This is a genomic window from Streptomyces xantholiticus (genome assembly GCF_014651015.1).
Lineage (GTDB): Bacteria > Actinomycetota > Actinomycetes > Streptomycetales > Streptomycetaceae > Streptomyces > Streptomyces xantholiticus.
This window is the reverse complement of the sequence record NZ_BMWB01000015.1, coordinates 112,924-168,415: the sequence shown is the minus strand read 5'-3', so window position 1 is coordinate 168,415 and position 55,492 is coordinate 112,924. Positions and strand designations below refer to the sequence as shown.

At 71.0% G+C, this 55,492-nt stretch carries 56 protein-coding genes and 3 pseudogenes; 34 read left to right on the top strand and 25 right to left on the bottom strand.

Annotated elements, in window-relative coordinates:
- The first annotated feature begins 51 nt into the window (after window positions 1-51).
- Together IE198_RS22055 and IE198_RS22050 are read left to right on the top strand one after the other, a co-directional pair.
- The gene (locus IE198_RS22055) at window positions 52-672 is read left to right on the top strand and encodes a DUF47 domain-containing protein (RefSeq protein ID WP_189889234.1); all 621 of its coding nucleotides are present in this window, start codon (window positions 52-54) and stop codon (window positions 670-672) included.
- Between the two features lie 5 nt (window positions 673-677).
- On the top strand, window positions 678-1,676 hold the full coding sequence (locus tag IE198_RS22050) for an inorganic phosphate transporter (RefSeq protein ID WP_189889231.1): 999 nt from the start codon (window positions 678-680) through the stop codon (window positions 1,674-1,676).
- Window positions 1,677-2,649: 973 nt separating this feature from the next.
- Here the strand turns inward: IE198_RS22050 and pstB are convergent.
- The 11 genes from pstB to mshD form a co-directional block, all read right to left on the bottom strand.
- On the bottom strand, window positions 2,650-3,426 hold the full coding sequence (pstB, locus tag IE198_RS22045; RefSeq protein WP_189889230.1) for a phosphate ABC transporter ATP-binding protein PstB: 777 nt from the start codon (window positions 3,424-3,426) through the stop codon (window positions 2,650-2,652).
- A gap of 7 nt (window positions 3,427-3,433) precedes the next feature.
- On the bottom strand, window positions 3,434-4,507 hold the full coding sequence (gene pstA, locus IE198_RS22040; RefSeq protein WP_189889228.1) for a phosphate ABC transporter permease PstA: 1,074 nt from the start codon (window positions 4,505-4,507) through the stop codon (window positions 3,434-3,436).
- Window positions 4,504-5,439, bottom strand: coding sequence for a phosphate ABC transporter permease subunit PstC (gene pstC, locus IE198_RS22035; RefSeq protein ID WP_373299927.1), 936 nt, complete (start codon window positions 5,437-5,439; stop codon window positions 4,504-4,506). Before pstC ends, pstA begins: the two co-directional genes overlap by 4 nt.
- Window positions 5,440-5,592: 153 nt before the next feature.
- On the bottom strand, window positions 5,593-6,726 hold the full coding sequence (gene pstS / locus IE198_RS22030; protein ID WP_189889224.1) for a phosphate ABC transporter substrate-binding protein PstS: 1,134 nt from the start codon (window positions 6,724-6,726) through the stop codon (window positions 5,593-5,595).
- Window positions 6,727-6,989: 263 nt separating this feature from the next.
- Window positions 6,990-7,409 (bottom strand): NUDIX hydrolase, encoded by a 420-nt coding sequence (locus IE198_RS22025; protein ID WP_189889222.1) that lies wholly within the window; start codon window positions 7,407-7,409, stop codon window positions 6,990-6,992.
- Window positions 7,406-8,791: a CHAD domain-containing protein gene (locus IE198_RS22020; protein WP_189889220.1), complete on the bottom strand. Its 1,386-nt coding sequence runs from the start codon at window positions 8,789-8,791 to the stop codon at window positions 7,406-7,408. Before IE198_RS22020 ends, IE198_RS22025 begins: the two co-directional genes overlap by 4 nt.
- Window positions 8,778-11,006 carry an RNA degradosome polyphosphate kinase gene (locus IE198_RS22015; protein WP_189889218.1) on the bottom strand — a complete coding sequence of 743 codons (2,229 nt, stop codon included), beginning with the start codon at window positions 11,004-11,006 and terminating at the stop codon, window positions 8,778-8,780. The genes IE198_RS22020 and IE198_RS22015 overlap by 14 nt, the downstream gene beginning before the upstream one ends.
- A gap of 211 nt (window positions 11,007-11,217) precedes the next feature.
- Complete coding sequence (locus tag IE198_RS22010; protein WP_189889217.1) at window positions 11,218-12,165, bottom strand: ABC-2 membrane transporter-related protein; 948 nt, start codon at window positions 12,163-12,165, stop codon at window positions 11,218-11,220.
- On the bottom strand, window positions 12,162-13,079 hold the full coding sequence (locus IE198_RS22005; protein WP_189889215.1) for an ABC transporter ATP-binding protein: 918 nt from the start codon (window positions 13,077-13,079) through the stop codon (window positions 12,162-12,164). The genes IE198_RS22010 and IE198_RS22005 overlap by 4 nt, the downstream gene beginning before the upstream one ends.
- Complete coding sequence (locus IE198_RS22000; RefSeq protein ID WP_189889213.1) at window positions 13,076-13,471, bottom strand: GntR family transcriptional regulator; 396 nt, start codon at window positions 13,469-13,471, stop codon at window positions 13,076-13,078. Before IE198_RS22000 ends, IE198_RS22005 begins: the two co-directional genes overlap by 4 nt.
- A gap of 96 nt (window positions 13,472-13,567) precedes the next feature.
- Complete coding sequence (mshD, locus tag IE198_RS21995; protein ID WP_189889211.1) at window positions 13,568-14,491, bottom strand: mycothiol synthase; 924 nt, start codon at window positions 14,489-14,491, stop codon at window positions 13,568-13,570.
- A 278-nt stretch (window positions 14,492-14,769) separates the two neighbouring features.
- On the opposite strand from mshD, the gene IE198_RS21990 reads away from it, so the two are divergent.
- Window positions 14,770-16,584 (top strand): bifunctional metallophosphatase/5'-nucleotidase, encoded by a 1,815-nt coding sequence (locus IE198_RS21990; RefSeq protein WP_189889209.1) that lies wholly within the window; start codon window positions 14,770-14,772, stop codon window positions 16,582-16,584.
- Between the two features lie 176 nt (window positions 16,585-16,760).
- Entirely contained in the window at window positions 16,761-17,630 is an 870-nt protein-coding gene (locus IE198_RS21985) for a phosphatidylinositol-specific phospholipase C (protein WP_189889207.1), read from the top strand.
- 9 nt (window positions 17,631-17,639) lie between these two features.
- Here IE198_RS21985 and IE198_RS35455 read toward each other — a convergent pair whose 3' ends face one another.
- From IE198_RS35455 to IE198_RS21950, 7 genes are all read right to left on the bottom strand, one after another.
- Window positions 17,640-18,083 (bottom strand): hypothetical protein, encoded by a 444-nt coding sequence (locus tag IE198_RS35455; protein WP_229834208.1) that lies wholly within the window; start codon window positions 18,081-18,083, stop codon window positions 17,640-17,642.
- Between the two features lie 18 nt (window positions 18,084-18,101).
- Window positions 18,102-19,724, bottom strand: coding sequence for an ABC-F family ATP-binding cassette domain-containing protein (locus IE198_RS21975; protein WP_189889205.1), 1,623 nt, complete (start codon window positions 19,722-19,724; stop codon window positions 18,102-18,104).
- A 122-nt stretch (window positions 19,725-19,846) separates the two neighbouring features.
- Window positions 19,847-21,295, bottom strand: coding sequence for a HAMP domain-containing sensor histidine kinase (locus tag IE198_RS21970; RefSeq protein WP_189889203.1), 1,449 nt, complete (start codon window positions 21,293-21,295; stop codon window positions 19,847-19,849).
- Between the two features lie 4 nt (window positions 21,296-21,299).
- Window positions 21,300-22,019 (bottom strand): response regulator transcription factor, encoded by a 720-nt coding sequence (locus IE198_RS21965; protein WP_189889201.1) that lies wholly within the window; start codon window positions 22,017-22,019, stop codon window positions 21,300-21,302.
- A 20-nt stretch (window positions 22,020-22,039) separates the two neighbouring features.
- Window positions 22,040-23,056 (bottom strand): S1C family serine protease, encoded by a 1,017-nt coding sequence (locus tag IE198_RS36390; protein WP_189889295.1) that lies wholly within the window; start codon window positions 23,054-23,056, stop codon window positions 22,040-22,042.
- Between the two features lie 64 nt (window positions 23,057-23,120).
- Window positions 23,121-24,149, bottom strand: a complete 1,029-nt coding sequence (locus IE198_RS21955; protein ID WP_189889199.1) for a LacI family DNA-binding transcriptional regulator — start codon at window positions 24,147-24,149, stop codon at window positions 23,121-23,123.
- 23 nt (window positions 24,150-24,172) lie between these two features.
- On the bottom strand, window positions 24,173-24,952 hold the full coding sequence (locus tag IE198_RS21950; protein WP_189889197.1) for a response regulator transcription factor: 780 nt from the start codon (window positions 24,950-24,952) through the stop codon (window positions 24,173-24,175).
- A 240-nt stretch (window positions 24,953-25,192) separates the two neighbouring features.
- Here IE198_RS21950 and IE198_RS21945 point away from each other — a divergent pair, with 240 nt between their 5' ends.
- The 8 genes from IE198_RS21945 to IE198_RS21915 all read left to right on the top strand — a co-directional run bounded on the left by IE198_RS21945 (window position 25,193) and on the right by IE198_RS21915 (window position 30,580).
- Window positions 25,193-26,023, top strand: a complete 831-nt coding sequence (locus IE198_RS21945) for an alpha/beta hydrolase (RefSeq protein WP_189889195.1) — start codon at window positions 25,193-25,195, stop codon at window positions 26,021-26,023.
- 45 nt (window positions 26,024-26,068) lie between these two features.
- Complete coding sequence (locus IE198_RS21940) at window positions 26,069-26,323, top strand: MoaD/ThiS family protein (protein ID WP_189889193.1); 255 nt, start codon at window positions 26,069-26,071, stop codon at window positions 26,321-26,323.
- A 10-nt stretch (window positions 26,324-26,333) separates the two neighbouring features.
- On the top strand, window positions 26,334-27,776 hold the full coding sequence (locus IE198_RS21935) for a hypothetical protein (protein WP_189889191.1): 1,443 nt from the start codon (window positions 26,334-26,336) through the stop codon (window positions 27,774-27,776).
- Window positions 27,777-27,903: 127 nt separating this feature from the next.
- Window positions 27,904-28,596: an LmeA family phospholipid-binding protein gene (locus tag IE198_RS21930; RefSeq protein WP_189889189.1), complete on the top strand. Its 693-nt coding sequence runs from the start codon at window positions 27,904-27,906 to the stop codon at window positions 28,594-28,596.
- Between the two features lie 213 nt (window positions 28,597-28,809).
- Window positions 28,810-28,893 (top strand): putative leader peptide, encoded by an 84-nt coding sequence (locus IE198_RS36655; protein WP_351976584.1) that lies wholly within the window; start codon window positions 28,810-28,812, stop codon window positions 28,891-28,893.
- A gap of 151 nt (window positions 28,894-29,044) precedes the next feature.
- A complete protein-coding gene (locus IE198_RS21925; protein ID WP_189889187.1) occupies window positions 29,045-29,884 on the top strand; it encodes a sulfurtransferase in 840 nt (279 codons plus the stop codon).
- A gap of 31 nt (window positions 29,885-29,915) precedes the next feature.
- Window positions 29,916-30,203 (top strand): DUF1416 domain-containing protein, encoded by a 288-nt coding sequence (locus IE198_RS21920; protein WP_100107898.1) that lies wholly within the window; start codon window positions 29,916-29,918, stop codon window positions 30,201-30,203.
- Between the two features lie 113 nt (window positions 30,204-30,316).
- On the top strand, window positions 30,317-30,580 hold the full coding sequence (locus IE198_RS21915; protein WP_229834206.1) for a DUF3099 domain-containing protein: 264 nt from the start codon (window positions 30,317-30,319) through the stop codon (window positions 30,578-30,580).
- Here the strand turns inward: IE198_RS21915 and IE198_RS21910 are convergent.
- Window positions 30,574-30,936, bottom strand: coding sequence for a DsrE family protein (locus IE198_RS21910; protein WP_189889183.1), 363 nt, complete (start codon window positions 30,934-30,936; stop codon window positions 30,574-30,576). The two genes, IE198_RS21915 and IE198_RS21910, sit on opposite strands and share 7 nt — an antisense overlap.
- 105 nt (window positions 30,937-31,041) lie before the next feature.
- Here IE198_RS21910 and IE198_RS21905 point away from each other — a divergent pair, with 105 nt between their 5' ends.
- From IE198_RS21905 to ygfZ, 6 genes are all read left to right on the top strand, one after another.
- A complete protein-coding gene (locus IE198_RS21905; RefSeq protein ID WP_189889181.1) occupies window positions 31,042-31,890 on the top strand; it encodes a hypothetical protein in 849 nt (282 codons plus the stop codon).
- The gene (locus IE198_RS21900) at window positions 31,887-32,660 is read left to right on the top strand and encodes a hypothetical protein (protein ID WP_189889179.1); all 774 of its coding nucleotides are present in this window, start codon (window positions 31,887-31,889) and stop codon (window positions 32,658-32,660) included. Before IE198_RS21905 ends, IE198_RS21900 begins: the two co-directional genes overlap by 4 nt.
- Window positions 32,657-33,574, top strand: a complete 918-nt coding sequence (locus tag IE198_RS21895) for a hypothetical protein (protein WP_229834205.1) — start codon at window positions 32,657-32,659, stop codon at window positions 33,572-33,574. Before IE198_RS21900 ends, IE198_RS21895 begins: the two co-directional genes overlap by 4 nt.
- A 232-nt stretch (window positions 33,575-33,806) precedes the next feature.
- On the top strand, window positions 33,807-34,379 hold the full coding sequence (locus tag IE198_RS21890; RefSeq protein ID WP_100107893.1) for a heme-binding beta-barrel domain-containing protein: 573 nt from the start codon (window positions 33,807-33,809) through the stop codon (window positions 34,377-34,379).
- Between the two features lie 78 nt (window positions 34,380-34,457).
- Window positions 34,458-34,895 (top strand): Fur family transcriptional regulator, encoded by a 438-nt coding sequence (locus IE198_RS21885; RefSeq protein WP_189889177.1) that lies wholly within the window; start codon window positions 34,458-34,460, stop codon window positions 34,893-34,895.
- Between the two features lie 10 nt (window positions 34,896-34,905).
- Entirely contained in the window at window positions 34,906-35,877 is a 972-nt protein-coding gene (gene ygfZ / locus IE198_RS21880; RefSeq protein WP_189889175.1) for a CAF17-like 4Fe-4S cluster assembly/insertion protein YgfZ, read from the top strand.
- Window positions 35,878-35,894: 17 nt separating this feature from the next.
- Here the strand turns inward: ygfZ and dtd are convergent, their stop codons facing one another.
- Window positions 35,895-36,332 (bottom strand): D-aminoacyl-tRNA deacylase, encoded by a 438-nt coding sequence (gene dtd, locus IE198_RS21875; RefSeq protein ID WP_189889173.1) that lies wholly within the window; start codon window positions 36,330-36,332, stop codon window positions 35,895-35,897.
- 170 nt (window positions 36,333-36,502) lie between these two features.
- On the opposite strand from dtd, the gene IE198_RS21870 reads away from it, so the two are divergent.
- The 3 genes from IE198_RS21870 to IE198_RS21860 all read left to right on the top strand — a co-directional run bounded on the left by IE198_RS21870 (window position 36,503) and on the right by IE198_RS21860 (window position 39,506).
- On the top strand, window positions 36,503-37,150 hold the full coding sequence (locus IE198_RS21870) for an RsiG family protein (RefSeq protein WP_189889171.1): 648 nt from the start codon (window positions 36,503-36,505) through the stop codon (window positions 37,148-37,150).
- A gap of 53 nt (window positions 37,151-37,203) precedes the next feature.
- Window positions 37,204-38,184, top strand: a complete 981-nt coding sequence (locus IE198_RS21865; RefSeq protein ID WP_189889169.1) for an asparaginase — start codon at window positions 37,204-37,206, stop codon at window positions 38,182-38,184.
- 77 nt (window positions 38,185-38,261) lie between these two features.
- The gene (locus IE198_RS21860) at window positions 38,262-39,506 is read left to right on the top strand and encodes a GNAT family N-acetyltransferase (RefSeq protein WP_189889167.1); all 1,245 of its coding nucleotides are present in this window, start codon (window positions 38,262-38,264) and stop codon (window positions 39,504-39,506) included.
- Between the two features lie 84 nt (window positions 39,507-39,590).
- Here IE198_RS21860 and IE198_RS21855 read toward each other — a convergent pair whose 3' ends face one another.
- Entirely contained in the window at window positions 39,591-39,758 is a 168-nt protein-coding gene (locus tag IE198_RS21855) for a hypothetical protein (protein WP_189889165.1), read from the bottom strand.
- A gap of 257 nt (window positions 39,759-40,015) precedes the next feature.
- On the opposite strand from IE198_RS21855, the gene IE198_RS21850 reads away from it, so the two are divergent.
- The 8 genes from IE198_RS21850 (at window position 40,016) to IE198_RS21815 (ending at window position 47,943) form a co-directional block, all read left to right on the top strand.
- Window positions 40,016-40,909, top strand: a complete 894-nt coding sequence (locus tag IE198_RS21850) for a GntR family transcriptional regulator (protein ID WP_229834204.1) — start codon at window positions 40,016-40,018, stop codon at window positions 40,907-40,909.
- A 2-nt stretch (window positions 40,910-40,911) separates the two neighbouring features.
- Window positions 40,912-41,634 (top strand): HAD family hydrolase, encoded by a 723-nt coding sequence (locus IE198_RS21845; RefSeq protein ID WP_229834203.1) that lies wholly within the window; start codon window positions 40,912-40,914, stop codon window positions 41,632-41,634.
- Window positions 41,635-41,750: 116 nt separating this feature from the next.
- Window positions 41,751-42,827 (top strand): phosphotransferase, encoded by a 1,077-nt coding sequence (locus IE198_RS21840; RefSeq protein ID WP_189889159.1) that lies wholly within the window; start codon window positions 41,751-41,753, stop codon window positions 42,825-42,827.
- A gap of 176 nt (window positions 42,828-43,003) precedes the next feature.
- Window positions 43,004-43,822 (top strand): TetR/AcrR family transcriptional regulator, encoded by an 819-nt coding sequence (locus IE198_RS21835; RefSeq protein ID WP_189889291.1) that lies wholly within the window; start codon window positions 43,004-43,006, stop codon window positions 43,820-43,822.
- A complete protein-coding gene (locus IE198_RS21830) occupies window positions 43,819-44,445 on the top strand; it encodes a TetR/AcrR family transcriptional regulator (RefSeq protein WP_189889157.1) in 627 nt (208 codons plus the stop codon). The genes IE198_RS21835 and IE198_RS21830 overlap by 4 nt, the downstream gene beginning before the upstream one ends.
- Window positions 44,446-44,488: 43 nt before the next feature.
- Window positions 44,489-46,657 carry a HelD family protein gene (locus tag IE198_RS21825; RefSeq protein WP_229834202.1) on the top strand — a complete coding sequence of 723 codons (2,169 nt, stop codon included), beginning with the start codon at window positions 44,489-44,491 and terminating at the stop codon, window positions 46,655-46,657.
- Window positions 46,557-47,426 carry an aldo/keto reductase gene (locus tag IE198_RS21820; protein WP_229834218.1) on the top strand — a complete coding sequence of 290 codons (870 nt, stop codon included), beginning with the start codon at window positions 46,557-46,559 and terminating at the stop codon, window positions 47,424-47,426. The genes IE198_RS21825 and IE198_RS21820 overlap by 101 nt, the downstream gene beginning before the upstream one ends.
- A gap of 4 nt (window positions 47,427-47,430) precedes the next feature.
- The gene (locus IE198_RS21815; protein WP_189889153.1) at window positions 47,431-47,943 is read left to right on the top strand and encodes a hypothetical protein; all 513 of its coding nucleotides are present in this window, start codon (window positions 47,431-47,433) and stop codon (window positions 47,941-47,943) included.
- Window positions 47,944-47,997: 54 nt separating this feature from the next.
- Here the strand turns inward: IE198_RS21815 and IE198_RS21810 are convergent.
- Window positions 47,998-48,307, bottom strand: a pseudogene (locus tag IE198_RS21810) (aminoglycoside phosphotransferase family protein); the annotation flags it as partial.
- Between the two features lie 417 nt (window positions 48,308-48,724).
- Between IE198_RS21810 and IE198_RS21805 the strand changes: the two are divergent.
- Window positions 48,725-51,370, top strand: coding sequence for a helix-turn-helix transcriptional regulator (locus IE198_RS21805; protein WP_189889151.1), 2,646 nt, complete (start codon window positions 48,725-48,727; stop codon window positions 51,368-51,370).
- A 78-nt stretch (window positions 51,371-51,448) separates the two neighbouring features.
- A pseudogene (locus IE198_RS35445) lies at window positions 51,449-51,656 on the top strand (telomere-protecting terminal protein Tpg); the annotation flags it as partial.
- Window positions 51,657-51,732: 76 nt separating this feature from the next.
- Here IE198_RS35445 and IE198_RS21800 read toward each other — a convergent pair.
- A pseudogene (locus IE198_RS21800) lies at window positions 51,733-51,988 on the bottom strand (helix-turn-helix transcriptional regulator); the annotation flags it as partial.
- A complete protein-coding gene (locus IE198_RS21795; RefSeq protein WP_229834220.1) occupies window positions 51,889-52,272 on the bottom strand; it encodes a hypothetical protein in 384 nt (127 codons plus the stop codon). The pseudogene IE198_RS21800 and the gene IE198_RS21795, both read right to left, overlap by 100 nt.
- 280 nt (window positions 52,273-52,552) lie before the next feature.
- Here IE198_RS21795 and IE198_RS21790 point away from each other — a divergent pair, with 280 nt between their 5' ends.
- From IE198_RS21790 to IE198_RS21780, 3 genes are all read left to right on the top strand, one after another.
- Window positions 52,553-53,005, top strand: coding sequence for a helix-turn-helix domain-containing protein (locus IE198_RS21790; RefSeq protein WP_189889149.1), 453 nt, complete (start codon window positions 52,553-52,555; stop codon window positions 53,003-53,005).
- Window positions 53,006-53,035: 30 nt separating this feature from the next.
- Window positions 53,036-53,650 carry a hypothetical protein gene (locus tag IE198_RS21785; RefSeq protein WP_189889147.1) on the top strand — a complete coding sequence of 205 codons (615 nt, stop codon included), beginning with the start codon at window positions 53,036-53,038 and terminating at the stop codon, window positions 53,648-53,650.
- A gap of 121 nt (window positions 53,651-53,771) precedes the next feature.
- Window positions 53,772-54,116, top strand: a complete 345-nt coding sequence (locus tag IE198_RS21780) for a DUF2516 family protein (protein WP_189889145.1) — start codon at window positions 53,772-53,774, stop codon at window positions 54,114-54,116.
- Between the two features lie 22 nt (window positions 54,117-54,138).
- On the opposite strand, the gene IE198_RS21775 is transcribed toward IE198_RS21780, so the two are convergent.
- A complete protein-coding gene (locus IE198_RS21775) occupies window positions 54,139-55,377 on the bottom strand; it encodes a PP2C family protein-serine/threonine phosphatase (protein WP_189889144.1) in 1,239 nt (412 codons plus the stop codon).
- Window positions 55,378-55,492 lie beyond the last annotated feature (115 nt).

Here is a 55,492-nt window from a genome sequence, read left to right as displayed (position 1 = left end):
TGTTGCGCCTAGCATCAGCCTGACCGAATCCCAGCACCCCGAGGACCCCACGTGCGATTTCGTCTGACCCCCAGGGAGACGAGCTTCTACGACATGTTCGCCGCATCCGCGGACAACATCGTCACGGGCTCGAAGCTCCTGATGGAACTGCTCGGGGCGGAATCCTCCGCCAGGGCCGAGATCGCGGAGCGGATGCGGGCGGCGGAGCATGCTGGCGACGACGCTACCCACGCGATCTTCCACCAACTGAACTCCTCCTTCATCACGCCTTTCGATCGCGAGGACATCTACTCCCTCGCCTCGTCGCTCGACGACATCATGGACTTCATGGAGGAGGCCGTCGACCTGGTCGTCCTCTACAACGTCGAGGAACTGCCCAAGGGCGTCGAGCAGCAGATCGAGGTTCTGGCACGGGCCGCGGAGCTGACCGCGGAGGCCATGCCGCACCTGCGGACCATGGACAACCTGACCGAATACTGGATCGAGGTCAACCGACTGGAGAACCAGGCGGACCAGATCCACCGCAAGCTGCTCGCCCACCTCTTCAACGGCAAGTACGACGCCATGGAGGTCCTCAAGCTCAAGCAGATCGTCGATGTGCTCGAGGAGGCCGCGGACGCGTTCGAGCACGTGGCGAACACGGTGGAGACCATCGCGGTCAAGGAGTCCTGAACCACGTGGACACCTTCGCCCTGGTCGTGACCATCGGGGTCGCGCTCTTCTTCACCTACACCAACGGCTTCCACGACTCCGCGAACGCGATCGCGACCTCCGTCTCCACACGGGCACTGACCCCCCGCGTCGCGCTGGCGATGGCCGCGGTGATGAACCTCGCGGGTGCGTTCCTCGGACAGGGCGTCGCCAAGACGGTCAGCGAGGGGCTCATCGAGACCCCGGTCGGCTCGCGCGGCATGGGCATCCTGTTCGCGGCGCTGGTCGGTGCGATCGTCTGGAACCTGATCACCTGGTACTTCGGCCTGCCGTCGTCCTCGTCGCACGCGCTGTTCGGCGGCATGGTCGGCGCGGCTCTGGCCGGCGGGACGGAGGTCATCTGGACCGGTGTGCTCGAGAAGGTCGTCATCCCGATGTTCGTCTCGCCGGTCGTCGGTCTGGTCGTCGGCTATCTGGTGATGGTCTCGATCATGTGGATCTTCCGAAATGCCAACCCGCACAAGGCGAAGCGCGGCTTCCGTATCGCACAGACGGTCTCCGCGGCGGGCATGGCGCTCGGTCACGGTCTTCAGGACGCCCAGAAGACGATGGGCATCGTGGTGATGGCCCTCGTCATCTCCGACGTCGAGAACGCCGGCGACCCGATCCCGGTCTGGGTCAAGATCGCGTGCGCGGTGATGCTGTCGCTCGGCACGTACGCGGGCGGCTGGCGCATCATGCGGACGCTCGGCCGCAAGATCATCGAGCTGGACCCGCCGCAGGGGTTCGCGGCGGAGACGACGGGCGCGTCGATCATGTTCGGCTCGGCGTTCCTGTTCCACGCGCCGATCTCGACGACGCATGTGATCACCTCGGCGATCATGGGTGTCGGGGCGACGAAGCGGGTGAACGCGGTGCGGTGGGGTGTCGCGAAGAACATCATCATGGGGTGGTTCATCACGATGCCGGCGGCGGCGCTGGTCGCTGCGCTCAGCTATGGCGTGGTGTACCTGGTCTTCGGCTGACCGGTCGTTCCGGTCCGGAGTGCCTCATGGCCTCATGGCCTCATGGCCTCATGGCCCCGTTGCCCGGTGGGGCGGCGGGGGGCGTGGTGTGTGCGGGTTGCCGCTGCGCGGTGCTCTTCCCCACCCCGCCCCTTCCCGAACCGGGGCTCCGCCCCGGACCCCGTGCCGGGCTCCGCCCGGGGCCTGTTCCGGGCTCCGCCCCCGACCCTGTAACCCGCCCTGCGGGCGTTGCTCGAAGCCACGCTCCGGACCCCGTGCCGGGGTCCGCCCCCGGGCCTGTTCCGGGCTCCGCCCCCGACCGGCCTGTTCATTGCGGTCCGCGCGGTGCCTGGGCCCGTTCGGGGCTCCGCCCCGACCCCGTAACCCGCCGCCTGCGGGTGTTGCTCGGGGCCACGGCCCGGGCCCGGTCGGGGCCACGCCCCGACCCTGTAACCCGCCCTGCGGGCGTTGCTCGGGGCCACGCCCCGGACCCCGTGCCGGGCTCCGCCCCCGGGCCTGTTCCGGGCTCCGCCCCCCGACCGGCCTGTTCATTGCGGTCCGCGCGGTGCCTGGGCCCGTTCGGGGCTCCGCCCCGACCCCGTAACCCGCCGCCTGCGGGCGTTGCTCGGGGCCAGGGCCAGGGCCCGGGCCGGTTCCGGGCTCCGTTCCGGGCCCGTTCGCTGCGGTCCGCGCGGTGTTTCGGGGATTCGCCCGGCCGCCGGACGGCAGCGCTTCGTGCGTGGTCTCCAACCTCCCCTACGGCCTGGCGGCCGTGGGTGGTGCCCCGAGCGAGGGTGGATTGACGCTGCGCGCGGCAACCGTTACTGCGGGCGGGAGGCAGACCAGCCTCGCCGGCGGTTGAGGCGCGGGGATCGGGGCGGAGCCCCGACCAGAGCGGCCCGCGGTCGAGGGAAAAGTGTGGGGCCCGCCCCCCGGGAGAGGGGCGGGCCCGTCGTCTTGCGGGTGGCACCGCCATGCAGCACCCGCAGACGCCTTATCCGAAGCGTCCCGAGATGTAGTCCTCGGTCGCCTGGACGGACGGGTTCGCGAAGATCCGCTCCGTGTCGTCGATCTCGATGAGCTTGCCGGGCTGGCCGACGGCCGCGAGGTTGAAGAAGGCCGTACGGTCGGAGACGCGGGCCGCCTGCTGCATGTTGTGCGTCACGATGACGATCGTGAAGCGCTCCTTCAGCTCGCCGATCAGGTCCTCGATCGCGAGCGTCGAGATCGGGTCGAGCGCCGAGCACGGCTCGTCCATCAGCAGCACGTCGGGCTCGACCGCGATCGCGCGGGCGATGCACAGACGCTGCTGCTGACCGCCGGACAGGCCGGAGCCGGGCTTGTTCAGCCGGTCCTTGACCTCGTTCCAGAGGTTCGCGCCCTTGAGCGAGCGCTCGACGACCTCCGCGAGCTGGTTCTTCTTGTAGGAGCCGTTCAGCCGCAGGCCCGCCGCGACGTTGTCGAAGATCGACATCGTCGGGAAGGGGTTCGGCCGCTGGAAGACCATGCCGACCGTGCGGCGCACGGCGACGGGGTCGACGTTCGACCCGTACAGGTCCTCGTCGTCCAGCATGACCTTGCCCTCGACGCGGCCACCGGGGGTGACCTCGTGCATGCGGTTCAGGGTGCGCAGGAAGGTGGACTTGCCGCAGCCGGACGGGCCGATGAAGGCCGTCACGGAGCGGGGCTCGATGGTCATGGAGATGTCGTCGATCGCCTTGTGGGAGCCGTAGTAGGCGGTCAGGCCGGATACATCGATTCGCTTGGCCATGGTGGTTCTACTTTCCGGTCTTCGGGGCCTTCCAGCGGGCGATGCCGCGGGCCACCAGGTTGAGGATCATGACGAAGGCGATCAGAACCAGGGCGGCGCCCCAGGCGCGCGCGATCGAGGCGTCGGTGCCGACCGCGTACTGCTCGTACACGTAGAGCGGCAGCGAGGACTGGGCGCCTTCGAAGGGGTTCGGGTTGATCAGCCTCGTGCCGAAAACGAGGAGCAGTACCGGGGCGGTCTCACCGGTGACGCGCGCGACGGCGAGCATCACACCGGTGGTGATGCCACCGATCGCGGTGGGCAGGACCACCTTCAGGATGGTCCGCCACTTCGGTACGCCCAGGGCGAGGGAGGCCTCGCGCAGCTCGTTCGGGACCAGCTTCAGCATTTCCTCGGTGGAGCGGACGACCACCGGCATCATCAGGATGGCGAGTGCGAGTCCGCCGGCGAAGCCGGAGGGGCCGAAGCCCAGCATCAGGTTCCAGGTCGCGAGGATGAACAGGCCCGCGACGATGGAGGGGATGCCGGTCATGACGTCGACGAAGAAGGTGACGGCCTTGGCCAGCTTTCCGCGTCCGTACTCGACGAGGTAGATCGCGGTGAGCAGGCCGATCGGGGCGGCGATCACCGCGGCGATCAGGACCTGCTCGACGGTGCCGAGCAGGGCGTGGTAGATGCCGCCGCCGGGCTGCACGTCGAGGACGCCGTTCATGGAGTGGCCGAGGAAGTAGCCGTCGACGACTTCCATGCCCTCCTTGACAGTGACCCAGGCCAGCGAGAGCAGCGGCACGACGGCCAGGACGAAGCACACCCAGACGAGGCTGGTGGCGACGCGGTCCTTGGCCTGGCGGGAGTTCTCGACCTTGGTGGTGATCACGTAGGTGGCGAGAACGAAGATCAGGGCGGCGATGATGCCCCACTGGACGCGGCTGTGCCAGCCGGCGGCACTGCCGATCCCGCAGCCCGCGGCGATCGAGCCGACCGCGATGGCGGCCGGGGCCCAGCGCGGCATGCGGGCGTGGGAGAGGGAGCCGGTGCGAACGGCGGCCACCGGACGCTTGTCCTGAAGGGTCTGGCTCATGCGTTGGCCCCCGAGTACTCCTTGCGGCGGGCGATGATCGCGCGGGCCGCTCCGTTGACCAGCAGAGTGATCACGAACAGGACGAGACCGGAGGCGATCAGCGCGTCCCGGCCGAACCCGTCCGCCTCGTTGAACTTCGCGGCGATGTTCTGGGCGAAGGTGCCGCCGCCCGGGTCCAGCAGGTGGCCGGAGATGATGAAGCTGGGCGACAGGACGACGGCGACGGCCATCGTCTCGCCGAGGGCGCGGCCGAGACCCAGCATGGAGGCGCTGATGATGCCGGAGCGGCCGAAGGGCAGCACCGACATGCGGATGACCTCCCAGCGCGTGGCGCCGAGGGCGAGAGCGGCCTCTTCGTGCATCTTCGGCACCTGGAGGAAGACCTCACGGGTGACGTTGGTGATGATCGGCAGGATCATGATCGCGAGCAGGATGCCCACGGTGAACAGGTTGCGGGCGACGCCCTCGCCGGTCTTCTCGAAGATGTACGTCCAGCCGAGGTACTCGTCGAGCCAGCTGTTCAGGCCGTCGAGGTAGGGCACCAGGAAGAGGGCGCCCCAGAGGCCGTAGATGATGCTGGGCACGGCGGCGAGCAGGTCGACGACGTAGGCGAGTGGGGCGGCGAGCTTCCGCGGCGCGTAGTGCGAGATGAACAGCGCGATGCCGATGGCGACCGGCACGGCGATGATCATTGCTATGACCGAGCTCACGATCGTGCCGAAGGCGAGCACGGCGATGCCGAAGACCGGCGGGTTACCGGCCGGGTTCCACTCGGACTCGGTGAGGAAGTTGGCGTCGTCCTTCGATATGGCGATGCCGGCGCGGTACGCGAGGAATCCCGCGATCGCGGCCATGATCACCAGGAGGGAGATGCCGGCTCCCCGGGACAGGCCCAGGAAGATGCGGTCACCGGGCCGGGTCTTGCCTCGCATGGTGCGCTCTGCTTCAGGCGCACGGGGCGGTGGGGCTGATGCGGTGGTTGTTGTATCCATCGGGGTCTCCGGTCTGCGGAGCCGTCGGGCTCCAGGCGGCGGTGCACCGGATGCCGGGGCCGGTCCGTGGCACGGACCGGCCCCGGCCGGACATCAGGACAGGGTGGGGACGATCTCGCGGACCTTGGTCGCGATCTCGGCCGGCAGCGGCGCGTAGCCGGCCTCGGAGAGCACCTTCTGGCCCTCCTCGCCGGCGGTGTAGTTGAGGAACGCCTTCAGGGTCGGCAGGGTCTCCGCCTTGTTGCCCTTGTCGCAGGCGATCTCGTACGTCACGAGGATGATCGGGTAGGCGCCCTCGACCTTGGTCTTGTAGTCGAGGGACAGGGCCAGGTCCTTGCCGGTGCCCTTGATCTTGGCGGCGGCGATGGCCTTGGAGGCGTTCTCGCTGGTCGCCTCGACCGGGGCGGCGGCACCGGTGTCCAGCTTGACGGTGGAGATCGACTGCGAGGCCGCGTACGACAGCTCGAAGTAGCCGATCGAGCCCTGCGTCTGCTTCACCTGGGAGGCGACACCGGAGGAACCGTTGGCGGCCTGGCCACCGGGGGCCAGCCACGACTTCGACTTGGGGTCGTGCTTCCAGTCGGCCGGGGCGGCCTCGCTGAGGTACTTGTGCAGGTTCTGCGTGGTGCCCGACTCGTCGGAGCGGTGGAACGCCTGGATGGAGGAGTCCGGCAGCTTCGCGTCGGGGTTGAGCTTCGCGATGGCCGGGTCGTTCCACTTGGTGATCTTCGAGTCGAAGATCTTCGCGATGGTGGTGGCGTCGAGGACGAGGTTGTCCACGCCCTCCAGGTTGTAGCCGATCGCGACGGGGCCGCCGACCATCGGCAGGTTGATGCCCTGGCCGCCCTTGCAGATCTTCTTCGACTCCTCGACCTCCTCCGGCTTCAGCGCGGAGTCGGAGCCGGCGAAGGCGACCTGGCCCTGGTTGAACTTGGTGATACCGCCGCCGGAGCCGATCGCCTGGTAGTTGACCTCGACGCCGGAGCAGGCTGCCTGGAAGGCGTTGACCCACACGTCCATGGCGTTCTTCTGGGCGCTCGAGCCGGCTGCGAGGATCTGGCCCTTGGCCTCGTCGCACTTGATGTTCGACGCAGCGCTGGTCTTCTCGCCGCCGGTGTCGGCGTCCGTGTTGTTGTCCGAACCACACGCCGTGAGGACCAGGGCGCCGGAGATCGCGAGGGCGCCGAGCGCGGTGGCGCGAAGCCCGTTCTTGCGCTGAAGCTTCACTTTCTGGTGTTCCTTCCAGTTGCCGCCGTCGGTGGCGGCGTGCGTCGGGGGTGGGGGGACCGGCACCGTGCCGGTCACCCGTCTGGGGCCGAAATTAGGCAGATGAGATGAAGCGGCCGACGGGAGAGAGTGAACGCAAGGTGAACCGTGACCGGCGACCCGGTGCTCCTTCGGCGGCCCCGTGCTCCTGCGGACGTCCACCCGTTCGGGGGGACGGGTACGAGGTGCGGATCGGGACCGGAGGGGCATGCGCCCGCTCCCGGTCACGCCCTGTTCAGCGCCTGCAGCAGCGCGTCGACCAGGGCCCGGTCACGGGGCTGGGTGAGCCTGTTCCGCGCGGCGGCGGGCGGCAGCCACACGATGCGGTCGACCTCCTTGCCCGAGGCGAAGGAACCGGTGGTCGCCTCTGCGGCCCAGTAGGTGACCTGCTTGGGCCGGCCGTTCGCGAGATAGCGCATGGTGGGCAGGCGGGCGCCGGGGACACAGCGGTGGCCCGTCTCCTCCAGCACCTCGCGCAGCGCGGCGGCGAGCGTGTCCTCGCCGCGCTTCAGCTTGCCCTTGGGGTGGGACCAGTCGTCGTACTTCGGGCGGTGTACGAGGCAGATCTCGAGACCGTCGTCCCCGTGCGGGGAGCGGCGCCAGAGCACGCACCCCGCGGCGAGCACGGTGTCCCGGCCGTTCATGGCGCCGTGACCGCCGTGACCGCCGTGGTGGCGTGCGGCGCGGTGGCGTGGCGCCACTCCTGCTGGAAGGCGAACCGGGCCGCCTCGACCTCGTGCCGCTGGTCGGCATGGAGCACGCCCAGGGCGTACGCGGTGGCCGGGGCGATACGCGGAGTACGGGCAGCCGCGGCGGCCGCGGCTGCCGCTTCCGCGGCGTCGCGATGCCGGTCGAGCACCAGGCCGGCGTGGCACAGGACCGGGTCCCCGGTGGGGTGCAGCACCTCCTGCGCGTAGCGGTGCAGCCGCAGCAGCCTGCGGACCTCGTGCCAGGGCGCGTCCTGCGCCTCGCCGGCGGCGGTGGCGAGGCCGCTGAACAGTGCTTCGGCGTTGTACGGGTGGGCCGCCCTGCCGAGCGGCAGTTCGGCGACCGCCGCGAGCAGCCGCCGCTCGGCGGCCTCCGCGGGCAGGGCGAGCGTCTCCGCGGCGGGTCCTGCGGCCGCGGGTCCGAGCGGGAGCTCGGAGGCCAGTAAGGCGACGGCGTCCGCGACCGCGTGGAAGCGGGACGAACCGAGCGCCTGGAGCGCGGCGGAGTGGGCGCGGGTCCGGGCGAGGGTGAGCTGCCGTTCCAGCAACGCCCCGGCCCGCGCGGCTCCGACATCCAGTGCACCCCCGCCGCCGCGGCCCGCTCCGCGCGCGGAGCGCCCGGGCCCTTCGGGGCCGTCGCCGACTGCGGCGTCAGGTCCGTGGGTGTCGTCGGCGGCGCCCGGCCCGGCTGCACTGCCGGAACGGCCGTCGACCCTCCCGGTCGGGGGGGCGCCGTTGTTCGAGGGTCCGGGGGGCGTCCCCCGGGCCGGGCTCCTGTGATCGGCGCCTGTGGCCACGGTGGTGTCGCCTGCGGCGCTCGATCCGGACGCGTTACGGACCGCCGCGTGGCCGCTGCTGTGGCTTCCTCGGCGGGCCGGGGCGGAGAGATCACCGCCCCCCGTTACGGCGCCCGGCCCGCGCAGCGGCAGGGATTCGCCGCGGGCCGGAGGGAGGGGGGACGTGCCCGAGAGACGGGAGAGCGCGTCGAGGAGGCGGGACAGCCGGGAGGTGAAGGCGTGTTCCTGGGCCAGCGTCGTCGACAGCCACGCCAGCTCGGTCCGCAGGCCGTCCGCCCACGCCGCATCCAGCAGGGGGCGGAACGTGTGGAGCGTGCCGCTGATGCGGCGGGACGCGGCCCGCAGCGCGCGGGCCGATTCCGCGACCGCCGCCGTCTCCGCGCCGCTCTCGCCGTGCCGGCGCAGGCTGCGCAGGAACTCGGCGGCCTGGGCATGGAGGTAGTGGGCCACCGCCTCGCCCGCCGTACCCGCGAAAGTGCCGTCGGGGACGGTGTCCGGCCGGGAAAGATCAGGGCTGTGCACGCCGGCGCCTCCGGGCGTCTATGAGCGTCTCCTGTACATGCCGCAGCGGCTGGCCGTCGGAGTCCGTCGCATGCCGGGTCCACGCGCCGTCCGGGCCCAGGTGCCAGGAGGACGTGGTGTCGGACATGCCGGTCTCGAACAGCCTGGTGAGAGCCGCGCGGTGGGCCGGGTCGGTGACCCGTACCAGCGCCTCGATCCGGCGATCGAGGTTCCTGTGCATCATGTCGGCGCTGCCGAACCACACTTCGGGCTCGCCGCCGTTGCCGAAGGCGAAGATCCGGGAGTGCTCCAGGAAGCGGCCGAGGACCGAACGGACCCGGATGTTCTCCGAGAGGCCCGTCACGCCGGGTCGTATCGCGCAGATGCCGCGGACCCAGATGTCGACCGGGACGCCTGCCGTCGCCGCCCGGTAGCAGGCGTCGATGATCGCCTCGTCCACCATCGAGTTGACCTTGATGCGGACGTACGCGGGGCGGCCGGCCCGGTGATGGACGATCTCCTTGTTGATCCGGGAGATCAGCCCGTCACGCAGTGACTTGGGCGCGACCAGCAGCCGCCGGTACGTCTCGCGGCGCGAGTACCCGGACAGCCGGTTGAACAGGTCCGAGAGGTCCGCGCCGACCTGCGGGTCCGCGGTGAGCAGCCCCAGGTCCTCGTAGAGCCGGGCGGTCTTCGGGTGGTAGTTGCCGGTGCCGACGTGCGAGTAGCGCCGCAGCGTCTCGCCCTCCTGGCGGACGACGAGCGACAGCTTGCAGTGCGTCTTGAGGCCCACGAGGCCGTACACGACGTGGCAGCCGGACTCCTCCAGCTTGCGGGCCCACTTGATGTTGGCCTGCTCGTCGAAGCGGGCCTTGATCTCGACGAGGACCAGGACCTGCTTGCCCGACTCGGCGGCGTCGATCAGCGCGTCGACTATCGGGGAGTCGCCGGACGTCCGGTACAGCGTCTGCTTGATCGCGAGGACGTCGGGGTCGGCCGCGGCCTGCTCCAGGAAGGCCTGGACGGACGTCGAGAAGGAGTCGTACGGGTGGTGCAGCAGCACGTCCCGCTCGCGCAGCGCCATGAAGATGTCGGGCGCGGACGCCGACTCGACCTCGGAGAGGTCGCGGTGGGTACCCGCGACGAACTTCGGGAACTTCAGCTCCGGCCGGTCCAGCGCCGAGATGCCGAACAGTCCGGTCAGGTCCAGCGGCCCGGGCAGCGGGTACACCTCCGCGTCCGACACCTTGAGTTCGCGCACCAGCAGGTCAAGGACGTACGGGTCGATCGACTCCTCGACCTCCAGGCGCACCGGCGGGCCGAAGCGGCGGCGCATGAGCTCCTTCTCCAGCGCCTGGAGGAGGTTCTCCGCGTCGTCCTCCTCGACCTCCAGGTCCTCGTTCCTGGTCACCCGGAACATGTGGTGCGCCAGCACCTCCATGCCGGGGAACAGCTCTTCCAGGTGCGCCGCTATGACGTCCTCCAGCGGCACGTACCGCTGGGGCGAGGCCTCCAGGAAGCGGGAGAGCAGCGGCGGGACCTTGACCCGGGCGAAGTGGCGGTGGCCGCTGACCGGATTGCGCACGACCACGGCCAGATTCAGCGAAAGACCCGAGATGTACGGGAAGGGGTGCGCGGGGTCTACGGCGAGCGGGGTCAGGACCGGGAAGATCTGCTGCCGGAAGAGCGTGAAGAGGCGGGCCTGCTCCTTCTCGGTGAGCTCGGGCCAGCGGATGAGGTGGATGCCCTCGTCGGCCAGGGACGGGGCGATGTCCTGCTGGTAGCAGGCGGCGTGCCGGGCCATGAGCTCACGCGAGCGGGTCCAGATCAGATCGAGGACCTCGCGGGGCTGCAGACCGGAGGCCGAACGGGTGGCGACGCCCGTCGCGATCCGGCGCTTCAGGCCGGCGACGCGGACCATGAAGAACTCGTCCAGGTTGGACGCGAAGATCGCGAGGAAGTTGGCGCGCTCGAGCAGCGGCGTGGCCGGGTCCTCCGCGAGTTCGAGGACCCGCTCGTTGAAGGCGAGCCAGCTGCGCTCGCGGTCCAGGAAACGCCCCTGGGGCAGCTCCGAGCCGAGCCTCGACTCGTCGTCCTCGTAGGAGTCGAGATCCGAGTCGAGGTCGGGTTCGAGATCGGAGACCGTGGCGGCGACGGTGTGCGGTCGGTGCGCGGCTATGGACGCGACGGACGGCTGGGGGTGCTGGACCGGGACCTCGGCGGGCTGCTGGCTCATGGCCCCATTGTTCCGCGCGCGCGGTGTCACCGGCGCGTCGGAAGGCGCCGGGGCGAGAGGTTTTCTCCCGTTGGGAGACGCTGGCACAGCGGGCTGCATTGAGCGAGGGTCGCAAGAACGTCTGAATGCCCGGTAACAAGGACATGACGTGAGGGGAAGCGTGGCGCGGCCCCCGGGGGGCGTCCCCGGGGGCCGGGCCCTCGCGGGCGGGTCAGGCGTGGCGGCTGCGGAAGATCCGGAAGGCCGCGTACGCCACCGCGGCGGCGAGAGCGAGGACGATACCGCTCTCGACGAGCTGGAGGGGCCACAGGTGCGAGTCGGGATGGTAGTCCCACCATCTGCCGACGACGCCGTGCTCGGTGTAGCACGCCGCGTACTGCTGCACGAAGCACACGCTGTCGGGGAGCCGCTCGCCGGACGCGGTCAGCAGACCGGTGTCCACGACGAACTCCCCAGGCACGATCTGCACCGAGTCCGGGTCGCCGCTCGTCGCGGAAGCGGGCGCCCACAGATACTCCGACAGCGCGAACATGGCGGCCATGGCGGTCCCCGTCGCCAGGCCGGCGGCGGACATCGCGACCACGGTGCGGCGTACCAGCAGTCCCGTGAGGGCGCCCACGGTGACCGCGAGGAGACCGTACGCCAGCAGTGTCGGCCCGAGGACGAGGAACACCTGCCGCTCGTGCCAGCTCAGCCGGTAGTCGCCGGCTGCCGGGCCCCACAGGACCCGGAAGAGGCCGATCAGGCCGATGGTGACGACGCCGACGGCCACCGCCGGGAGTGCGACTTTCGCGGCGAACCAGCGGGCCGGGTCCACCGACTGCGTCCAGACCAGCTTGTACGTGCCGCTCTCCAGCTCCCGGGCCACCATCGGCCCCGCCACGACGGCCGCGACGAGCAGCGGCAGCAGCAGGGCGGCGTGCGCGAAGAAGTCCGCGACGGCGGCGATTCCGCCCCGGTAGGCGGAGTTCGTGAACAGGCCGGTGGCCGTGTCGTCGTACGGAGTCGCCTCGTACGCGATCCGCAGCCCTGACGTGACGACCGCCGTGGCGACCAGCAGCACGGCCGCGGTGGTCAGGATGCGGCGGTGCTGGTGGGCGACGAGCCAGGTGACGCCCCGCGGGCGCAGGCGCAGGCGGGACGTGGTGAGCGTGCTCATGCGGTTGCCACCTCCGCACTCGGAGTGAGCATGGGCGGGGCGTCGGGGCTGCGCAGATGCGCCATGAGCAGTTCCTCCAGGGACGGCTGTGCGGTCTGCCAGCCACCGCCGACCGCGCTGGACCCCCGTACCAGCGCGGTCAGCTGGCGGCCCGTCGTGCGCGACTCGACGACGGTGTGGTCGGGCAGGTCGGCGACCGGCCCGGTGAGCAGGGTGTGGGCGGAGATCAGGTCCTCCGTCTCGCCGGCGAGGCGTACGCGGCCGCCGTCGAGGAGGAGCACGTAGTCGCAGGTGGCCTCCAGCTCGGACAGGATGTGCGAGGAGATCACGATGGTCGTGCCGTGGTCGGCGGCTTCCGTCATCAGGGCGGCCGTCAGCCGGTGCCGGGCCAGCGGGTCGAGGTCGGCCATCGGCTCGTCGAGCAGCATGAGTTCGGGGCGTTTGGCGAGCGCGAGGGCGAGGGCGACGCGGGTGCGCTGGCCGCCGGAGAGGCTTCGGATCCGTGCGGCGGGATCGAGGCCGCCGCCCTCCTCGACGATCCGTTCTGCGAGGGCAGCGTCCCACCGGCCGCGGTTGAGCTCGTGCCCCAGCCGCAGAGTCTCGCCGATCGTCAACTGCGGGTACAGCGGCTTGTCCTGGGCGACGTACGCGATCCTCCCCCGTAGCCCTTCGGCACGGGAGGTGCTCCCACGCGCGTCGGATGGTATGCCGTCGAGGACGCGCAGCGTGCCGCCGGTGGGCCGGAGCAGCCCGGCCGCGAGCGCCAACAGCGACGACTTGCCGGCGCCGTTGGGCCCGGCGAGGGCGCAGACGCGCCCGGCGGGCACGCGGAACGAGCAGCCGTCCAGGGCCCGGTGGCCCCGCCTTCCGTAGCCCAGGCCGAGGCCGTTCGCCTCGATCGCGGTCGCCGTCATGCGCCCTCCCCCTTGTGGTTGTCCGCACGCTCCTCCAGTACGGAGGTGAAGAGCGCGGTGATGTCGTCCTGCTCCAGGCCCGCCTTGCGGGCCCGGTCCAGCCAGTCGGCGAGCTCGGCCCGCAGAGGTGTGTCGGCGGCCGGACCGCCGAGGGTGCGGGTCACGAACGTGCCGAGCCCGCGGCGGGCCTCGACGAGGCCTTCGCGCTCCAGCTCGCGGTACGCCTTGAGCACGGTGTTCGGGTTGATCGCGGTGGCCTCGACGACCTCGCGGGCCGTCGGCAGCCGGTCGCCGGGCTCCAGCAGGCCCAGCCGCAGGGCTTGTTTGGTCTGCTGCACGATCTGGAGGTACGTGGCGACCCCGCTGCGCCGGTCGATCCGGAACTCGACCATACCGCGCCACCACCCTTTCACTAGTTGAGTAGTGGAATGGTGATGCAAAAGAGGGGCGGTGTCAACCGACACCGCCCCTGCGCAGTCCGCCTGCTGTCAGGACTCCGTGCGGTACATCAGGTCCACCTCGTGCGTCACGAACCCCAGCTGCTCGTACACCCGCAGCGCCGCGGGGTTGTCGGCGTCCACGTAGAGCATCGCGGTCGGCAACCCCTGTGCGGCGAGGTGGCGCAGGCCGGTCGCGGTGAGGGCCCTGCCGAGGCCGCCGCCCTGGGCGTCGGGACGGATGCCGAGGACGTACACCTCGCCGAGCTGTTCCTCGGCGTGGACCTTCGTCCAGTGGAAGCCGATGACCTCCCCGCCCCGCTCGGCCAGGAAGAAACCCTTCGGGTCGAACCACGGCTCGGCCTTGCGGTCGTCGAGGTCCCGCTGGGTCAGGGAGCCCTGCTCGGGGTGGTGGGCGAAGGCGGACGCGTTCACCGCGAGCCAGGCGGCGTCGTCCTGGCCGGGGACGAAGGTCCGCACGGTGACGCCGGGCGGGTAGACCGGCTCGGCGATGCTCCGCGGACCCAAGGGGCGGCGCAGCTGGCGCAGTTCGCGGAAGAGCGTCAGTCCGAGGACCTGGGCCATGTGCCGGGCGGCCGACTTGCCGCCGTGCGCCCACATCCGCAGCCGCTTGCCCGACGCGTCCAGGAGGGTCGTCCCCAGCGCCCGCCCGTGCCCCCGCCCGCGGTGGCCCGGGTGCACGACGAGCTCGGCGGCCGGGGCCTCGACCGGGTCGGTGTCCTCGAGTTGGGCGTATCCGATGAGCTGGTCGCCGACGGTGAGCAGGAAGTGCCGTACACCCTCCCGGCGCCCGCCGCGCAGCTGCAACCGCCCCTGCTCGGAGACGGCCTGCATCCCGTCGGACCGGGCAGCCTCTGCGAGTACGTCCAGCACGGCCTGTGCCTGCTCGGCGGTGAGTTCGTCGAGGGACTGGATCTGCCGGCCGGGCTCCGGAATCACTGCGTCGATCGTCATGCTTCGAGGGTACGGCGGCCCCGGCGCCGCTCACGGGTCCTCGGGCGCGCCGCCGAGCACGTCTCGGCGGTACGGGGCAGGCGTATGCGCTGGTATGTCCGTCGTGCGGGTGATGGGGGCAAATCGCCCGTTGACGGAAGACGGCAACCAGGTCGTAACCCGTATCCCCCTGTCGCGCTACGCGCGTTGACTCTAGGCTGCCGACCCTGGGCTGTCCGGCGGATCAGGGCCGGACGACCCAGCACCCTCACATCACGCTGGAACTGACAAGGGGACAGATGTCAGCGACACCTCCCAACCACCGCGCGGCCAGACGGAGCCGTCGTGTTCTCGCGGCCGCTGCCGGGCTGGCGACCGTCGGCGCGCTCTTCGCCGCCATGCCGGCCGGCGCGGCCTCCGACGACCGCCACGGGCACGGCCACGGCCGGACCGTCGATGTGCAGCTGCTCTCCTTCAACGACCTGCACGGCAACCTCGAGCCGCCGGCCGGTTCCGCCGGCAATGTCTCCGAGATCCAGCACGACGGCACGGTCAAGTCGATCCCGGCCGGCGGCGTGGAGTACCTGGCGACCTCGCTGCGCGAGGCGCGCAAGGGCAATCCGTACTCCGTCACCGCCGCGGCCGGTGACCTGGTGGGTGCGAGCCCGCTGCTGTCCGGGCTCTTCCACGACGAGCCGACGATCGAGGCGCTGAACAAGCTCGACCTCGATGTGACGGGCGTGGGCAACCACGAGTTCGACGAGGGCGCGGTCGAACTGGCCCGGCTGCAGAACGGCGGTTGCCACCCGACCGACGGCTGCTACGAGGAGGGCAAGGAGTTCGAGGGAGCGGACTTCCCCTACCTCGCGGCCAACGTCACCAAGGAGTCGACCGGCAGGCCGATCCTGAAGCCGTACACCGTCTGGAAGAAGAACGGCGTCAAGATCGGCTTCATCGGTGTGACGCTCGAGGGCACGCCGGACATCGTCAGCGCGAACGGCATCAAGGGCCTGAAGTTCCACGACGAGGTCGAGACGATCAACAAGTACGCCCGGGAGCTCGACCGCAAGGGCGTGAAGTCGATCGTCGCGCTCATCCACGAGGGCGGTTCGCCGGCGTCGACGGCGTACAACTACGACTGTGACTCGCCGGGCGCGGGCGACGGCATCTCCGGTCCGATCGCGGACATCGCCAAGAACATCACGCCCCGGGTCGACGCGCTGGTCACCGGCCACACCCACCAGGCGTACGTGTGCACGATCCCGGACCCGTCCGGCAAGCCGCGCATGGTCACGTCGGCGTCCTCGTACGGCAAGCTCTACACGGACACGACGCTGACCTACGACCGCCGCACCCAGGACATCGTGCGGACGTCCGTGAAGTCGGCGAACCGTGTCGTCAGCCGCGACCAGGCCAAGGCGCAGGACATGACGGACCTGATCACGCGCTGGAACAAGCTGGCCGCGCCGATCGCGAACCGTCCCCAGGGCTTCATCTCCGCCGACATCAACGGCCGTGGTGCGACCACCCCGGAGAAGCCGCTCGGCGACCTGATCGCGGACGCGCAGCTCGCCGGTCTCGCACCCGCCGACAAGGGCGGTGCGCAGCTGGCGCTGATGAACCCGGGCGGTATCCGCTCGGACCTGGTCTTCAAGGCGTCGGGCAGCGAGGGCGACGGTGTGGTGACCTACGGCGAGGCCTTCACGGTCCAGCCGTTCACCAACATGATGAACGTGGTCGACCTGACCGGGGCTCAGTTGATCACCGCGCTCCAGCAGCAGGTCAGCGGCCCGAACGAGGCGTCCCCGAAGATCCTGCAGGTGTCCAGGGGCTTCACCTACACCCTGGACTTGACGAAGAGCGGCGCCGACCGGATCGTCGTGGACTCGGTGAAGCTGAACGGCGAGGCGATCGACCCGTCGAAGAGCTACCGGGTCGCGATGAACGAGTTCCTCGCGGGCGGCGGTGACGGCTTCACGGTCCTCAAGGAGCACACCAACAAGCTGGTGGGCGCGTCCGACCTGGACGTCTTCAACGCCTACCTGGCGGCGAACTCCTCGGCCGGTGCGCCGATCACGCCGCCGAAGACCGACCGGATCACGGTCGTTCAGTAGGAGGGGAGCCTGTGGGGCGGTGGGCCGGGGGGCCTGCCGCCCCACAGGCCTTCCCGGGGCCGTCCCAGGCTCCCGGGGCTGTTCCGGCGGCGGTTTCCGGCCGGTCGGGACCTTCGTGGGCTGTTCGGCGTCCGACCTCTGGCGAGTTTTGTCGTGACCGCGTCATACTCCGCGCCATGGACCGACGGAGATTCCTCGTGGGCGCCGCGGCCTTGTCCGCCACCGCCCTGATCGGCGCCCCCCACGCCGCCGCCGCACCGAGCCGCACCCTGTCCCTGCAGGACTGGATGGCCGGCGCCGCCGACCCGACACCCCTTCAGCAACTGACGATTCCCGGCACACACGACTCGGGCGCCCGCTTCGGCGGTCTCTGGAGCGAGTGCCAGAACACCACCATCGCGGAACAGCTCCAAAGCGGCATCCGCTTCCTCGACATACGGTGCCGGGTCACCGGCGGGTCGTTCGCCATCCACCACGGCCCGTCCTACCAGAACATGATGTTCGGTGACGTCCTCATCGCCTGCCGCGACTTCCTCGCCGCGCACCCCTCGGAGACCGTGCTGATGCGGGTGAAGCAGGAGTACTCGCAGGACAGCGACGCCACCTTCCGCGCGATCTTCGACGACTACCTGGACAACCGCGGCTGGCGCCCGCTGTTCCGGATCGGCGACGGCGTCCCGGCGCTGGGCGAGGCGCGGGGCCGGGTGGTGCTGCTCGGCGACAACGGCGGCCTGCCTGGCCTGCGTTACGCGGACGGTGCGCTGTTCGACGTCCAGGACGACTGGAACGCTCCGCCCTGGGACAAGTACCCGAAGATCGAGGCGCACTTCCGCAAGGCGGTGCAGCAGCCGGGCAAGCTGTTCGTCAACTATGCGAGCACGTCCGCGTATCTGCCGCCGCGCTGGAACTCGGACAACCTCAACCCGCGCGTGCACCGCTTCGTCGACGGCACGGCGAGCGGCTGGCGCGGGCTCGGCATCGTGCCGATGGACTTCCCGAACACCCGGGCAGGGCTCGTCGACTCGCTCGTCCGGCACAACGGCTGACGGGACGGATCAGAGGTCCGCGCAGATCCGGCGGGCCTCGGCAAGATCCTTCTTCACCTCGGCGTTGACCTCGAAGACCTGAAGCCGGCGGTGGTGCGCCCGGGTGACGGCCTCCGCGAGCGGCTTGTACGAGGAGTCGCCCGCGGCGGCGGCCGTGGCCAGGTCGAAGGCGCCCGCGAACCGGTAGATCATCTGCTCGCCCTCCTTGCCCTTCGCCGCGAGCTTCGACTCGTCCAGACCGGCGAGGGCGTCGCACGCGCCACGGGCGTCACCGGCGGCGCCCGCGTCCGCGGTGCCGCCGGTCAGCGCCCACGCCGCGCCCACGCCTCCGCCGCCCACCAGCAGCCCGACCAGCAGGGCGGTCACCAGCGGTCCCCTGCCGCGAGCGGCCGCGGTGTGCGGGGCGGGCGGGGGCGGCGGTACGGGGGCCCGGTACGGCTGCTGAGGCTGCATGCACACGACCGTAGCGGGTCACGTGGACGCCTCCACCGGTGGGTCATCGGCAGGGGCGAGGACCAGCTCCGGCCCGTCGAAGCCCGCTCGCATCCGCCGGTCGTGGGTGACCAGCACCAGCGTTCCCGCGTACTGCGCGAGCGCCGCCTCCATCTCCTCCACCAGGACGGGGGAGAGGTGGTTGGTGGGTTCGTCGAGCAGCAGCAGATCGACGGGTCCGGCGAGCAACCGGGCCAGTTCGAGCCTGCGCCGCCGGCCGACCGAGAGCGTCCGGACCGGCTTGGTCAGGTCGGCGGCCCGGAACAGCCCCGTCCCCAGCAGGGATTCGGCCCGCTCCTCGCCGTACGCCTCCAAGGCCGTGCGGTCGTCCGGCGCGGGCCCGGTCGTCTGGCGCAGCAGACCGACCCGTTCCGGGCCCCCGACCGTTCCGGTCGCGGGGACCAGTTCGCCGGCCAGGACCTGGAGGAGCGTGGACTTGCCGGCGCCGTTCGGGCCGGTGACCAGCAGCCGTCCGCCGGCTTCGACGTGCAGCGCGTCCAGGGAGAGCCGCCCCGGCACGTGCACGCCGGCCAGGTCGACACCGCGCGCCGCCTCGCCCTCGATCCGGGCCGTGAACCGCAGCGGCTGCGGGGGCGGTGGCACCGGATTCGCCGTGAGGTGCTGCAGCCGCTCCCGGGCGTCACGGACACGGCTCATCGCGCCGTGCGTCCGAGACCGGGCCCGGAACGCACCGGCGCCGCTGAAACCGCGCGGCCCCTTGCGCGGAATCGCGGAGAGCGCCCCGATGCCGGCGTCGGCCAGCTTCGACCGGCGGGCCACTTCGTCGCGCCACTCCTCGTGCTCCCGGGCCCAACGCGCGCGGGCGGCGGCCTTGGCCGTGAGGTATCCGGCGTAGCCGTCGCCGTAGCGGTGCACCGTCCGCCGGTCCGCGTCCACCTCGAGCACGGTGGCGGTGACCCGGTCCAGGAACGTGCGGTCGTGGGTGACCGCGACGACCGTGCCGCGGTGGGCGCGCAGTTGCTCCTCGAGCCAGGCGACGGCCTCGTCGTCCAGGTCGTTGGTCGGCTCGTCGAGCAGCAGGAGTTCGGGGGAGGACGCGAGGGTCGCGGCGAGCGCGAGCCGGGACCGCTGCCCGCCGGAGAGCCCGCCGAGCGGGCGGTTCAGGTCCGGCGCCTGCCGTTCGCCGAGCCGGTGCAGGGCGACCGCCACGCGGCGGTCGGCGTCGTGCCCGCCGCGCGCCTCGAAGGCGGCGACCAGCCGCGCGTACCGCTCGTAGCCCGCCGGGCCGGCGGTCGCCAGACCGGCCTCCGCGAGGCGGATCTCCCGCTGGAGGGACCGGAGGCCGGCGAGTGCCAGGTCGATCGCGTCGGCGACCAGACAGGTGCCGGGCAGGTCCAGGGTCTGGGCGAGGTGGCCCACGCCACCGGGGGCGGTGACGGCGACCGTGCCGTTGTCGGGCTGCTCCGTGCCGGCGAGCAGCCGCAGCAGCGTCGACTTGCCGGAGCCGTTGTCGCCCACGAGACCCGCCTTCTCGCCGGGGCGCAGGGTGAAGGAGACGCGGTCGAGGACGACAAGGTCGTCGTAGCGCTTGGTGACGTCGGCGACGACGAACTGGGAGGTGGTGGCGGTGGCTGGGGACAAGGGCGGTTCCTTCGGTGGGCGACGGACGGATTCGAGACGAGACGACTCGTCTCGCTATGAGCCTGGGTCTGCGACGGCGCTGAAGCAAGACGTTTCGTCTCGCGTCTGTCGGCGCGTATCTGTCAGGGGGTGGGCGGAGGCGGACTCGCCGCGCCCGGCAGACGAAGTACGGCCCGCGTACCGCCGCCGTCCGCCGGTGTCAGTGCGGCCTCGCCACCGGCCTCCCGGACCGTACGGGCCACGATCGAGAGCCCGAGCCCGGAACCGGGCAGCGCCCGTGCGGACGGTGAACGCCAGAAGCGCTCGAAGACGTGCGGAAGCTCTTTGGGCGGGATGCCGGGCCCGTGGTCACGTACCGACAGCTCACCGGCCCGCAGATGTACTTCGACCTCCCCACCAGGCGGCGAGAACTTCACCGCGTTGTCCAGGATGTTCACCAGAGCCCGCTCCAGCGCGACCTGATCGGCCCGCACGTACCAGGGCTCCAGTTCGGCGGTGAAGGTCAGCTCCGGCCCGCGCAGCCGCGCCCGGTCGAGAGCGGTCTGCGCGATCTCGTGCAACGCCACCACCTGCACCCGGCCGCTCGCGCCCACGTCCGGCCGCGACAGCTCCTGCAGATCGCCGATGAGCGCCGCCAGCTCGGTCATCTGCGCCTTCACCGAGGCCAGTAGCGCCCGGCGGTCGTCCGCGGGGATCGGCCGGCCGGTCTCCTCGCTGCGGGCGAGCAGTTCTATGTTCGTGCGCAACGATGTGAGGGGGGTGCGCAGTTCATGGCCCGCGTCCGCGATCAGCTGCTGCTGCAGGTCGCGCGACGACGCGAGCGCGGCGGTCATCGCGTTGAACGACCGGGACAGGCGGGCGATCTCGTCCTCCCCCTCGACGGGGATGCGCACACTCAGATCCTCGGTGCGGGCGACATGCTCGACGGCGCCGGTCAGCCGGTCGACGGGGCTCAGGCCGGCGCGGGCCACCCAGGCGCCGGCCGCACCGGCGCCGACGACGCCGATGCCGGAGACCAGGAGCAGCAGCAGAGCCAGATCGTCCAGCGTGCCCTGTGTCTCGGCGAGCGGCACGGCGAACATGACGGCGGTGTCCTCCACGATGCCGCCACCCGGCCCCCGGGCCTGGGCGGCGACGGTCAGGACCCGGAGCTCCTTCCCGGCGGTGTCCGTACCGTTGCGGTAGGTCTCCACCGTCGGATCGGAAGCGGCCGCGACCGACCGGTCGCTGCTCGTGACCTTCACCGTCCCGGCCGAATCGGCGAAGACACAGGGGTTGTTGTCGCTCGCCCGTGCCAACTGGACGTAGTAGTAGTCCGGCTTGGGCCCGTCGCCCTCGCCACCCTCGGGCGGGGCAGGAGGACAGGCCCGCAGTGCGGCGGTGATCGGGACGGTCCCCAGCGGTGTGTTCGCACTCACCGAGTGGAGCTTCCCGTCCAGCTCCTCGTACAGCTTGCCGCGCACGACGAACCAGCACGCCGTCGAGACCACCGCCACCGCGACCGCGACGGCCGTCGCCACCAGAAGCGCCAGCCGGGACCGCAGGGGCAGCGCGCGGAACCTGTTGGTCACTCTGTCACTCCGGGCCGGTGCGCAGCGCGTACCCCACGCCGCGCACGGTGTGGACCAGACGCGGCTCGCCGGCCGCCTCGGTCTTGCGCCGCAGGTACATGACGTACACGTCGAGGGAGTTGGAGCTCGGCTCGAAGTCGAATCCCCAGACCGACTTGAGGATCTGCTCGCGGGTGAGCACCTGCCGCGGGTGCGCCAGGAACAGCTCCAGCAGCGTGAACTCGGTACGGGTCAGTTCGACCCGGCGCGTGCCACGGGTGACCTCCCGGGTCGCGAGGTCCATCCGCAGATCGGCGAAGGCCAGCACATCCTCCTGGGCCGTCCCCGCGCCGGCCGCCGTCGCGTACGAGCTGCGCCGCAGCAGCGCGCGGACACGGGCGAACAGCTCGTCCAGCTCGAACGGCTTGACCAGGTAGTCGTCCGCGCCGGCGTCGAGACCGGTGACCCGGTCGCCGACCGTGTCGCGGGCCGTGAGCATCAGGATCGGCACGGTCGATCCCGCGGCGCGCAGTCTGCGGGCCGCGGTCAGGCCGTCCATGCGGGGCATCTGGATGTCCAGGACGATCAGCTCGGGCGCGTACGACTCCGCCCGCGCGAGGGCGTCGACACCGTCGACGGCGATCTCCGTGCCGTACCCCTCGAACGCGAGGGAACGCCGCAGCGCCTCGCGCACAGCGGGCTCGTCGTCGACGATCAGGATGCGCTCACGCTCACCATCAGTCATGGGCCAAGACTCGCACGCGCTCAGTTGCCGCTGCCGGAGCGCAGACCGTCCAGATCGGTCTTGACCGTGTTGATCGGGATCGCGAAGCCGAGGCCGACGCTGCCGGCGGTGGAGCCGGTGGCGGAGCTCGGGGAGTACATGGCGGAGTTGATGCCGATGACCTCTCCGTTCATGTTGATCAGGGCACCGCCGGAGTTGCCCGGGTTGAGGGAGGCGTCTGTCTGGAGCGCCTTGTAGGTGGTCGTCGACTCACCGGTGTCACCGTTGAACTGCTGTCCGCCGAACTCGAAGGGCCATCCCTCGCGCGGGTCCTGCCGCGGTTGCTGCTCGTCGTCCTTGGCCACGGTCACGTCCCTGTCGAGGGCGGAGACGATGCCGCTGGTCACGGTGCCGGTCAGGCCCTCGGGTGAGCCGATCGCGACGACCTCGTCGCCGACGTTCACCTTGCCGGAGTCGCCGAGCGTGGCCGCCTTCAGTCCGGACGCGTCCTGGAGCTTGATCAGGGCCAGGTCCTTGTCGGGGTCCGTGCCGAGGACGTCCGCCTCGTACGTCTTGCCGTCGCTGAGCCGCACCTTGACGGTCGAGGCGCCGGAGATGACGTGGTTGTTGGTGACGATCTCGCCGTCCGAGGTGATGATCACGCCGGAGCCGGTGGACCGGCCGGCGTCCGAGGTCGCGCTGATTTCGACGATGCTCGGGGAGACGGCCTGGGCGACGCCGGCGACGGTGCCCTTGCTGCTCTGGGAGACGTTGGTGCCGGTCGCGACGGAGCCGCCGGTGCCGGTGTCCGCGGCGAACTCGCCGACCAGCGCGGAGGCGCCGCCACCGACGGCCGCGGCGACGATCGCGACGGCGGCGATCAGCGCGGCGGGGCGCTTGGCCTCGGCGCGGGGCGCCGGGGCGGGGCGTACGGCGGGGGCGGAGGGTGGGCGTGGGTGTCGTCGGGGGCGCCGCTGCGGTGGAAGTAGTCCGTCATGGGAACGACTGTCGGGTGCGCGGATGAGAACAGTCTGAGGCGATGGTGAGAAGCCCGGCAGAACCGTGTATGCCCCGCATAAGGAGACCGCGTCGGCGGCTGCGCCGCAGGCGGCGCGGCCGTGCTTACTCCGTACCGCACCCGCAGGACCGGCGGATCACCAGGCCCGACGGGAACAGCTTGACCCGTTCACGGCGGGAGCTCGCCACGCGGAGGCCGTCGTCGAGCACGAGGTCGACCGCCGCGCGGGCCATCGCCGGCCGGTCGGACGAGATCGTCGTCAGCGGCGGGTCCGTCAGCGCCGCCTCCTTGACGTCGTCGAAGCCGGCCACCGCCAGCTCACCGGGCACGTCTATCCGCAGCTCCCGCGCCGCCCGCAGTACGCCGAACGCCTGGTCGTCCGTCGAGCAGAAGATCGCCGGCGGCCGATCAGGCCCGGCCAGCAGCTTCAACGCGACCTGGTACGCGTCGTACCGGTTGTACGGCGCCTGGAAGAGCCGGCCTTCCACCGGCCGCCCCGACTCGAGCATCGCCCGCCGCCAGCCCTCGACGTGGTCGGCCACCGGGTCGCCGACCGACGGGGTCGATTCGACGCCGCCGAGGCAGGCGACGTACTCGTGGCCGTGCTCCAGCAGATGGCGGGTGGCGAGCTGCGCGCCGCCGATGTCGTCCGTGACGACCGCCACGTCGTCGATCGCCTCCGGGCGCTCGTGCAGCAGTACGACCCGTGCGTCCCACGCCTCGATCTCCGCCGCGGCCCGCTCGCTCATGCCCTGGCTGACCAGGATCAGGCCGGAGACCCGCATTCCGAGGAAGGCCCGCAGATAGTGGACCTCACGCTCGTCGCGGTAGTCGGAATTGCCGACGAGGACCATTTTTCCCCGCTCGGCCGCCGCCTGCTCGACCGCGTGTGCCATTTCCGCGAAGAACGGCTGCCGGGCGTCCGGCACGATCATGCCTATGAGGTCGGTGCGCCGGGACGCCATCGCCTGGGCAACCCGATCGGGCCGGTACCCCAGCTCCTTGATCGCTGCGAGTACCCGCTCGCGCGTGGCCGGGGCGACCGGCCGGGGTCCGTTGTTGATGACGTAGCTGACGACCGCGGTCGAAGTTCCCGCCAGCCGTGCCACATCGTCCCGAGTCACCTTGGCCACGCGCGAAGTCTACGCGTGGTGACCTACCTCTGGGCAGGGCGTACGGCTGCTTCCTCGATCTCGGCCTCGTCCTCCGTACGGGCTACGGCCTCGGCGGCCTTCGCCTTGGCCTCCTCGGCCGCACGTTCGACCTTCTCCGGCGCGACGAAGCGGTAGCCCACGTTCCGTACGGTTCCGATGAGCGACTCGTGCTCCGGGCCGAGCTTGGCGCGCAGCCGTCGCACATGGACGTCGACCGTGCGCGTACCGCCGAAGTAGTCGTAGCCCCAGACCTCCTGCAGCAGCTGCGCGCGGGTGAAGACCCGGCCGGGGTGCTGCGCGAGGTATTTGAGCAGCTCGAATTCCTTGAAGGTCAGGTCGAGGACCCGGCCCTTCAGTTTGGCGCTGTACGTCGCCTCGTCGACCGAAAGGTCGCCGTTGCGGATCTCCATCGGGGAGTCGTCGGAGGTGATCTGCTGGCGGCCCGTCGCGAGCCGCAGCCGTGCTTCGACCTCGGCGGGGCCCGCCGTGTCGAGCAGCACGTCGTCGATGCCCCAGTCGGCGGTGACGGCCGCGAGGCCGCCCTCCGTGACGACGAGGATCAGCGGGCAGCCGGGCCCGGTGGACCGCAGCAGCTGGCACAGCGACCGCACCTGCGGCAGGTCGCGCCGGCCGTCGACAAGGATCACGTCGGCACCGGGGGTGTCGACGAGGGCGGGGCCCTCGGCGGGGGCCACCCGTACGTTGTGCAGAAGCAGTCCGAGGGCGGGGAGCACCTCCGTCGACGGCTGGAGGGCATTGGTCAGGAGCAGCAAAGAGCTCATCGTGTTGCACCTGCCCTGGTTGTCCTGCGTGCGGCGGATCGGTTTCGCTCGTCGGGTCGCTCGTCCATGACGTCGGTTCCTCCTCGGTCCCTGCGAGGACGTGCACTGCTTCGTACGGCGGCTCTCTCGCGCCCGAGAGCCATTGTGAGGCTTTGTTCACCAGCTTGTAACAACGGCCGGAAAACACAAAAGGACCCGGGGGCTGCATTGCCCGGATCCTCTCTCAGCAGAATAGCCCACATGAGTTCCCTGGGAGAGGGCCGATTTCACACTGTGGACGTCGCTAAGATCACTTCAGGACCTCGGCGCGCAACTTTGCTGACATCGGACGGTGTTCGCATCGAGGCTCTTTTCGAGCCGTGCACGGCCGGTCCGGCGGACACCGCCATCGTGGTCGCCCACGGTTTCACCGGCTCCGTCGACCGGCCTGCGGTGCGCCGCGCGGCACGCACCTTCGCACGGTACGCGGCGGTGGTGACCTTCTCTTTTCGTGGACACGGCCGCTCCGGCGGGCGGTCCACCGTGGGCGACCGCGAGGTGCTGGACCTGGCCGCGGCCGTCGGGTGGGCGCGCTCCCTGGGACACGGGCGTGTGGTGACGGTCGGCTTCTCCATGGGCGGCTCCGTCGTGCTGCGGCACGCTGCACTGTACGGCTCACAGATGCACGAGGGGCGCACTGAGGCGCGCACGGATGCGGTCGTCTCGGTGAGCGCCCCCGCCCGCTGGTACTACCGGGGTACGGCGCCGATGCGGCGGCTGCACTGGGTGGTGACCCGGCCCGCGGGCCGGCTCGTCGGGCGCTACGGGTTCCGTACCCGTATCCACCACCGGGACTGGGACCCGGTTCCGCTCTCGCCCGTCGAGTCCGTGCCGCTGATCGCGCCGACGCCGCTGCTGATCGTGCACGGCGACAGCGATCCCTACTTCCCGCTGGACCACCCGCGCATGCTGGCCGCGGCTGCCGCGAAGGGGGCGGCCGAGCTGTGGCTGGAGCCGGGCATGGGACACGCGGAGAACGCGGCGGACGAGGCACTGCTGCGCCGCCTGGGGGACTGGCTCACCGCCGGATAGCCCATCATGGTGAGCGGCGCGCACATGGACGAGAGGAGTGCCGCTATGGCAGCGGGAACCATCCGCTACTGGGCCGCGGCCAAGGCGGCGGCCGGGGTGGCGGAGGAGCCGTACGCGGCGGGGACGCTCGCGGAGGCGCTCGACGCGGTGCGCGAGCGGCACCCGGGGGAGCTGACGCGCGTACTGCAGCGGTGTTCGTTCCTTGTCGACGGTGACCCCGTCGGTACCCGGAGTCATGAGACCGTACGGCTTGCCGAGGGCGGCACGGTCGAGGTGCTCCCGCCGTTCGCAGGAGGGTGAACCGCACAGCATGAGCAGCGATCAGCAGTATCCGTACGGGCAGCCGCCGTACCAGCCCCCCTACGAGGACCCGCACGGGCAGCAGCCGCTGCAAGCCGCCGACCAGACGCAGACCTGGCAGGGCGAGACCTGGGACACCCGGTACCAGCCGGTCCTGAGACCTGCCGCGGATCCGGCCGACCCTGCGTACGTGTCCGGCCGGTCCGCGACGTCCGCGGCCGGCCCGATGTACGGGCAGACCCCTGCCGCCGCGCCCGACGCGGCGTACGGGCAGGTCATGCCCGCCGCGCCCGACGCGGCTCACCTCTCGGCCCCGCACACGCCCTCCGGTCACGCGGCCGAGGAGACGGCGTATCTTCCGCCGCTCCCGGCCCTGTCGCAGCCGCTGCCGCCGGAGGTTCACGCCCCGGGCTCCACCGCGGGTCACGGCGGCGCGGCGGCCGCGGGCCACGGCCCGGCCGTCGGGCAGTCCCACCCGCCGCAGGGCCAGGAACCCGGTTACGGGACGGGTACCGGCGCCGGCGACACGTCGGCGGGTTCGCCGGGCCACACACCCGCGGGGCGCGGACCGGTCCCGTCGGGCACCGCCGGCGGGTCGGCGCTCGCGGCGCACGGCCCGATGCCGGCCGAAGCGCCCGGCTCGGGGCCTGTGGCCACCGCCGGATACAGTCCGGCCACGCTCGGCGGCAACGCCCGGATCACCGACGCCCAGCGCGCCCGTGCCGAGGGGCGCTCGCCGATCATCGCCCCGGGCACGCAGCCCGCCGGGCTGACCGCCGCTCTGGCGCTGCTGCTCGCCGGCGGCGCGGCCCTCGGACCGTACGCGCTGCTCGTGCCGCTGGTGCTGCTCCAGGCCGTCACGGCGGCCGGCTGGTTCCGGCTCAACGGCATGTGGCCCGCACGCCAGGGCATCGCGCTCGCCTTCCTCGGCGGTCTCGCGGCCGACGCCGTGCTGCTCGCCGCGGGCGACGGGAACGCACCCGCCGCGATCATCGGCACGCTCGGTGTGTGGGTGCTGCTCACGCTCGTCCTCCAACTGCGCAGCAACGCCGGGGCGGACGAACGCATGTACGGGCTGATGGCGACCGTCGCGTCCGCTGCCTTCGCCGTCCTCGCGACCGGTCATCTCGCCGCCGCGGACGACGCGGTGGTCGTCGGCGCGGTCTCCGTCGCCGTCGCGACCCTCGCCCGTGCGCTGCCCCTGGGCGGTGTCGCGTCGGTCGTGCTGTCCCTGCTCGCCGCCGCCGGTGCGGGCGTCGCGGCGGGCGGCCTCACCGAGATGGGAACCGACGGCGCCGTGCTGGGCCTCGTGGCCGGCGGGTGCGCGCTGATCGGTCTGCGGGTCGCGAGCTACGACTACCCCTCCCGCTTCGTCCACATGACGGCGGGCGTGGCGCTTCCGCTGACGGCGGCGGCTCCGGCGGTGTATCTGATCGGCCGCGCGCTCGCATAGCCGCCCGCTCCGCGGGCAGGTTCGGAACCATCGGCGCCCGCCGGGCGTCGATCATTGCGCAGGTGTCGTCCGGACTGTCTCAGGCCACGGGCGTCCGTGACCAGACAGGGTGGGGGACACCGAACACATGCGTGCACTGCGAATTCTGCTCGTCATCGCCGTCGTTCTCGGTGGCCTTTTCGTCGTGGCCGACCGGGTCGCGGTCAACATGGCCGAGTCGGAGGCGGCGGAGCGGATCAAGGTCCAGGAGGGGACGGCCGACTCGACGGACGTCTCCATCAAGGGCTTTCCTTTCCTGACGCAGGCGATGTCCAAGCAGTTCGACGAGGTCGAGATCAAGCTCACCGGGATCGAGACCCGCGCGGCGGGCCGGCCGGTGCGGATCGACGAGATGACCGCCGACCTGTTCGACGTGCGTGTCGGCGAGGGGTATGCGAACGCCGAGGCCGCCAGGGCCGAGGGCACCGCCAGGATCACCTACGAGGACCTCACCCGGGCCGCGGACGACGGTGTCACCGTCGCCTACGGCCAGAACGGCAAGGTGAAGGTGACCGGTTCGGTCACACTGCCGCTGTTCGGGAAGATCACCCGCAGTGTCGTGTCGACCGTGAGCATCGTCGACGGGGACACGATCAGGGTGCGCGCCGACAGGGTGCCCGGTGAAGGGATTCCCGGCCTCGAGGGCGAGATCCGCAAGAAGACGGACTTCGACCGGAAGCTGGGCGGGCTGCCCGCGGGGCTCACACTCGAGAAGGTCGAGGCCACGCCCGACGGTGTCGTGATCACGGTCACCGGCAAGGACGTCGAACTGGCGGGCTGAGCCCAAGGGCACACCGGCCCCCGCCAGGGCCCGTATCCCCGGCCGAATGGTGAGACGGCTGCGTCCGCTGGGTAGGAGGGACGTGGCGCACGTCACTCCGGGCGCTTGTCCGCAGGCCTGGGCAGGCCCTTCGGTATCGCATAGTGGATGATCGCGTCTCAACATGCGACACACCGGTGACACGGTGCCCGACTCGTCCCTACGATCGGTCCCATGAAGCAGCGACAGGCGGATCTCACGAAGCGGCGGGCAGTTGACCTGTGCCGCGTCGCCGCCATGCTCTGTCGCTCCGTCTGAGCGGGAGCACTGCCCCGTATCCCCTGGCCCTTCGACCGCTTGTCAGGGCCGCCCCCGTGCTGATCAACGCCCTTCCGCGTACCCGCACACCCCCTGCGCACAACCCCTCGCGCACCATCACCGCCGCACACTGCCCCGGAGGAGAAGCACCATGAGCCGCAGCGACGTCCTGGTAGACGCCGACTGGGTCGAGGCCCACATCGACGACCCGAAGGTCGTCATCGTCGAGGTCGACGAGGACACCTCGGCGTACGACAAGAACCACATCAAGAACGCGATCCGGATCGACTGGACGAAGGACCTCCAGGACCCGGTCCGCCGTGACTTCATCGACCAGGAGGGCTTCGAGAAGCTCCTGTCGGCCAAGGGGATCGCGAACGACTCCACCGTCGTCCTCTACGGCGGCAACAACAACTGGTTCGCCTCCTACGCCTTCTGGTACTTCAAGCTCTACGGTCACGGCGACGTCCGCCTGCTCGACGGCGGCCGCAAGAAGTGGGAGCTCGACTCCCGCGACCTGGTCGCCGAGGTGCCGGTCCGCGCGGCCACCGAGTACAAGGCCAAGCCGCAGGACGCCTCCATCCGCGCCTTCCGTGACGACGTCGTCGCCGCGATCGGCAACCAGAACCTGGTCGACGTGCGTTCGCCCGACGAGTTCAGCGGCAAGCTGCTCGCGCCGGCGCACCTCCCGCAGGAGCAGTCGCAGCGTCCGGGCCACGTGCCCAGCGCCCGCAACATCCCGTGGTCCAAGAACGCCAACGACGACGGCACCTTCAAGTCCGACGAGGAGCTCAAGGCCCTCTACGAGGACGAGCAGGTCGACCTGTCGAAGGACACCATCGCCTACTGCCGTATCGGCGAGCGCTCCGCACTCACCTGGTTCGTGCTGCACGAGCTCCTCGGCCAGGAGAACGTCAAGAACTACGACGGCTCGTGGACCGAGTACGGCTCCCTCGTCGGCGTGCCGATCGAGCTCGGCGCCAACAAGTAACCCGCCCCGACCTTTCTTGTAGGAGAGCAGTATGTGTGGAGCGCAGGCCGGCGGCCCCGACGCCTCGACGATCAAGCCCGGTGAGACCACGATCCAGGGTCAGGTGACCCGCGACGGCGAGCCGGTGACGGGCTACGTCCGTCTGCTGGACTCGACCGGCGAGTTCACCGCGGAGGTCCCGACCTCCGCCACCGGACAGTTCCGCTTCTACGCGGCCGAGGGCACGTGGACCGTGCGCGCCCTCGTCCCCGGCGCCACGGCTGACCGCACGGTCGTCGCGCAGACGGGTGGCCTCGCGGAGGTCGCGATCGCCGTCTGAATCCGTTGACCGGCCGAAGGGCCGCACCTCCTGGGGGTTGGACGCTTACCGGGAACGAGGTGCGGTCCTTCGGTCGTGTCCGCGGCCCGGCCCGCCGGTCGTACGCTGAAGACATGTACGCGCGACGGCGCCGCAACTACTTCCTGATGATGGGCGGATGCCTCGTCCTCTTCGTCTCCGCCTGGGCCGTCGTACGGCTGTGGTCGGTGCCGGCGGCCGTCGCCATGTGCCTCGTCGCCATGGTCATCCCGCCGGTCGCCGCGGTGGTCGCCAACCGGCGGGGCCCCGACGACCGCTGGTGGGACGACCCCTCCGGTGACCCGCGGTCCGACGAGTGGTGGGACGAGCTCGACGGCAAGCGCCGCCCTCGTCAGTAGACGAGGGCCTGCACGCCCTCCGGCATGATCTCGCTGACGAACACCTGTGCGCCCGCGATCCGTACGCCGTCGAGGACGTCCTTCTCCGTGATGTCGCGACGCGCCGCGCACTGGGTGCACAGGGTGATGCGTCCGGTCGCCTGGATCGACTCGATGAGCTCGGGCAGCGGCGCGGCGTGCGGCAGCTCGAACTCGGCCGCCCGCCCGGGCAGCGCGAACCACGCGGACTCCCCGGTCAGCCACAGCGAGACCTCCACGCCGCTGGCCGCGGCCACGGCCGCGACCGTGAAGGCCTGGGAGCAGCGCTCAGGTGCGTCGGCACCGGCGGTCACCTTGATCACGAGCTTGTTCGCCATATGCAGAACTGTAATGCGCGGCGTTACAACCCCGATCGGCCACCGCGGGTCAGCTGTGTGCGCGGACACCGAGTCCGTGCCTGAGGTCTCGTGGAGGGACCCCCCTTGGACACGCAGGACGACAAGGTGCCGCAGGACACGGCACCTGACACACCACCGGCGCCGGCTCCGGTCGCGGAGCCGGCGCTCGCCGGTGATGCGGCGGGTGCCGCGGAGCCGGTCGGTCCGGTGGCGTCCGTGCGCCGTCGCGGCCGCACCGCGCTGCTGATCGCCGCCGCCGCGGTGCTCGGCGTGGTGGCGGGGACGGCCACCGGTTACACCGTGCAGTACCACCGCGAACCCACGCCGCTGCCGGTGCTCTCGCAGCCGCAGATCAGGACCCCCGAGCCCGTCCGGGCGGGGAGCGACACCACCGCCAGGTCGGTGTCCGTGAACCGCTGGGTGAAGACCGACGGCGATCTCCGTCAGTTGCTGCTCCCCCGGCCCAAGGGCGCGAAGAAGGAGCAGGCGGCCGAGCTCGAGGACCTCTACTCCTTCGCGACCTGGTTCGAGGAGGAGGGCGAGATGTTCGAGGACCTGGCCTTGAGCGACTTCCGCCGGGCCGCGACCGTCAGCTGGTCGAAGGGCGGAAAGGTCTACGTCGACATCAGTCTGGTCCAGTTCCGCGAGACCACGGAGGTCAACGCCGAACCCTTCGGTGAGGGCCAGCAGGCGTATCTGAGCGAAGACGACTGGGCGGGCAACGAGGGCGAGCCCATCCCCGGCAGCGCCAACGGCCGCACCTACGTCTTCGACGAACCCCTGCGCGAGGCGGGGTACGAGCCCCTCTACCAGGGCCGGGCCGTGGCCTGGCGCGGCGACATCGTGATGATCATCGAGTACGCGAACAACTCGGGACCGGTCGACGAGAAGGACCTGAAGTCGCTCGCCAAGCGTCAGTTGGAGCGACTGTGAGCGAGCAGACGGAACCGACCGTGCAGACGGGGCCGGCCACCCCCGGCGCACGCCGCCGCCGCGTGCCGGTGGCCCTCGTCGCCACAGCCGTGGGCCTTGCCCTCCTCTGCGGGGCGGGCGCCTGGGGCTGGTCGGCCCTCAAGCGCGCCGACCGCAGTGCGCCCACCGTCGTCTGGGCGGAGCCCGCCGAGCACCCGGAGCTGGATTTCCCGTCGGCAGAGCCCTCCGGACTGGCCGCCCAACTCCTTCCCCTGTCGGTCCACTACGTGGCGGGACCTGACGTCGACGAGTACGGCAACGACAGCTCGATCGGCGCCGCGCGTGCCGTCGCACTGCTCAAGCAGGGATCGCGCGGCCTGCCGAGCGCGCAGCGCAAGCGGCACGACAAGGCCGTCGAGAAGCTCCGCATCAAGGGCCTCGCCGCTCGCAGCTACCGCGACATCGACGGAACGCACGTCGTGGAGACCCGCCTGGCGCAGATGGAGAACACCAGGGCGGTGCGGGACATGGCCGACTTCCAGAGGGAGATGACCGACGCGCTCGGCGTGTTCCGTAAGGGCCCGAAGATCAAGGGGCATCCGAAGGCCGCGTGCCATGTGCTGCCCGGGAACGACGATCTGGAGCTGGACGCCATGATCTGCACCGGCCAGGTGGGCGAGGTCCTGGTGACCACCTACGCGTACGGCGCGAAGTCGCTGCCCACCCGAACCGTCGCGGAGACGTTCCGCGAGCAGCTCGACCACATCGCTTCGCCCGGGGAGTCCGTGTGACCGACCAGAACGCCCTTACGACGGCACCTGAGCCCGCGACCGGACCCGGGACGGCGGTCCCGGCCCCGCTCGAGCCGCAGACGCCGCCGGCGCCGCAGCTGTCGCCCGAGTCGAAGACGCCGGGGCTTGTGCCGGTGCCACCGGCGCCGCGGGACCGGCACAAGCTGAGGGCCGTGCTGCGGTGGACGGCCGCCGTGCTGGTCTTCGCCGCCGCCGGCACCGGCACCGCGTTCGGCATCGCCTCCCAGGAGCGCACCGGCGTGCCCGGTCTGTCCACGTTGAGCGACGGACGCTGGGAGTACCCGAAGCTCGTCAAGCCGACGCTGCCGCCCGGCGCCCCGCTTCCCTTCGTCCAGGAGAACCCCGGCGAGATCCACTACGCGGACCTGGAGCAGCTGCTGCTTCCGGTACCCGCGGGCGGCAGGCCGGACCCGGCCCTGCGCGGCGAGCACAGCCGGGTGCCCGTCGACCGGTATCTGCAGGAGTACGCGCAGGACGGCCGGGAGAGCCTGCGCGAGCACCTCACCGAGGGCGGCCTGCGCCACATAGTGGCGCGCGGCTGGTCGATGCCGGACGGCACGTCGGTCCGGGTCTTCCTGCTGCGCTTCCACACCTCCGTACTCGCCGGGTACTACTTCGAAGCCCAGCTCGGCGGCGGGCCGGACACGATGCTCCGGCCGGTGAACGTGGAGGAGATGTCCTCGTACGACCAGGAGTACGACAACGACGCCAAGGTGGCCTCCACCGAGCGCTACGTCTACGACGAGGCCGCGCCCCGCGGGCCCGTCCACGTCAGGCACGCGTACGTGACAGCCGGCGACACCGTCGCCCTCGTCGTCGTCTCGCGCAAGGGCACGGTCCCGCTCGTGCCCTTCCACCAGACGGTGATCCTGCAGAACCAGCTGCTCGGCTGACGCGGACCTCACAGAACAGGCCGGACCCCGGCCCACTAAGCTGGGGCCCGGCCCGGTTTCGCCTTCACGCTCATTCCGAGGAGCACCCCGTGATCGTTTTCTTCGAAGCTCTGCTGGTTCTGGTCTGCGTCGGCGTCCTCGCCTTCGCCGGTCTGACCGTGAAGAAGCTGTACCAGGGCCAGCGGTAGTCACCCGCACCACTCGACACCTCTAGAGATCGACAGAGCTGCTCATGATCGAGATCCCGTCCGACCTCAACCCGGACCTCGTCCCCCTCGCGTTCCTGCTGGGCACCTGGGAGGGCGCGGGTGTTTCGGACTTCCCCGGCGCCGAGAAGTGCAACTTCGGCCAGTCCGTGACCTTCAGTCACGACGGCCGTGACTTCGTCGAGTACGTCTCGCACTCCTGGGTCCTCGACGCCGAGGGCAACAAGGTCAAGCCGCTGGAGAGCGAGACCGGCTACTGGCGCATCGACAAGGACCGCAAGGTCGAGGTCGTCATGGTCCGTGACCAGGGCATCGTGGAGATCTGGTACGGCGAGCTCGCCGACCAGAAGCCGCAGATCGACCTGGTGACGGACGCCGTCGCGCGCACCGCGGCCTCCGGCCCGTACAGCGGCGGCAAGCGGCTTTACGGCTACGTCAACAGCGACCTGATGTGGGTGGGAGAGAAGTCCACCCCCGAGGTGCCGCTGCGTCCGTACATGTCGGCGCACCTGAAGAAGGTCGTCACGCCGGAGCAGGTCGAGTCGTGGGCCAAGGACCTCGGCGACCTTCCCGACGACGGCATCGCCTTCTTCAAGTAGGCGCATCTTCAGGTAGGCGCATCGCGGTATTGAGGCAGGCACCCGGACGGGGCAGGGCCCGCTGCCTACACTGGGGATGTGGTGAGCACCGACTGGAAGAGCGATCTGCGGCAGCGCGGCTACCGGCTGACTCCGCAGCGCCAGCTTGTCCTCGAGGCCGTCGACACACTTGAGCACGCGACCCCGGACGACATCCTCGGTGAGGTGCGCAAGACCGCGTCCGGGGTGAACATCTCCACCGTCTACCGGACGCTGGAGCTGCTCGAGGAACTGGGCCTCGTCTCGCACGCCCACCTCGGGCACGGTGCCCCCACCTACCATCTCGCCGACCGGCACCACCATCTCCATCTGGTGTGCCGGGACTGCACGGACGTGATCGAGGCGGACGTCGAGATCGCCGCGGACTTCACCGCCAAGCTGCGAGACACGTTCGGCTTCGAGACGGACATGAAGCACTTCGCGATCTTCGGCCGCTGCCGTGACTGCACCGCGAAGGCGGCGCGGGCCGAGTCGTAGGCTGGGGACCATGTCACCGACCAGCCCTCTGTTGTCCCTGCCCGGTGCGGTCCCCGCCGAGGGACGCGACGAAGGGGTCGCCGCGCACTACGGCGACCTGTTCCGTGAGCAGCGAGCCCTCGCCGACGGCAAGGGCTTCGTCGACCTGTCGCACCGCGGCGTCGTCACCGTCACCGGCGAGGAACGGCTGAGCTGGCTGCATCTGCTGCTCACCCAGCACGTGAGCGAGCTGCCCGCCGGGCAGGCCACCGAGGCGCTGATCCTGTCCGCGCACGGTCACATCGAGCACGTCCTGTATCTCGTCGACGACGGTGAGACGGTGTGGGCGCACGTCGAACCGGACACGCGCGAGGCGCTCATCGGCTACCTGGAGTCGATGAAGTTCTTCTACAAGGCCGACGTCGCCGACCGTACCGACGACTTCGCCGTCGTCCATCTGCCGGCCGGGTCCATCGCCGAGGTGCCGGACGGCGTCGTCGTACGGGAGACCGCGCACGGCCGCGACCTGTTCCTGCCGCGCGCCGACCTCGAGTCGTTCGCGGAGCGGGCCGGCCCGGCCGCCGGGGTCCTCGCGTACGAGGCGCTGCGGGTGGAGAACCACCGGCCGCGGCTCGGCTTCGAGACCGATCACCGCACCATCCCCCACGAGCTGGGCTGGGTCGGCAGCGCGGTGCATCTGCAGAAGGGCTGCTACCGCGGTCAGGAGACCGTCGCGCGCGTCCACAACCTGGGGAAACCGCCGCGCCGACTGGTCTTCCTGCATCTGGACGGCAGCGAGGTTCACCTGCCCGCGCCGGGGACCCCCGTCCGCCTCGCCTCCGAGGGCGAGGAGGGCCGCCAGCTCGGCTTCGTCACGACGTCCGCCCGGCACTACGAGCTCGGGCCGATCGCGCTCGCGCTGGTGAAGCGCAATGTGCCGGTGGACGCGGAGCTGCGGGCCGGGAACACGGCGGCCGCCCAGGAGACGGTCGTCGAGCCGTAGGGCCGGCGGCTCTGCCCTCAGACCTCGATCACCACGGTGAACGGGCCGTTGTTCGTGAGCGAGACCCGCATCCTCGCCCCGAACCGGCCCGTCTCCACCTGCGCGCCGAGCGCCCGCAGCTGTGCCACCACCTCGTCGACGAGCGGCTCGGCCACCGGGCCGGGCGCGGCGGCGTTCCAGGTGGGGCGGCGGCCCTTGCGGGCGTCCCCGTAGAGGGTGAACTGCGAGATCACCAGCAGGGGCGCGTCCACGTCCGAGCAGGACTTCTCGTTCTCGAGCATACGAACCGACCACAGCTTTCTGGCCAGTTGGGCCGCCTTCTCCCTGGTGTCCTCGTGGGTGACCCCCACCAGCACGCACAGCCCCTCGCCGGCGATCTCACCGACGGTCTCCGGTCCCGACTCACCGGCCACCACGACGCTCGCGCCGTCCACCCTCTGTACCACAGCTCGCATGGAGAGCAATCTATCGGGGGCCGTCCGGCCGCCATTCAGGGCCGAACGGGTGCAGAGCGCCTGCGACGGGACGTATCGGAGTGGCACCATGCACCAAGGCGGTGCAAACCTCTCGGTCCTTCGGGCCCGGGGAGACCTGATGCACCGGTCGAGGGGACGGACATACGCACATGACCACTTCTGGCGCCGAGCAGTCGCTCGGTCCCGTACCTATCCGGCTGCCGCAGGGCGTCGGGACGGCCCGCCCGCCACGGCAGCGCGGGGCGGAGCTGCCCGAGCACCCGCAGCACGATCTCACCGCCCTGCGCCTGCCCGAGCACCTGCAGCACGATCTCACCGCCCTGCGCCTGCCCGAGCTGCGCACACTGCGCCGCGACTCGCAGCGCGACGAGGCCGACCTGAGCTATGTGCGGCGGCTGGTGCAGGGCCGGGTCGACATCCTGCGGGCCGAGCTGGGCCGCCGCAGCGACCCGGGGGCGGCCGGCACGCCCGTGGTCGACCGGCTCGTCGGCGATCGGCTGTTCCTCGCCGACGCGCCCTCCCGAAGAGGGTCCTCGGCGCGCCACGTCACGCTCTCCACGCCCCGTGGCGAGGAGTACCGGCGGCTCGCGTCCGAGATGCTCGACGAGGTCGGCCTCTCCGACCTCGAGGCCCGTACGGACGAAGAGCTGCGGTCGGCGATGGGCAGGCTGCTCGGCTACGAGGAGCAGGTCTCGCACCGCCGCAGGCTGCTCCAGCGGACCGCCGACGACTGCAGTGCCGAGATCGCCCGCAGGTACCGTGAAGGCGAAGCGCAAGTAGACGACCTGCTGAACTGAGGTTCGCCGAGGCGATCCTTCCGGGCGCGGGTCCCCTGCCCGGAAGGCCGCCGATGTCCTCCTCGTCCTCCTCCAGCGCCACCGCCGTACCGTCGGCGCCGCCGGTTCTGGCCGAGGTGGTCCGTTCCGGCTTCGTGGAGGGGCACCACAGGGGATCGCTCGTCGTCCTCGCGGCCGACGGCAGCGTGGAGCTGGCGCTCGGCGACCCGTCGCTGCCCGTCTTCCCGCGCTCGTCCAACAAGCCGATGCAGGCCGCGGCCGTGCTGCGCGCCGGCCTCGACCTCGACGGCGAGCGGCTGGCGCTCGCCGCGGCCAGCCACTCCGGCGAGGATTTCCACCTCGATCTCGTACGCAGGATGCTCGCCGGGCACGGGCTCACGGCGGACGAGCTGCGGAGCCCGCCGGACCTGCCGCTGGACCCGGTGGCAGCCGAGACGTACCTCGCCACCGGGCACGTACGCGACAAGGTCGCCATGAACTGCTCCGGCAAGCACGCGGCGATGCTCGCGGCCTGTGCCGTGAACGGCTGGGACCGTACGAACTACCTGGACCCGGCCCACCCGCTCCAGCAACTCGTCCGCACGGTGGTCGAGCAGGCCGCGGGCGAACCGGTCACCGCGCTCGGCACCGACGGATGCGGTGCCCCGCTGATGGCCGTCTCGCTGACCGGCCTGGCCCGTGCCTTCAGGCACTTCGTGCTCGCGGCGCCCGGCTCGGCCGAGCGCCGTGTCGCGGACGCGATGCGCGCCCACCCCGAGTACGTCGCCGGCACGCGCCGCCCCGACACCTGGCTGATGCGCGGGGTGCCCGGCGTGCTCTCCAAGATGGGCGCGGAGGCGGTGCAGGCGGTCGCCCTGGCCGACGGCCGGGCGCTGGCGTTCAAGGTCGACGACGGCGCCACGCGGGCGCTGGGCCCGGTGCTTGCGCGGGCGCTGCGGCTGATGGGCGTCGACGCGCCCGTGGTCGACCGCATCGGGCACATGCCGCTGCTCGGCGGTGGCGTGGAGGTGGGCTCGATCCGGGCGGCCTTCTGAAGGGCCGGTTTCCCCGCGCGGCACGGCAGTCGAAATCCGGATGCGGTACGCCCGCGGGCCCGCCTAGCGTGTCGGGCATGACCGTCGAAACCCGCCTGATCACCGAGTCCGATTACCCCGACTGGCTCAGGGCGCTCTCCACCGGCTTCCTGCGGCCACCGGTGTTCACCGACGAGGAGGTCGCCGAGCGCCGGGCGAGCATGGACCTCGACCGGGTCAGGGGCGCGTTCGACGAGGGCCGGTGCGTGGCGACGTACCGGTCCTTTCCCCAGCAGCTCTCCACGGTCGGCGGCGCCCGGCTGGCGGCGAGCGCCGTCTCGAACGTCACCGTCTCCCCGACGCACCGCCGCCGCGGTCTGCTCAGCCGGATGATGAACGCCGAGATGGCCGACGCCAAGGAGCGCGGTGAGAGCGTCTCGACCCTGATCGCCGCCGAGTACCCGATCTACGGGCGTTACGGCTACGGCCCGGCCACCACGACCACCGAGTGGTCCGTCGACGTCCCCCGCGCGGGGCTCGACCCGCGGCGCTCGGGGCCCGACGACGGCGGCCGGGTCGATCTGGTCGACGGCACGGACGTACGCAAGCTCGGCCCGGAGCTCCACCAGCGGCTGGCAGCCGCACAGCACGGTGTGGTCGACCGCGACGAGCGGTGGTGGCTGGTGAACACGGGCGCGGTGCGGATGCCCGCGTTTCCGTGGACGGAGCCGTTCTACGCGGTGTACCGCGCGGCGTCCGGCTCGGTCGAGGGGCTGCTGACGTATGAGGCGGACGACAAGTGGGGCGACGGCAAGCAGCCCCTGAACACGGCTACGGTGCGCGACATGATCGCGCTCACCCCGGCCGCGGAGCGCGCCCTGTGGCATTTCGTCTGCTCGATCGACTGGATCACCACGGTCCGATCCGGCCACCGCGCCCCCGACGACCTGCTGCCCCATCTGCTTCCCGACCCGCGCGCCGCGCGCGTCGTCACCCAGGCGGACTTCCTGTGGCTGCGCATTCTGGACGTCCCGGCCGCGCTGGAGGCCCGTACGTACCCCACGTCCGCAACCCTCGTTCTCGACGTCCGGGACTCCTCGTCCCTCGCGGCCGGCATTTTCCGCCTCGACGCGTCCCCGTCCGGCACGACCTGCACGCCCTCCTCCCAGTCTCCGGACCTGACGTTGGACGTAAGGGACCTGGCCACGCTCTACCTCGGCGACGAGCCGGCAACCCGCCTGGCGGCCCTCGGTCACCTCGACGAGCACCGCCCGGGCGCGGCGGCCTTGGCGGACACGCTGTTCCGCACGGGGCGGCGGCCTTGGTGCCCGGACGTGTTCTGAGGGTGACGCGGTGAGTGACGCGGCACCGGCCGAGCCCCGAGGACGACTGCCCGATTCAGCGTCGGCGGTGCGGCCATGCCCGTATCAGGGGCCGGCGGTGACTGCGGGCCCGATCAGCAGAACGCCACCGACACCGGCGCAGGTGGCGTTCTCCGCTTTGATGCCGACCGCGAGCAGCGCCAGCCCCAGAGCGGCCACGAAGCCGTACCGCAGCTGCACGTACTGCTCGGCGAGGAGGGTGATCAGAGGCATGGGGTCACTCCTTCGAGGGAGGGGCGCCGGGCTCGCACACCGTTGTGCTGCAGGGCTGACAACTGTGCCGGACGATGAGTCAACTGCCTTGCAAATTGAACTGGTTGACTTGTATTGGTGATGCCCTCAGGGTGACTGGTTGCAAACTTGTCTGGTTGCTTGTTTCTTGCTGGTTCGGCGCAGGGTATCTCTCGTTGGCTGTACGTGAGTTGTAAGGTTGCCGGGTGACGAGTCATGGATCCGTCCCGCGAGACCACGTGCACAGGTACCTGTCGCTCGCCGACACCCTGCGCAAGGAGATCAACGACGGGACGCGCCGACCCGGCGACCGGTTGCCCACTCAGAACGAGCTGGTGTCGCGGTTCGGCGTTTCGCGGGCCACGGTGAACAGGGCGTTCGAAGTTCTCAGGAACCAAGGCCTCATCGAGTCGCGGCAGGGCAGCGGAACGTTCGTCACCCGGGGCGATCGCGGCATTCCTGCGCAGACCGGTGCCGGTGACGGCGAAGAGGTCTGGGCGGTCGTTTCGGAGCGCGTCCCTCCGGTCGTGCTCGCGCCGTACCTGGAGGAGGCGTTCGAGGCCACCGAGGTCACCCTCGACGTCTTCTCGATGACCACGGAGACCCTCGCGGCCAGGGTGTCCGCCCAGAAGACGCGGATCATGGACGGCGACATCCAGCCGCCTCGCAGCATCCGCGCCCGGCTGATGCTTCCCGACACCGACTCTCCGGATCTGGCGATCCCGCGGCTGAAGGACGGCCGGGACGATCCGCGCGTACGGCGCCGTCTGCGACGCATTCTCCAGGCTCATGCCTCGATGCTCACCCAGTCCCTCTATGAACTGCGCGATCGCGGCCAGGTACAGGAGGTCTCCGTGGAAGTGCGCCTGGTGCCGTTCGCGCCGCAGCTCAAGCTGTACATCCTGAACCGCCGACTGGCCCTGCAGGGCTTCTATCCGCCGGAACTGGGGACCATCACCCTGGCTCCGGACGGTGAGGAAGTGACCATCCTCGACGCTTACGGCACCGGGGCGACCCTCTTCCCCTTCCGTGCCGCTGCCGACTCCACACCCGAACAGGTCGGCATCGTACGGGCCTTCCAGAACCTCTTCGATTCGATGTGGAACCTCCAGGCCACAAGGGCGGAATTCTGACCGTGCCACCTGTCACGACCTCTCCGGCGATGCCGAGCGCGATGCGGGAGATGATGTCCCGGGCGCAGTGCATCGTCTTCGACCTGGACGGCCCGATCGCACGGGTCTTCGCCGGCGAGCCCGCAGCGGTGATCGCCCGCGAGATGTGCGAGGCCGCCGAACGCGACGGCCGCCTGGTCGAGGAACTGCGCGACTGCCCCGATCCGATGGCGGTGCTCCACGGACATGCGGCGGCGATGCGGAGGAGCAACGGCGACGAGGGCTGGGCCGGTACCGTCGCGAAGTTGCACGATCTGCTCGACGCCTACGAGCGCAAGGCCGCCGAGTCGGCGACGCCCACACCGGGCGCCGCGGCATTCATCGAGGCGTGCCATGCCGCAGGCAGGACCCTGTCCATCGCGACCAACAACCATGTCGACGCGGCCACGCGGATTCTTGCGCGGATGTCGGTACGTCACTGCTTCGAGGGCCCCGTCGTCGGCAGGGGCCGGGACGCGCTGCGGATGAAGCCGGATCCGGCGCCTCTGCTGGAGGCGATGCGGCACGACATCGCGGTGGACCGGCATCTGATGATCGGCGACACCGGCACGGACTTCCGGGCCGCCCAAGAGGTGGGTATGCCGTTCTACGGATACCACCGCTCCGAACGGGGAAGGCAGCGACTGAGGGACGCGGGGGTACCGCTGGTCGCTTCGGGAATGGCGGAGTTCCTTCCGTTCGCGTGAGGCGATCACGGCCGGGCCCCGTAGAGACCGGCGGTTGTGCCTTGCTTGTGAAGGAGGACCGCACCGAGGGGGTCCGTGAACGAGGAGGCGGCCGCATTCACACGGGGGCAGCGAGCATGACGGCCGAGCCTTCGGCGAGAGTGTGGCAGCAGGCCGTCCGGCTCAGCGCCGGTGAGTCGCTGATCGAAGGTCCGCTCAAGGGGTACCACCACGAGACCTATGCGTTCCCGCTGCCCCATCCGGCGGGCGGTGCCGAAACGGTTCGGTGGAAGTGCCGGGAGCCGCGGGAGGGCATCCTCCGCTTCGATCGGCGCTTCTTCGACTCCGAGGGAGCCCTGGTCCGCGCCCTGGCCGGTCGTGTGACGAGCGTTCCGGAGACCATCGAGGTCGACGACATCGGCCTCCAGCGATTCATCGAAGGCTCGACGCTCGCCTGGTACGGGGGTCCGGGCAGTGCCGTCGCGGAGCCCCATGTCGCCCAGATCGCGCGGCTGTTCCGTGAACTGGCGGCGGTCCCCGAGGCGGCTCTGCTGGCACACGCGCGGGACCCGTCGGCGGGCGACGTCGCCGACGGGGACTGCGGATCGTTCGCCGAGCGGCTGATCCGTTTCACGCAGGATCGGGTCCACCAGGTCCACTGGCCCGTCTACGGAGGGCTGTTCGCCGAGCTCGGGGTGCCGGAGGAAGGGCCGGCGCGGCTGGTGGAGGAGACGCGCTCGTTCAGCCGGCGTCCGTTCTGTCTGCTGCACGGGGACCTGCACCGGGACAACTTCATCGTCGACGGCGACGGCCGGCTGTGGACCATCGACTGGGAGCTGGCGATGTTCGGTGATCCGCTGTACGACCTCGCCACCCACCTGCACCTGATGGACTACCCGCCGGAGCAGGAGGCGGACGTGGCGCGGCGCTGGCACCGCGCCGTGGAGGAGGCGCGGCCGGGCGGCTCGTACGGATGGCGGGCTGACCTTCCGTATCTTCTCCGGTACAAGCGGGCCCAGTCCGTCTACACGGACGTCATCCGCGCCGCCCTCGGTGTCACCCCGGGAGACGGCGACCGGTCCGCCCTTCGCCGCACCTCCCGCAGGCTGCAGAAGGTCCTCGCCAGGGGGCGCCCGGCGCTGGGAGCGGCCGAGCCGCCGGACGTGTGCAGGATCATGGCCGCCCTGGAGCGTTTCAGCGGACCCGCAACCTGAACAGCGCCCCCGAAACCCCGAGTCGGCGGTACGTGCCGAGGGCTCATGTCGACGACACTCCTCCTGTGTATGCCATACGCGACACTGCGTAAGGGTTACGCATTACTAGGATGTGCCTCAGGCGCGAGAGGGTGCGGCGACGGAGCGCGGTCGGCGGTCAGAGGGCGGCGGAGGCGATGGCGGGCAACGGACGCAAGCGAGACCCGGGCGGTACACGCACCCGCACCGGGCTGCCAGCGAGCATCGAGGCGGCATGGGGTCTGCGGGAGCGCCCCGGAAAGGGCCCCAAGCCGGGGATCGGTGTCGAGCGGATCGTCGCGGCCGCCATGGCCCTCGCATCGGCCGAAGGGCTCGCGGCGGTCTCCATGGGCAGGGTCGCCAAGGAGCTCGGCGTGTCGACGATGTCCCTTTACCGGTACGTCGCCGCCAAGGACGAGCTCTACGTCCTGATGCAGGAGGCGGCCGTCGGCCTGCCGCCGGCGCCGCCGCCCCCCGGGACCGGCTGGCGCGAGGCGCTGTCTGCCTGGGCCCGGGCGCGGCGCGAGGTGTTCCACCGGAACCTGTGGATGCTGCGCATCCCGGTCTGCGGTCCGCCCGCCACGCCCAACTCGGTCGCCTGGTGGGACCGTGGCCTCGCCGCGCTCGCGGACACGGGCCTCGACGGGGCCGAGAAGATCTCCGTGATCATGCTGATCGGCGGCTTCGTACGGAACGAGGCCCTGGTCGTAGGGGATGTGGGCGCGGCCGTCGCGGCGAGCGGCGAGGCGCCCGAGGTGGTCATGCGCCGATACGCCGAGACCCTCGAACGCTTCGCCGACCCCGAGCGCTACCCGGCTCTCGCCGAAGTGCTGAGGTCGAGGGTGATGTACGAGCCGGACGGCAAGGACTTCGAGTTCGTCTTCGGTCTGGAGCGCCTGCTGGACGGTGTGGGGGCGCTGGTCGACAGGCGCGCCCGGGACGAAGAGGCGGCGGGCAAGGAAGGCGAAGAGACATGAGTGGAGAGACGGGGCCGGGGCTGCGGGAACGCAAGAAGCGCCTCACGTACCGGGCGATCTCCGACGCCGCGATCGCGCTCTTCCTCGAACGGGGTTTCGACGCCGTCTCCGTCGCCGAGGTCGCGGCCGCCGCGGACGTCTCGAAGCCGACGCTGTTCCGCTACTTCCCCGCCAAGGAGGACCTGGCGCTGCACCGATTCGCCGACCACGAGGACGAGGCCGCCCGGGTGGTGGCGGCCCGCCCGGCCGGCGTCGCGCCGCTCGAGGCGCTGCGCCGCCACTTCCTCGACGGTCTGGCGCGACGGGACCCGGTGACCGGACTGAACGACGAGCCGGGCGTGCTCGCCTTCCACCGCCTGCTCTACGGGACGCCAAGTCTGGTGGCGCGGCTCTACGCCTATCAGGGCAGGTCCGAGCGGGCCCTGGCGGAGGCGCTGGGTGAGGCGGGGGCGTCGGGGCTCGCCGCGCGGCTCGCGGCCGGGCAGATCGTGGCCGTGCAGCGCATCCTCGCCGAGGAGAACTGGCGGCGGATCGAGGCGGGCGAGCGCGCGGAGAAGGTCGCACAGGACGCGGTGGCGGCGGCGGAGCTGGCATTCGCCCAGTTGCACACCGGGCTTACGTGATACCTGGAAAGAAATGTTACTCGGTTGCGTTATTCTCGGGTGAATGACGTCCCCGAACCATGCCCTCGGCCGTGCCCTCGAAGAGGAACGCGCCTTCCACGACACCTGCCGTGCCGCCCTGGCCGCCATGCTGGACGCCGCTGACCACCGCGTCGCCACAGGCGCCGACGTCTCCGCCTCCGGCGCTGACGCCGAAACCCTCGGCCACCGGTTCCGCAGTCAGGTCAAGGAACTGCGCGAGCAGCCGCCCGGCCCACTGTTCTTCGGCCGCCTCGACCAGGTGGACGGCCAGAGCCACCACATCGGCCGCCGTCGCATCAGCCGGCACCCTGCCGACCCGCCGCTCGTCATCGACTGGCGCGCCCCCGTCTCGCGTGCCTTCTACCAGGCGAGCGCCGGGGATCCGCAGGGCGTCGAGGTACGCCGACGGTTCGGCTGGGCGCCCTTCGGCAAGGGCGACTCGGCCGACCTCACAAGCCTGGAGGACGAGCGGCTGGGCCGGGGGGAGGCCGCCGGGGCGAGTGCGATCGTGGCCGGGGAGATCGAGCGGCCCCGCGTAGGCCCGATGCGAGACATCGCCGCAACGATCCAGCCCGAGCAGGACGACCTCGTACGCGCCGAACCGGCCCGCACGCTCTGCGTCCAGGGCGCGCCCGGCACCGGCAAGACCGCCGTCGGACTGCACCGGGCCGCGTATCTGCTCTACACGTATCCGCAGCGTCTGCGGCGCAGCGGTCTGCTGATCGTGGGACCCAACCGGACCTTCCTCTCCTACATCTCCGAGGTGCTGCCGGCACTCGGCGAGATCGACATCCGCCAGTCGACCGTCGAGGACGAGATCGCCCGGCACGACGTCCGCGCGCACGACTTGGAGGCCGCGGCGGTGGTCAAGCACGACATCCGTATGGCGGCGGTTCTGCGCCGCGCGCTCTACGCCCGGGTGGCGCCGCCGACCGAACCGGTCACCGTTCCCGATGGGTCGTACCGCTGGCGGATACCGGTCGACGAACTCGAGAGGATCGTCGCGGAGGTGCGCGAGGAAACGCCTGGGTATGCAGTCGGCCGCGAACGGGTCCGCAGCCGCGCCGTACGGGCCGTTCAACTGCAGGCGGAGCGACGTGCCGGGCCCATGGGCAACGCATGGGTGCGGCGGATCGGCAGGTCGCGCGCGATCGGTGGGTTCGTGGACGCCGTCTGGCCGAGGACGCAGCCGGAGGAGGTGCTGGCTCAACTGCTCACGGATCCCCGTGACCCGCTGCTCGCTCCGGGCGAGCGGGAGGCGGTCCGATGGGACCGGCCCCCGCGTTCGTACCGCTCCGCGAAGTGGTCGGCGGCCGATCTCGTACTCCTCGACGAGCTTGCCGGACTGATCGAACGCCCCGAGGGCTACGGCCACATCGTCGTGGACGAGGCTCAGGACCTGTCCCCCATGCAGTGCCGCGTCATCGCGCGCCGGGCGGGCTTCGGCTCCCTCACCGTGCTGGGCGACCTCGCGCAGGGAACCACGCCCTGGGCCGCCCGCCACTGGCGAGAGCAACTCGCGCACCTCGGAAAGGAACGGGCCGACGTGGTCCAGCTGACCACCGGCTTTCGCGTGCCGGCGGCCGTCATCGAGTACGCCGACCGTCTCGTCGATGCGCTCGGTGTCGACGTGCCGGCCGCCCGGTCGCTCCGCCATGACGGCGAGTTGACGGTGCGCCGGGTCGAGAACATCGCCTCCGCCACGGTCGAGGCGGTCCGCGAGGCCTTGGAGCGCGAAGGCTCGATCGCCGTCATGGCGACGGCCCAGGACACGGACCGCCTGCGCGCCGCCCTGCGGCTCGGCCTGCCGGGCGGGCTCCCTGACCGGGTCACCGTCCTGCCGGCGGCCCTCGCCAAGGGCCTCGAGTACGACCATGTCGTCGTTGCCGAACCCACGGCGATCGCCGAGGCGGAGGTGCGCGGACTGCATCGCCTGTACGTGGTGCTCACCCGCGCCGTGTCCCGCCTCGACGTCCTCCACAGCCGCCCCCTGCCGCCGCAGCTGCAGGGCTTCCGAGCGCCGCCGGCCGATGCGCCGGCGGGGCGCGTGTCAGACTCCTGGGATGACTTCGCAGACGATCGACGCGGCTGTGGCCGGGAGTTGGCGGCTGGGGGACCTGGCGGTCAACCGGATCGGGTTCGGCGCGATGCGGCTGACGGAGAAGGCGGACGGCAGTCCGAGCGACCGTGACCGGGCGATCGCGGTGCTGCGCCGGGCGGTCGACCTCGGCGTGAACCACATCGACACCGCGGCGTTCTACTTCTCTTCGACGCGCTCCGCGAACGAGCTGATCAACCGGGCCCTCGCGCCGTACCCGGACGACCTCGTCATCACCACCAAGGTCTGGCCGGGCCGAGACCCGTCGGGGGAGTGGTGGTGGGCCAGGCCGGAGCAACTGAGGGGGCAGGTCGAGGAGAACCTGCGACAGCTCGGCCGCGACCATCTGGACGTGGTGAACCTGCGCATGCCGCGCAGCAAGGAGAACGACTCCCTCGCCGAGCACTTCGGGGCGCTCGCCGAACTGAGGGACGCCGGGCTCGTCCGGCACCTGGGCGTGTCGCACGTGAGGCCGAAGCAACTGGCGGAGGCCCGGGCCATCGCGCCGGTGGTGTGCGTGCAGAACCCGTTCGGGGTGGGTGCCTCGCCGGAGCACAACGCGTTCCTGGACGCCTGCGGTGAACAGGGCGTGGCCTTCGTGCCGTTCTTCGCCATCGCGGGCGCGGGCCGCGAAGCCGGCGCGAGCGCCACGGACAGCGAAGAGGTCACCACCGTCGCCCGCGCCCACGGCGTGAGCCCCGCGCAGATCCGGCTCGCCTGGACACTGCAGCGCGGCCCGCACGTCCTGGCGATCCCGGGCACAGGCAACCCGGACCACCTGGCAGAGAACGTGGCGGCCGGCGCCCTGCGGCTCTCGGACGACGAGATGACCCTGCTGGCCCGGACCGGGGCCGTGGGTTGAACCGATGGGCCTCTTCCGCCGACTGACCGGCACCAGACACCCCGAGGCCGGAGTCGCACCGCTTGCCGCCGCGGAGCTCCGGACCGCTCTGCTCGCGCTCAACGGGCCGGACGTGCCGTACCGGGTGCGCAACGCCCTTCCGAAGGAGAAGGCCGACCTGGTGGCGGAGTGGCGGCTCCTGGAGCCTGCCACGGGCGTCTCCTTCGCCCGTAAGCAGGTGGAGCGGACCATCAGGACCCGGATGCGCCTGGTCCCTGACAAGCACGAGGTGCGGACCCTCGACGAGCAGTGGGAGGTGACGCGGATCGGGGATCCGCCCGGGCTGACCACGTCGCGCACTTACGGCCGTGGGCCGGCGACCACGGTCCACAGGGAGTGGACGTACGAGAAAGGCGCCGACGGCCGCCGTCACAAGGTCGAGACGTTCCACTTCGACTCGCGGGACATGAAGAACCCTCTGCGGAACGCGGTCCTCGGCGGGGGATGGACATGGCGCGGAGTGCTGTTCAAGTGGTGACCGCCCGGTGAGCCGCCGGGCGGGGCGCGAAGGACTCCCGCCCGTCCGGGAGCCTCAGCCGTAGCGGTGGAGCAGGGCCTCGAGGTAGTCCTCGAGGCGGTGGGTGAGCAGCGGGGCGGTCGGTCAGGTCGGTACGGCCCGACTCCCGCCAGGGAACGGCGACCTTCTCCGCGTCCGGGGCGAAGGCGAGCGCGTCGAGCATGCGCCAGTAGAGGTGGTCGGCCGGGTCGAGCGACAGCCGGCCGCCCTCGGCGGCGTACCGGTCCGCGAAGCGCATGCCTTCGTCCGGGCCGTGCAGCAGGGCGAGCGCGGTCGAGCAGTGCGCCACGTCGAGGTCGGCCGCGCCCCACGAGGCCCATGTCCACACCAGACCCGTCGGTGAGCGGCCCTTCGTCGAATTCCTACCGCGGCACCGGCCTGGCCGCGCCCCCGGGTTTCCACTCGCGGACGCCGCCACCGGTCGCCGATATCCGAACACCACCGGATCCCGGATGACCACCGGATGGAATTGAGGAAGGGCACCCCGCCACATGGGAGCTGGTCAGGGGCTACGGAAGGCAGATGTGATCTGCGGGCAGCCCGAGACGGGAGCGCAATGCGGTTTCGGCTGACAGGTCCTGGTCTGTAGGGTCTGTCCGACGGCTTGCTTTCACGGTCGGTCCCCACTCTGCGGAAGCCGCCCGCCGGCTGGCGTGACAGCCAGGTGCTGCCCATCGAGGGAGCGGGCCGCCGTGACCCGGCGTGAGTGCCGGCCGTCAGGGCGCACATCCCGGAGGGTTCCATGTCTGTTCGCACCCCCCGCCCCGACGTGTCGCATGGGCGGTGGCCCTTCGTGGGGCGTGAGGCCCAGACGGCCATGCTCCGTGACGCGTGGCACGATCCCGGCTGCCACGGAGTGATCATCTATGGGGACGCGGGCGTGGGGAAGAGCCGTCTGGCCGAACGGTTCTGGGAGGAACTGGTTGCAGGCGGCTTCCGGGGCGGCAGGACGATGGCCACCGCGGCGGCGGCCAGGATTCCCCTGGGCGCGGTCGGGCACCTGCTGCCCCCGGGTCTTGACCTGTCGGATCCTCCCGCTGCCTTCCGGACAGCGGTCAAGGCCTTCGAAACCGGGGGGCGCGGCCGCTTCGTCATGCTCGTCGACGACCTCCACCATCTTGACGCGGCCTCGGTGGTGTTGGTGACACAACTGCTGACCGCGGGGGTGATGTTCCTCGTGGCCACTGTCCGATCGGGCCATGTGGCCGTCGACGCGGTACGGGCCCTGGACCAGTGCGACCGGATCCGAAGAATCGACCTGACGGTGCTTCAGCCCACCGAGAGCGAGGCCGTGCTCTCCTCCGTCCTCGGCGGCAGTGTCGAGCGCCGGTCGAGCCTTGAGCTGCACCGGGCGAGCAACGGCAATCTGCTCTTCCTGAGGGAACTGGTGCTCGGCGCGCTGGAGCGGGGGGATCTGGCCTGCCATGGCGAGCTGTGGCGGCTGTCGGGTCCACCGACCGGCACACGATGGCTCGCGGAGCGGATCGAGAACAGGCTCGCGACCGTCGATGCGGCCGGCCGCCACGCTCTCCAACTGCTCGCGCTCGCCGAGCCGCTCAGTGTGAGCGACCTCACCGCCCAGGTGCCTCCCGCCACGGTGGCCGAGCTGGAAGCAGCCGACCTGATCCACGTCCAGGCGGACGGCCGGCGCACCAGCGTGACGCTCGCGCACCCCCTGTACGGCGAGGTCATCAGCGCACAGCTTCCCGTCGTCGCGCGTCGCAGCCTGCTGCGCGGTCTTCTGGAGAAGCTGGAGTCCCGGGGGTCGCGCCGACGAGAGGACGCCCTGCGCACGGCGTCCTGGCAACTCGTGGCGACCGGGGCCGCGGACCCCGAGCTGATCACCCTGGCGGCCGGGCTCGCCCGCCACGGACACGACTACGAGCAGGTACTGACGCTTCTGCAAGCGCTGCCCGACACACACCGGTCGGTCAGCACCCGGATCCTCGAAGGAGAGGCCCTTTACCAGGTGGGCCGCCTTGGCGAGGCCGAGCAGGTGCTCTCGCACGCCTACGCCCTGGCCCGCACCGACGAGGAGCGGCTGATCATCACCCTGGAGCGCACACAGAATCTACTGTGGGGCGCGGGAAGGGCCGAGGAGGCGCTCAAGGCCCATGCCGAAGGGCGCGCCGACATCAGCGACCCTCGCCTGCTCGCCGCCCTGGACATCGACCAGGGAGCGATCCACGTCCTCGGCGGACAGCCGCAGGCCGGGCTTCGCCTCCTGCGGGGAGGGGAGGCCGTACCGGACGACCGGGCGCGCACCTACGGGCTCGGGATGAAGGTGCTCGGGCTCGGGTCCACCGGCCGCACGGCCGAGGCCATCGAGCTGGGGCACGTCGCCTACGAGGAGCATGTGCGCGCCAGCACACGCGTCGTCATCCAGCACCCTTCGGCGTCGCTGTCCGCCCTGTCCCTGGCGTATGCGGCAGCCGGTGATCTGGAGAACGCCCGCCGCGCCGCGGAGAGCGGCCACGTGAGCGCGGTCGAGGCGGGGGCGACCCAGCCTGCCGCCTGGCTCGCGTGGGGTCTCGGGCGCATCCACTGGCTGGCCGGACGGGCGGCGGACTCCCGGCGCTGGTACGCCGAGGCGTTCGCCGTCGCCCGTCAGCAGAACGTCTTGATCCTGCTGCGGCTCGCCGCGTCCGGACTGGCGGCCGCGGCCGCCCTCACCGGCGACACGGAGACCGCGGAGTGCGTCCACACGGATTTCGACAGTTATCCGGAGTTTCCGTTCATGGCCGGGGAGGACGCCCTGGGACGCGCCTGGCTGCTGGCCGCCAAGGGTGACCTGGTGGCCGGCCGTGAGGTCCTGTTCCAGGCCGCCGCCCGGGCCCGCGCCGCCGAATACAGCAGCTCGGAAATGCTCCTGCTGACCGAGGCTGCGCGGCTCGGCGGCGCCCGGCAGGTCCGTGAACGCCTCGCCGAGCTGGCCGCCGGCTGCGACGGGGCCTTTGCCGGTGCGCGGGCCGGCCTGGTCGCCGCCATGGCCGCGCGAGACGCCGAAGCGCTGCTCGCGGCAGCCGAGCGGCTGCACGCCATCGGGGCCCACCTGGTGGCGGCCGAGGCAGCGGCCGACGCGGCCGGAATTCTTCGCGGCAGCGGCTCGGCGCGGGCGGCCACGGCGGCGGAGGCACGGGCGAGCCGGCTGACCCGGCACTGCCAGGGTGCCGTCACCCCGCTGCTGGCGCTCACCTCCGCGCCCACGCCTCTGACAAGGAGGGAATCGGAGATCGCGCTTCTCGCCGCGTCCGGGCTGTCCAGCAAGGAGATAGCCAACCGGCTGACGCTCTCCGTGCGCACGGTGGACAACCATCTGCGCCGGGTCTTCACCAAACTGGGCATCACCACCCGCCGCGAGCTGTCCGACGCATTGAGACGGGAGTGAGGCCCCGGGGCTCCCGACGGGACCCCCTCACCGGACCATCCTGGTCCCAAACCGAAGGGCCGCACGCGGGGGCCGGTGTTGCTCAGTGACAGCCTCGACAAGGCGGTACAAGGAGCGTTCGCGCGCTCGATCCCGAAGTCCGCGCCCGCGCAGGTGCGGTACCTGGTCAAACAACTCAAGGACCCGATCGGTCGCCGGCCTGCTCGGGGTCTCCCAGCGCACCGTGGAGCGGTACGTGAAGGACCAGACCAAGAAGCCCCGGCCAGAGCTCGCCGCGTGCATGGAGGCTGTGCGGGCCGTTGATGGGCTCCTCCCGCTGCAGAGCAGTGCGGCATCAAGCGCGGCGGCCCACGCTCAACTGACGCCCCGGTACGGGCGTACCGGCCCGGCGTGATGCCCACGACCCGCTTGAAGTGCCGCGTGAGGTGGGACTGGTCGTAGAAGCCGACGGCGGCCGCTACCTCGCCCGGCGGCCGTCCGTCGAGGAGCAGACGGCGGGCCAGGTCGACGCGGCGGGGTCACGTACTGATGGGTTGCGATGCCGAAGGCGGCGGTGAAAGCACGGACGAGATGCGTGGGGTGGGCGTGGACCAGGCGCGCGGCCTCTTCCAGGGTGATGACCGCCACGACAGCCGGAACGGCTGTGACGCCATCGCCGCTGTGTTCGGATCGGAGTCCAGTCGCATCAGCTGACCAAGCTCCACCCACGACTCGTCACCCACCAGCTCGCCACCGGTAGCAGCCCAGTACCAGCCGGAGAAGTTGCGCTGCCCGCGGTACGAAGGGAAGGTCCGCACCTGCCCGGCGGCCTCGAAACGCGTCGGCCACATCACCTCCAGCGGACCCCCGTGCAACTCACCGCACTGGTCGATGTACTCCAGCCGGAATTCCTCGGCTTCCACCAGACACCCCCCATTCGGCGTTGATCTGGCACGACGACCGTAGAGCGAGACAGATCGGCAGATGGCCAAGCTTGACTGAGACGTGCCACCGGATGGTCCAGATGGACCGAGACTGGCTCACGTTCAGCGAGACTGGTCAACCAGGGTCGCCCGGCTGTCGAGCCAAGTACCCACAAAAGGTGGGTGCCGAGGCGAGGGCGTAGACCGGGCGGGTGTTGCGCGGAACACTTTTGCAAGCAGCTGCTTGCAAAAGTTAGCGCTCTTTGGGCATCATCGACACATGGCATCGCTCAACGTCGGCAATCTCGGTGACTACCTCCGCGAGCAGCGGCGCAACGCGCAGCTGTCGCTGCGGCAGCTCGCCGACGCCGCCGGGGTGTCCAATCCGTATCTGAGCCAGATCGAGCGCGGGCTGCGCAAGCCGAGCGCGGAGGTCCTCCAGCAGGTCGCCAAGGCCCTGAGAATCTCCGCGGAGACGCTGTACGTGCGGGCCGGAATCCTCGACGAGCAGGAGCGGGACGAGCTGGAGACGCGTGCCGTCATCCTTGCCGACCCCTCCATAAACGAGCGGCAGAAGCAGGTGCTTCTGCAGATCTACGAGTCCTTCCGCAAGGAGAACGGGCTCGAGACCGCCGGTGCCGCGGACGCGTCGAAGGGCACCGCACAGGACACCGCCGCTGACGGCCCCCGCACGGCCGACGAGCCGGGCGATGCCGGACCGAAAACAAACTGATCTGATCTGCGTTCCGGGAGGACCACAGTCATGGCCATCACCGATGACCTGCGCAAGACCCTCACCGACCCGACCCCCCTCTACTTCGCGGCAGGCACCGCCGACCTCGCCGTCCAGCAGGCCAGGAAGGTGCCGGCGCTGATCGAACAGCTGGCCGCCGAGGCACCGGCCCGTATCGACGCCGTGCGCAACACCGACCCCAAGGTCGTGCAGGAGAAGGTGACCACGCAGGTCAAGGAGGCGCAGGCGACCGTGCAGGCCAAGGTCGCCGAGGTCGTCGGGAACTTCGACACGGACCTGAGGAAGCTCGGCGAGAGCGCTCAGGACCTCGCGCTGCGCGGGGTCGGCGTGGCCGCCGAGTACGCCGTCAAGGCCCGTGAGACGTACGAGAAGGTCGCCGAGCACGGCGAGCAGACCGTAAGGGCGTGGCGCGGCGAGGCCGCGGAGGAGATCACCGAGATCGCCGTCGCCGTCGAGCCGGAGCCGGCGAAGAACACGGCGACGAAGGACACGGCGACGGAGCGCTCGACGGCGACGCCCGCCACGGAGCCGAAGAACGCAGAGGCCAAGAAGCCGGCGCCGCCGCGCAGGACCACCACGGCACGCAAGCCGGCCGCCAAGAAGAGCACGTCGACCGCTGAGTGAAAACGATGCCCGGGCGCCGCGGTGACGCGGCGTCCGGTCCGTTCATCGCGTCCTGGTGCCCCTCGGAGGTACCTTTGCCGCGAGGCAGGCGACACCAACCACTGAGTAGGCGGTGCTGAGGATGCTGGCTGAACGTTTCGACTTCGGGCTCGGGATGATCGTCACCCTGATCTTCCTGGTGACGTCCGTGGTCGCTTTCGTCATGGCCGCCATGGCCCGTGAGGACGCCTACCGGGCCGCCGACAAGAAGACCAAGCCGTTCTGGCTGATCATCCTCGGTGTCGCGGTCGCCGTGAACCTGATTCCGTTCATCTCGATGCTGTTCCTGCAGATCGCCGGACTGATCGCCTCGATCGTGTTCTTCGTCGACGTACGCCCCGCCCTGCAGCAGGTGTCGGGAGGCGGCAGGCGCCGTGGCGGGTCCAGCAGCGACGGGCCCTACGGCCCCTACAACGGCGGCCGGTAGCAGCGCCTGGTGATCGGGCCGGTCAGCGGCCGGTGCCGTTCCGGCTGAGCAGCAGCACCGCCACGTCGTCCGTCAGGTCGCCACCGTTGAGTTCGCGCACCTCACCGACCGCGGCCTCCAGCAGTGCCTCGCCCTCAAGGCCGGCCGACAGCTGGCGGTTGATCATCGCGACCATGTCGTCCTGACCGAGCCGCTGCTTGGTGTCGGGTCCCTTGCGGCCCTCGATGAGCCCGTCCGTGTACATCATCAGGCTCCAGGAGCCGCCCAGCTCCACCTGTCGGCGCGGCCAGCGGGCGCGCGGCAGCAGGCCGAGCGCCGGGCCGCCGTCGTCGTAGGGGAGCAGCTGGGCCGCACGGCCGTGCCGGGCGATCAGCGGGGTGGGGTGGCCCGCCAGGCACAGTCCGGCCCGCCGCCCGTCGGGCGCTATGTCGACCGTGCAGAGCGTCGCGAAGATCTCCTCGCTCTCCCGCTCGTGTTCCAGCACCTGCTGGAGCGTGGAGAGCAGGTCGTCCCCGCACAGTCCGGCGAACGTCAACGCCCGCCAGGCGATGCGCAGTTCCACACCCAGCGCGGCCTCGTCGGGGCCGTGGCCGCAGACGTCGCCGATCATGGCGTGGACGGTGCCGTCCGGAGTGCGCACGGTGTCGTAGAAGTCGCCGCCGAGCAGCGCGCGGGAGCGACCGGGGCGGTAGCGCGCCGCGAAGCGCAGGTCCGAGCCCTCCAGCAGGGGAGTGGGCAGCAGGCCGCGCTCGAGCCGGGCGTTCTCCTGGGCGCGCAGCCGGGACTCGGCGAGCTTCACCTGGGCGGTGTCGGCCCGCTTGCGCTCCACCGCGTACCGCACGGCGCGGGTCAGCAGCCGGCCGTCGAGCTCATCGCGCACGAGGTGGTCCTGGGCACCGACCCGCACCGCCTCGGCCGCCAGCTCTGCGTCGCCGGACGCGGTCAGCGCCAGCACGGCGTGCCGCGGTGCCAGGCGCAGGACGTGCTTGAGCGCACCGAGGGCGTCGTCCTGTGCGCGTCCGGGCAGTGCGAGGTCGACGATCACGCAGTGCACGTCGTCCGTGAGCAGCCGCTCGGCCTCGGTGAGGTTCCGGGCGGTGCGGATCCGGACGCGGGTGCCGGAGCCGTCCAGCAGGTCGGGGACGCTGAGGGTGCCCGCGGGGTCGTCCTCGACGACCAGAAGCGTCAGGTCGCCGCCGGCTCCACCGGGGGCGGTCTCCGCGACGGGGACGTTCCTCTGTCGCGGTACGGGTACGGGCATGTCGTTGCTGTTCCTTCCCTCCCCCCGAGGGCGCGGCAGGGCGACGATCGACGTCCCACCAGACCGGGACCATAGCGGTACGGGGCCGCCGAACGGAATGGCGATCAGCGAAGAG

Coding starts and splice junctions, on each gene's coding strand:
- IE198_RS21920 (WP_100107898.1), top strand. CDS start 29,916: ATGTGTGGAGCGCAGGCCGGCGGCCCCGACGCCTCGACGATCAAGCCC.
- dtd (WP_189889173.1), bottom strand. CDS start 36,332: ATGCGAGCTGTGGTACAGAGGGTGGACGGCGCGAGCGTCGTGGTGGCC.
- IE198_RS21990 (WP_189889209.1), top strand. CDS start 14,770: ATGTCAGCGACACCTCCCAACCACCGCGCGGCCAGACGGAGCCGTCGT.
- pstB (WP_189889230.1), bottom strand. CDS start 3,426: ATGGCCAAGCGAATCGATGTATCCGGCCTGACCGCCTACTACGGCTCC.
- IE198_RS21825 (WP_229834202.1), top strand. CDS start 44,489: ATGACGTCCCCGAACCATGCCCTCGGCCGTGCCCTCGAAGAGGAACGC.
- IE198_RS21865 (WP_189889169.1), top strand. CDS start 37,204: ATGTCCTCCTCGTCCTCCTCCAGCGCCACCGCCGTACCGTCGGCGCCG.
- IE198_RS21965 (WP_189889201.1), bottom strand. CDS start 22,019: ATGACTGATGGTGAGCGTGAGCGCATCCTGATCGTCGACGACGAGCCC.
- IE198_RS35455 (WP_229834208.1), bottom strand. CDS start 18,083: ATGCAGCCTCAGCAGCCGTACCGGGCCCCCGTACCGCCGCCCCCGCCC.
- mshD (WP_189889211.1), bottom strand. CDS start 14,491: ATGACGATCGACGCAGTGATTCCGGAGCCCGGCCGGCAGATCCAGTCC.
- ygfZ (WP_189889175.1), top strand. CDS start 34,906: ATGTCACCGACCAGCCCTCTGTTGTCCCTGCCCGGTGCGGTCCCCGCC.
- IE198_RS21835 (WP_189889291.1), top strand. CDS start 43,004: ATGGCGGGCAACGGACGCAAGCGAGACCCGGGCGGTACACGCACCCGC.
- IE198_RS21870 (WP_189889171.1), top strand. CDS start 36,503: ATGACCACTTCTGGCGCCGAGCAGTCGCTCGGTCCCGTACCTATCCGG.
- IE198_RS21815 (WP_189889153.1), top strand. CDS start 47,431: ATGGGCCTCTTCCGCCGACTGACCGGCACCAGACACCCCGAGGCCGGA.
- IE198_RS22010 (WP_189889217.1), bottom strand. CDS start 12,165: ATGAGCACGCTCACCACGTCCCGCCTGCGCCTGCGCCCGCGGGGCGTC.
- IE198_RS21840 (WP_189889159.1), top strand. CDS start 41,751: ATGACGGCCGAGCCTTCGGCGAGAGTGTGGCAGCAGGCCGTCCGGCTC.
- pstC (WP_373299927.1), bottom strand. CDS start 5,439: ATGCGAGGCAAGACCCGGCCCGGTGACCGCATCTTCCTGGGCCTGTCC.
- IE198_RS21780 (WP_189889145.1), top strand. CDS start 53,772: ATGCTGGCTGAACGTTTCGACTTCGGGCTCGGGATGATCGTCACCCTG.
- IE198_RS22005 (WP_189889215.1), bottom strand. CDS start 13,079: ATGACGGCGACCGCGATCGAGGCGAACGGCCTCGGCCTGGGCTACGGA.
- IE198_RS21985 (WP_189889207.1), top strand. CDS start 16,761: ATGGACCGACGGAGATTCCTCGTGGGCGCCGCGGCCTTGTCCGCCACC.
- IE198_RS21855 (WP_189889165.1), bottom strand. CDS start 39,758: ATGCCTCTGATCACCCTCCTCGCCGAGCAGTACGTGCAGCTGCGGTAC.
- pstA (WP_189889228.1), bottom strand. CDS start 4,507: ATGAGCCAGACCCTTCAGGACAAGCGTCCGGTGGCCGCCGTTCGCACC.
- IE198_RS21925 (WP_189889187.1), top strand. CDS start 29,045: ATGAGCCGCAGCGACGTCCTGGTAGACGCCGACTGGGTCGAGGCCCAC.
- IE198_RS22025 (WP_189889222.1), bottom strand. CDS start 7,409: ATGAACGGCCGGGACACCGTGCTCGCCGCGGGGTGCGTGCTCTGGCGC.
- IE198_RS21915 (WP_229834206.1), top strand. CDS start 30,317: ATGTACGCGCGACGGCGCCGCAACTACTTCCTGATGATGGGCGGATGC.
- IE198_RS21830 (WP_189889157.1), top strand. CDS start 43,819: ATGAGTGGAGAGACGGGGCCGGGGCTGCGGGAACGCAAGAAGCGCCTC.
- IE198_RS21945 (WP_189889195.1), top strand. CDS start 25,193: ATGAGTTCCCTGGGAGAGGGCCGATTTCACACTGTGGACGTCGCTAAG.
- IE198_RS21790 (WP_189889149.1), top strand. CDS start 52,553: ATGGCATCGCTCAACGTCGGCAATCTCGGTGACTACCTCCGCGAGCAG.
- IE198_RS21910 (WP_189889183.1), bottom strand. CDS start 30,936: ATGGCGAACAAGCTCGTGATCAAGGTGACCGCCGGTGCCGACGCACCT.
- IE198_RS21860 (WP_189889167.1), top strand. CDS start 38,262: ATGACCGTCGAAACCCGCCTGATCACCGAGTCCGATTACCCCGACTGG.
- IE198_RS36655 (WP_351976584.1), top strand. CDS start 28,810: ATGAAGCAGCGACAGGCGGATCTCACGAAGCGGCGGGCAGTTGACCTG.
- IE198_RS21930 (WP_189889189.1), top strand. CDS start 27,904: ATGCGTGCACTGCGAATTCTGCTCGTCATCGCCGTCGTTCTCGGTGGC.
- IE198_RS21940 (WP_189889193.1), top strand. CDS start 26,069: ATGGCAGCGGGAACCATCCGCTACTGGGCCGCGGCCAAGGCGGCGGCC.
- IE198_RS21890 (WP_100107893.1), top strand. CDS start 33,807: ATGATCGAGATCCCGTCCGACCTCAACCCGGACCTCGTCCCCCTCGCG.
- IE198_RS21775 (WP_189889144.1), bottom strand. CDS start 55,377: ATGCCCGTACCCGTACCGCGACAGAGGAACGTCCCCGTCGCGGAGACC.
- IE198_RS21785 (WP_189889147.1), top strand. CDS start 53,036: ATGGCCATCACCGATGACCTGCGCAAGACCCTCACCGACCCGACCCCC.
- IE198_RS21935 (WP_189889191.1), top strand. CDS start 26,334: ATGAGCAGCGATCAGCAGTATCCGTACGGGCAGCCGCCGTACCAGCCC.
- IE198_RS21805 (WP_189889151.1), top strand. CDS start 48,725: ATGTCTGTTCGCACCCCCCGCCCCGACGTGTCGCATGGGCGGTGGCCC.
- IE198_RS22015 (WP_189889218.1), bottom strand. CDS start 11,006: ATGAGCCAGCAGCCCGCCGAGGTCCCGGTCCAGCACCCCCAGCCGTCC.
- IE198_RS22000 (WP_189889213.1), bottom strand. CDS start 13,471: ATGGTCGAGTTCCGGATCGACCGGCGCAGCGGGGTCGCCACGTACCTC.
- IE198_RS21950 (WP_189889197.1), bottom strand. CDS start 24,952: ATGAGCTCTTTGCTGCTCCTGACCAATGCCCTCCAGCCGTCGACGGAG.